Source organism: Enterobacter sp. AC1 (genome assembly GCF_050434705.1).
Taxonomy (GTDB): Bacteria; Pseudomonadota; Gammaproteobacteria; order Enterobacterales; family Enterobacteriaceae; genus Enterobacter; species Enterobacter cloacae_L.
The window spans coordinates 1-56243 of the sequence record NZ_JBNDIZ010000007.1; the positions used below are offsets into that span (position 1 = coordinate 1).

Genomic DNA, 56243 nt, shown 5'->3' on the forward strand with positions numbered 1-56243 from the left:
TAAGCGACTCCATAAACGGGTTCTTATGCCTTAGTTGTAAGTGTCTACCATGTCCCCGAACAAGTGTTCACTATATCCCCGGACCGTACACCCCATAGGGGAGAGGGGACAAAACACACCCTCTCCCCTATGGGGAGAGGGCCGGAGTGAGGGGTTCAAACCCACCGTCCCCAACCCACTCCGCAAGCCGTGAATAGACCACATCCACCGCCTCTTTTACCGGCGGCGTCATCGGGTAATAAAACCCGACAATGTCCGGCTGAATGCCCAAAAACAGCACCTCGCCCACGTCGTCTTTAATCTGATCCACAAGGTAGTTCAGCGGCATATTGTGCGTCGTCATCATAAACATCTCGGCGATGTCGTCCGGGTCAATCAGGCGGATCTCGCCGGGGTTGAGTCCCATATCGGTGGCATCGACGATTAACAGCCTCTCCGGGCGCAGCTCGCGAATGGCGACCACGTCGTTTTCCGGCGCGCTGCCGCCGTCAATCACCACCCAGCCGCCCTGAGGGTTCGCGGCGCACATCTCTGCGAGCAGCGGCCCCGCGCCGTCGTCGCCCATCATGCTGTTGCCGACACACAGTAAAACGTCAGTCACGTAATCTCCTCACCATCAGGTAGATGGCGCTCTCCTGATGAATATCGTGCAGCATGCCGAGCAGCGTTTTGCTCCACGCCTGCTGCTCGGGGGTTTGCCTGCTCAGCGCCGCGTCAAAGGCGTTGGCGAGCATCGCAATGTGGTTGGCGTCGATGACGATCTCGCCGTACTTCGGCACGCCCTCCATTTTGCGCCGCGCCGTACTGCCCTCCTCCAGCGTGGCGATCCACGCCAGGTACTCGGGCCACGGACAGCTCAGCGCTGCTTCGAGGCAGTCGATCACCCCGAGGTGATGCCCAATCGCCAGGCTGTAATAGACCACCTGCTGCGCCGCATCCGGCGTGGCATCGTTCTCATCAATAAACTTACGGCTCAGCTGGCTGAACACCACCGTTTCACTCATCGGATACGCGCCTCATCCACAACGCTGTTCAGGTTCGCCACAATCTCATTGAGGCGCGGATCGTTTTCCGCCTCCAGCCAGCGCGCCACCTGATGGTCGCCCTGGCTCAGCAGGCGCAGATAATCGTCGGCAATCTGGCGGCCATAGCGGTAGCCCGCCAGTTTCCGCGCCGTGCGGTCGACCTTGACCCGCAGCGGCTGCACCATGTCCGGGTGCAGGATGGCCGCGGGCTGGTTGTCCAGCTCGCCCGGCTCGCGGGCGTGGATTTTCTGCTCCAGCAGGCCGAGCGCCATCGCAAAGCCGTACAGCGTCGCGGCAGGCGTCGGCGGGCAGCCCGGGATGTAGACGTCCACCGGCACGATTTTGTCGGTGCCGCCCCAGACGCAGTAGAGGTCGTGGAAGATGCCGCCGCTGTTGCCGCAGGCCCCGTAGGAGATGCAAATTTTCGGATCCGGCGCGGACTGCCAGGCGCGCAGCGCGGGGGATCGCATGGCGCGGGTCACTGCCCCGGTAAACAGCAGGATGTCCGCATGGCGTGGAGACGGCACCACCTTGATGCCGAAGCGCTCGGCGTCAAACAGCGGCGACAGCGTGGCGAAGATCTCAATCTCGCAGCCGTTGCAGCCGCCACAGTCTACGCGGTAGACGTAGGCCGAGCGTTTGATTTTTTTCAGCAGCGACGCCTTCATGCTGGCGATAGATTCGTCGACCGTCATCGGCACCGGAATGCCGTTCGCGTCGCGCGGGCCGAGTAAATTGTCCATCAGCTGGCCTCTCTCATATGGCGGGTGATATCAATGCGGTCGGACGGCAGCAGGCACTTCTGCCGCTTGCAGTCCGGGCAGGTTTCGAAGCTTTCACGGTGATATTCCGCACGGGCGTCACCGTTGTGCTGCAGCAGCGCGATGGCGTAGTCGATCTCTTTCTGCACGGCGAACGGGCGCCGGCAGACGCGGCAGTTGCACAGGTCAAAGCGCGACTGCTGCAAGAAATCCTCTTTCTTCCACACCGCCAGCTCGTACTCCTGAGACAGGCGAATGGCGACCGTCGGGCAGACCTCTTCGCAGCGGCCGCAGAAGATGCAGCGCCCGAGGTTAAACTGCCAGGCCAGCTCGCCGGTTTTGAGATCCGTTTCTACCGTCAGGGCATTCGACGGACAGGCGTTGACGCAGGCCGCACAGCCGATGCACTGCTGCGGGTTATGCTCCGGCTTGCCGCGAAAGTTTTTATCAACCGGCATCGGCTCCAGCGGATAGCGGCTGGTTGGCGTGCCGGTTTTGATCACTTTTTTGATAAAGGTAAACATTTTTACTCCTGCTTTCGTGCGGTTTTCTGACCCTCACCCTAGCCCTCTCCCTGAAAGGGAGAGGGAACCGTTCGCCCCCTCGCCCCTCTGGGGAGAGGGCCGGGGTGAGGGGTTACAGACCGCACAACATCAACTATTTCAGCGGCGAGTTCTTACGCTCAATGCTGTAGCGCTCAAGCTCTTTGTACGGCACCACCTGGCTTTTCTTCTTGCGCACGTCCACGACGGTCATGCGGTCGGTGCAGGAGTAGCACGGGTCGAGGCTGCCGATGATCAGCGGCGCATCGGAGACCGTGTTGCCGCGCAGCATGTAGCGCAGGGTTGGCCAGTTGGCGTAGGTGGCCGCGCGGCAGCGCCAGCGGTAGAGCTTCTGGTTGTCGCCGGTCATGCTCCAGTGAATGTCGTCCCCGCGCGGCGCTTCGGCAAAGCCGAGGGCAAAGCGGTTCGGGATGTAGGTGAAGCCCTCGACCATCAGCGGGCCGCCCGGCAGGTTGTCCAGACCGAAGTCGATCATGTTCAGCGCGGTGAACACCTCGTTGATGCGCACCTTCAGGCGGGAGATGACGTCGCAGCCCTGCTCGCTGTGCACGGTCATCGGCAGCAGGCCGTAGCCGACAAACGGGTGATCGGCGCGGGTGTCGCGGGCGTGGCCGCTGGCGCGCACCATCGGACCGACGTTGCTGAAGTCGCGGGCGATCTCCGGGTCAAGACGGCCGATGCCCACGGTGCGCTGCTCGATGTTTGGCGTGCTGAGCAACATGTCCACCAGCTCCTGCACGTCGCGGCGCATCTGCTGCGCCAGCAGGCGGGTCTGGATCATGTCGTCCTTCAGCAGGTCGCGGCGGATCCCGCCGATCAGGTTCAGGCCGTAGGTTTTGCGTGCCCCGGTGAGGATCTCCGCCATCTTCATCGACGCTTCGCGCACGCGGAAGAACTGCATAAACCCGGAGTCAAAGCCGACGAAGTGGCAGGCCAGGCCGAGGTTCAGCAGGTGCGAGTGCAGGCGCTCCACCTCCAGCAGAATGGCGCGGATCATCTGCGCGCGCGCCGGCACCACGATGCCCATGCCGTTTTCCACCGAGGTGGTGTAGGCGGTGCTGTGGGCGAAGCCGCAAATGCCGCACACGCGGTCAGAGAGGAACGTCACTTCGTTGTAGCCCATGCGGGTTTCCGCCAGCTTTTCCATGCCGCGATGGACGTAGAACAGGCGGTAGTCGGCGTCGATAATGTTTTCGCCATCGACGAACAGGCGGAAGTGGCCCGGCTCGTCGGAGGTGACGTGCAGCGGGCCGATCGGCACCACGTTGTTCTTCTTGCTGCCAAGCTCGTTGATGAACTCGTAGGTTTCGCTGTCGGTGGTCGGCGCCGGGCGCTGGCGGTAGTCCATGCTGTCTTTGCGCAGCGGGTAGAGTTCATCCGGCCAGTCGTCCGGCAGCACCAGGCGACGCTCGTCCGGCAGGCCAACCGGCACCAGGCCGTACATGTCGCGCACTTCGCGCTCGCCCCAGACGGCGGCGGGCACGCGCGGCGTGACGGACGGGTATTCCGGTTTAGCCGGATCGACCTCCGCGCGCACGGTGAGCCAGCACTTATCCCCCTGCTCCATCGACATCACGTAGTACACGGCGTAATTGCCGCACAGCTGGCGCTCGTCGTTACCGAACAGCACCGACAGCCAGCCGCCCTGCTGGTAGTAGAGAAACTCCACCACTTCCGGCAGATAGTTCACCTTTACGGTGACGGTTATCTGGTCTTTGGTTTGCCAGGACTCCTCCAGCACCACGCCGGGGAAGGCCTGATGCAACGCGGCGAGATACTGCTGACCTTTCTTTTCTTCAGACATAAAAACTCTCTTTAATCACGCCACCAGCAAGGAGACGAACGCTAAAAATGCAAAACCAAAACCGGCCCAGGTGATGCGCGACGTTTCCACAAAACGCAGGCGCGCCATGCTGTTTTCAAACAGGGCAATCACCAGCACGCCGACCAGCAGCTTGAGGGCGGCCACCACCACGGCCAGCACAAGGCCGCCTGCGGAGAAGTGCGTCATCTGCCCCCACGGGAAGAAGACGCCGACAAACATCTGCAGCACCACCAGCTGTTTGAGGCTGATGCCCCACTTCAGCACCGCAAAGCCGTAGCCGCTGTATTCGGTGAGCGGCCCTTCCTGCAGCTCCTGCTCGGCTTCCGCAAGGTCAAACGGCAGTTTGCCCATCTCGATAAAGGTGGCGAACGCGCAGGCGCACAGCGCCAGCACCAGCGGGATCGAACGTGCCACAGGCCAGTGATAAACGGTGTCGGTGATAAAGCTGATATGGGTGGAACCCGCGACCTGCGCGGCGACCCACAGCCCGAGCAGCAGGATCGGCTCAACCAGCACGCCCAGCATCGCCTCGCGGCTGGCGCCGATGCCGGTAAACGGGCTTCCGGTGTCCAGACCCGCAATGGCAAAGAAGAAGCGGGCAATGGCGAAGAGGTAAATCAGCGTAATCAGATCGCCAAGCGCCGGCAGCGGCGCCGCCACCGTGACCACCGGCAGCGCGGTGGCGATGGTCAGCATCACCCCCACCATCAGAAACGGCGTCAGGCGAAAGACCCAGCCAGCGGCATCCGGGGCCACGCTCTGACGAGAAAGCAGCTTGAAGAGATCGCGGTACTCCTGAAGCACGCCAGGCCCGCGACGGTTGTGCATCCGGGCGCGCGCCACGCGGCTAATCCCGGAAAGCAGCGGCGCAGCGGCGAACAGCACCAGCGCCTGAAGTAATGCCAGTAACAAACTCATGTCAGGCTCCTCGTGAAATCACAATCACCACCAGCACCGCCAGCTCGATGACCGCCAGACGGCGGAACAGTGCGGGCGCGGCAGCACTTTGCCAGCCGGGTACCCAGCCCACCGGATTGAGCCAGTGGCGCAGCTTCAGCACGGCGGCGAAGTTCTCCTTCACCGGCATGGCGAAACCGTGGGCGGTGATAACCATCGACTGTTCGTGTTCGTAGCCGCAGGCCCACGCCGCACCGCGAGAGCGGGAAGAGAGTCGGTCGCGTTTGAAGAACAGCATCAGGACGAGCGGCAGCAGCGGTGCACCAATCAGCAGCAGCGCGATCGTGGGCTGAGAGACGGTGGTATTCGCCACGGTCAACGGCAGCGGAATAGCGCTTCCCAGCAGCGGCAGCAGCCACGGCGCGGCGACGCCGCCCGCGATGCAGCACAGGGCCAGCGCAACCACGCAGGCACACATCAGTACCGGTGCGCAGCAGGCGTTTTCCGCTTCGCGGGTGCGCGGCGCGCCGAGGAAGGTGACGCCGTAGACTTTCGCCATGCACATCACCGCCAGCGCCCCGGTAATCGCCAGCCCGACCGCCAGCAGCGGCCCCAGCAGACGGGCGATAAACGCGTCGCTCTGGCCGAGCGCGAAGAAGGACTGATAGATCACCCACTCCCCGGCAAAGCCGTTCAGCGGCGGCAGCGCGGCCATCGCCATCAGCCCGACCAGCATCGCCAGTGAAATCACCGGCATCTTTTTGCCAATCCCACCGAGCTTTTCAATATCCCGATGGCCGGTGCGGAACCAGACGCTTCCCGCGCCAAGGAACAGGGTGCTTTTAAACAGGCTGTGGTTGACGAGGTGATAGAGACCGCCGATAAAACCGGCGGCAATCAGCGCCGGTTGGTTCAGCGCCAGCCCTGTCACGCCCGCGCCCAGGCCAAGCAGGATGATGCCGATATTTTCGAGGGTGTGATACGCCAGCAGACGCTGGATATTGTGCTCCATCAGCGCGTACAGGCCGCCGACGAAGGCGGTAACCATCCCGGCGACCAGCAGCACAACACCCCACCACAGCGGCGGTTGTCCGCCGGCCAGCGTAATCGCCAGAATCCCGAACAGACCGACCTTCATCACCACCACAGAAAACAGCGCGGCGGCGGGCGCGGAGGCATTTTCATGCGCCTGCGGCACCCAGCCGTGCAGCGGGATGATTCCGGCGAGCAGGCCAAAGCCGAGTACGCTCAGCAGCCAGACGTCATTCCCCAGCGGACGGCCGTTGAGCGCAGCGAAGTCCAGCGTGCCGAAGCGTTGCCACACCAGCCAGCAGGCCAGCGCCAGCAGCAGCGTCCCCAGGCGCCCCAGCGCAAACCACAGTTTGCCGGAGGCGCTGCAGCCCGTCAGGAACACGCCGCAGAGCGCCATGATCTCCGCCATTACCACCAGCGCGCCGAGGTTGCTGGCGATAACGGTGCAGACCGCCGTCGCCATCAGCAGATTGACCAGCAGGCCGTTGGCTTTAGCGTGCGGGTGGCGGTGCCAGTCGATATTGAACAGGCTGATAAACAGCCCGCACAGGCCAAACGTCACCAGCCAGACGGCGTTCAGCGGCGCGATCTCAACGGCGTGGTGAATCAGCGGCACGAGCGCGTCAACGGATTGCCCGCCGAGCAGAACGGCACCGCCTGCCGCCAGCGTCATCAGGCTACCTACCGCCCCGCCGACCCCGGCGACCAAGCCGCTGAGGGTTTTATGGAAAGAGAAGAGCTGCGCCAGAACGGCGGCGGCAGCAAAACAGGCTACCGCGCTGGTAATCATCATCGCCGCGTTCATTTCGCCCCCTCGTTAAGCGCCTGTAGCAGAGAAAGGTCGCCAAAATCACTGTTGATGGTCAGCTCGCGTTTACGCTTGCTGGTACGTGCGATGTCGCGAATATTAACCAGAATCAACGCTTTGGTTGGGCAGGTGCGCACGCAGGCCGGTCCCTGCTCATCGAAGCTGCACAGGTCGCACTTCACCGCAACGGCGCGGATGCCGGGCACCCAGTCCAGCAGCGAGCTTACGCGCGCCGGCGCCGGCGGCGCGGGCGGGGCTTTTGGCGAGTTGGCATTCGCCGGGATGTGCAGCGGGCGGCTGCCGGAAAATTCAATCGCGCCGAACGGGCAGGCAATGCCGCACAGCTTGCAGCTTACGCACAGGCTTTCGTTCAGCTGGACAGCGCCATCAACGCGGGTGATGGCATTCACGGGACAGACGCCCGCGCAGGGGGCATCTTCACAGTGGTGGCAGAGCTGCGGGGCAGACTCTTTTTCATTACGCATGACGTGCAGGCGCGGCATGGACTGCAGCCCATGCAGGCGATGCGTTTCCGAACACGCCGCCTCACAGGTTCGACAGCCAATACAGACCGTCGAGTCAGCAATTACAAAACGGTTCACCGGGTCATCCTCTGGTGATAGTCATTTTTGACGAAAAACTGTCTTGTCGACACTTCTCGACACGCATCGGTCAGGCCACGTTTGCTGAGGCATTTCCGTCCAACAGCTGCTTCAGGTTGACCGGGAGATCGTTCTCAACGGCGGCGTACAGGCCGTTATAAACCGGCGCGATTTTTTCCAGATAGTGCTCCAGCACCTGCTGGCGATCGCGGTTGCTGACGTGGCCGTCCACCATGCCATCGGCCATCAGCTGCGCCTTCGCAATACACTGTTTTTGGCCATCTTTTGTCTCGAGGTGGTACTCAATGGTGTGGCTGTTGAAGTTATCCGCCAGGGTAACGTTGATGATGAAATGGCCGAAGAGGACAAAGCGCATGTCGCCCTGCGCCGCACAGCTCATCGCGTGGTGAAGACGTGCTTTCGAGAGGGTAATGCCCTGTACCAGAGAGTTGCAGTACAGGTGCCACTGGTCCTGCAGCTGCTGATGACGCTGCGCGATGTAATCCGCTTTTTCGCTGATTTCCCAAATAGTCATAGAAGGTATCCGTTTAATGGAGATAGCGGCTGTTAAGCAGATTCCATGCCAGTTTTTATTTCGCTGATTTTAAAGGAATTAAACCGGAAAGCCGCTGTCAACGCCGCGGTGTCGACGTGTCATTTCGACAGCGTTGACATCGACACGCCTTAACAAAAATCAAGCTGGCACTGTTATTGCATTCAATGGCGCAATTCATTGAGGAGGCGTTATGCACGAAATCACCCTCTGCCAACGGGCTCTGGAACTTATCGAACAGCAGGCAGTGCAAAACCACGCGAAGCGCGTTACCGGCGTCTGGCTGAAGGTCGGGGCGTTTTCCTGCGTCGAGACCAGCGCGCTGAATTTCTGTTTTGAGCTAGTGTGCCGCGGCACGCTGGCGGAAGGTTGCGAACTGCATATTGAAGAGCAGCAGGCAGAGTGCTGGTGCGGGCAGTGCCAGCAGTACGTCACCCTGCTGTCATCGAAGGTTCAGCGCTGTCCGCAGTGCCAGAGCACCGGGCTGCGCATCGTGGCGGATGACGGTATGCAGATCCAACGCCTCGAAATCGAGAAGGAGTAAAGTATGTGTAGTACCTGCGGTTGCGCCGAAGGCAACCTGTATATAGAAGGGGATGAACACCGTCCCCACTCCGCGTTTCGCTCCGCGCCCTTTTCACCAGCCCCACGCCCCTCTGCGGCACTGACCGGGATCGCTTTCATCCCGCAGCGGTCCGATGCGGGCGATCTCCACTACGGCCACGGCGAAGCGGGTACCCACGCGCCGGGCATCAGCCAGCGCCAGATGCTGGAGGTGGAGATCAACGTGCTGGACAAAAATAACCAGATTGCCTCCCGCAACCGCGCCCGCTTTGCCACCCGCAAACAGCTGGTGCTGAACCTGGTCTCCAGCCCCGGCTCCGGCAAAACCACGCTGCTCACGGAAACGCTCAAGCGCCTGAACGGGCGCGTCTCCTGCGCGGTGATCGAAGGCGATCAGCAAACCGTTAACGACGCGGCGCGCATTCGCGAAACCGGTACCCCGGCAATTCAGGTCAACACCGGCAAAGGCTGCCATCTGGATGCGCAGATGATTGCCGACGCGGCTCCGCGCCTGCCGCTGGCGGATAACGGCATCCTGTTTATTGAAAACGTCGGCAACCTGGTCTGTCCGGCGAGCTTCGACCTCGGTGAACGGCATAAAGTCGCGGTGCTTTCGGTGACCGAAGGCGAAGACAAGCCGCTGAAGTACCCGCATATGTTTGCCGCCGCCTCCCTCATGCTGCTGAACAAAGTCGACCTGCTGCCGTACCTGAACTTCGACGTGGATAAGTGCCTGTCCTGGGCCCGCGAGGTGAACCCGGAGATTGAGATCCTGCTGGTCTCCGCCACGCGCGGCGACGGCATGGACGGCTGGCTACACTGGCTGGAGAACGAACGATGTGCATAGGCGTACCGGGACAGATTCACTCCATCGACGGTAATCAGGCCAAAGTCGTGGTCTGCGGCATCCTGCGCGACGTCGACCTGACGCTGGTCGGCAGCAGCGATGAAAGCGGCGCCTCGCGTCTCGGCCAGTGGGTGCTTGTGCACGTGGGGTTCGCCATGAGCGTGATTAACGAAGCGGAAGCCCGCGACACGCTGGATGCGTTGCAAAACATGTTCGACGTGGAGCCGGACGTGGGCGCGCTGCTGTACGGCGAGGAGCGATAATCATGCGTTACGTTGATGAATACCGCGCGCCGGAGCAGGTGCTGCAGCTTATCGGACATCTGAAAACGCGCGCGGCGCTGCTGGACTACACGGCGGAAAAACCGCTGCGGATCATGGAAGTGTGCGGCGGACACACGCACGCCATTTTCAAATTTGGCCTCGACCAGCTGCTGCCGGACAACATCGAGTTTATCCACGGCCCCGGCTGCCCGGTCTGCGTTCTGCCGATGGGGCGCATCGACAGCTGCATCGAGATTGCCAGCCGGCCCGACGTCATTTTCTGCACCTTTGGCGATGCGATGCGCGTGCCGGGGAAAAACGGCTCGCTGCTGCAGGCAAAAGCGCGCGGGGCCGACATCCGGATCGTCTATTCGCCGATGGATGCCCTGATGCTGGCAGCGGATAACCCCGCGCGCAAGGTGGTGTTTTTTGGCCTGGGGTTTGAAACCACCATGCCCGCCACCGCCATCACGCTGCAGCAGGCGAAAGCGCGAGGTGTAGATAACTTTTTCTTCTTCTGCCAGCACATTACGCTCATCCCCACGCTGCACAGCCTGCTGGAAGAGCCGGGAAACGGAATTGACGCCTTTCTGGCACCGGGGCATGTCAGCATGGTGATTGGCACAGACGCCTACGGTTTTATCGCTGAACAGTACAATCGTCCGTTAGTGGTCGCTGGTTTCGAACCACTTGATCTACTGCAAGGTGTCGCCATGCTGGTTGAGCAGAAAATAGCGGCCCTGAGTGCAGTGGAAAACCAGTACCGCCGCGTGGTGCCGGATGCAGGCAATGAACGGGCCCAGCAGGCGATAGCCGACGTGTTTTGCGTCGAAGGCGACAGCGAATGGCGTGGGCTGGGGCTGATTGCCGAATCCGGCGTGCGCCTGACCTCGGCCTATCACGAATTTGACGCCGAAGCGCATTTCCGCCCGCAGCCGCAGCAGGTTTGCGACGATCCGCGTGCCCGCTGCGGCGAGGTGCTCACCGGTAAATGCAAGCCTCATCATTGCCCGCTATACGGCAACACCTGTAACCCGCAAACGGCGTTTGGCGCGCTGATGGTCTCTTCCGAAGGGGCGTGTGCCGCGTGGTATCAGTATCGCAACCAGGAGAGTGAAGCATGAACACGGTTGAAATGGCGCACGGCAGCGGCGGACAAGCGATGCAGCAGCTGATTAACCGGCTGTTTATGGAAGCCTTCAACAACCCCTGGCTCGCCGAGCAGGAAGACCAGGCGCGCATTGATCTCGCGACCCTCACCGCCCAGGGTGACAGGCTGGCCTTCTCCACGGACAGCTACGTGATTGACCCGCTGTTCTTCCCGGGCGGCGATATCGGCAAGCTCGCCGTCTGCGGCACGGCGAACGACGTCGCCGTCAGCGGCGCCATTCCGCGCTACCTCTCCTGCGGGTTTATTCTTGAAGAGGGGTTACCGATGGAGACGCTCACCGCGGTGGTCAACAGCATGGCGCAGACCGCGCGCGAGGCGGGGATTGCTATCGTCACCGGCGATACCAAAGTGGTACAGCGCGGCGCGGCCGACAAGCTGTTCATCAACACCGCCGGCATGGGGGCAATCCCCGCCGATATTCACTGGGGCGCGCAGCGCCTCGGCGTGGGCGACGTGCTTATCGTGACCGGAACGCTGGGCTGCCACGGGGCGACCATCCTGAACCTGCGCGAAGGCCTGGGGCTGGACGGGGAACTGCGCAGCGACTGCGCGGTGCTCACCCCGCTGATTCAGACGCTGCGCGCAATCCCCGGCGTGAAGGCCCTGCGGGACGCGACGCGAGGCGGCGTAAACGCCGTGGTCCATGAGTTTGCGGCAAGCTGCGGGTGTGGGATTGAGCTCACCGAACGCGGCCTGCCCGTTAAGCCCGCCGTTCGCGGGCTTTGCGAACTGCTGGGGCTTGACCCGCTCAACTTTGCCAACGAAGGCAAGCTGGTAGTGGGCGTTGAACGCGCCGCGGCACAGGCCGTGCTTGAACAGCTGCGGGCGCACCCGTCAGGACGCGAGGCGGCGATAATTGGTGAAGTGGTTGAGCGCAAAGGGGTGCGCCTGACCGGGCTTTACGGCGTGAAACGCACGCTGGATCTGCCGCACGCGGAACCCTTACCCCGTATTTGCTAGAACCGCGCCAAAAGCGGTCAGCACTGAACGTCTCTTTTTGCCAGTTTCTATTGGAAAGCAATATGCCGTATACACCGATGAGCGATCTTGGACAGCAGGGCCTGTTTGACATCACGCGCACACTTTTACAGCAGCCCGATCTCGGCGCGCTGAGCGATGCCCTGACGCGGCTGGTCAGGCAGTCGGCGCTGGCCGACAGCGCCGCGATTGTGCTCTGGCATAGCGGAACGCATCGCGCGAGCTACTACTCAACGCGCGATAATGGCAAAACGTTTGAATACGAAGACGAAACGTATCTGGCGCATGGCCCGGTGCGCCGCATTCTCTCTCGGCCTGAAGTGCTGCACTGCAATTTTGAGGAGTTCCGGCAGGCGTGGCCGAGGCTTGCGGAGAGCAACCTTTATCAGCCCTTCGGGCATTACTGCATGTTGCCGCTGGCGGCAGAGGGCCAGATTTTTGGCGGCTGCGAGTTTATCCGCACCACCGACCAGCCGTGGCGCGAGGCGGAGTACGAACGCCTGCACACCTTTACCCAGATTGTGGCCGTCGTCGCGGAGCAGATCCAAAGCCGCGTCACCAATAACGTCGATTACGACCTGCTGAGCCGCGAGCGCGACAACTTCCGCATTCTGGTCGCCATCACCAACGCCGTACTGTCACGGCTCGACATGGACGAGCTGGTCAGCGAAGTCTCAAAAGAGATCCACCACTATTTTAAAATCGACGCTATCAGCATCGCGCTGCGCGGCCATCGCAAGGGCAAGCTCAACATCTACTCCACCCACTATCTTGATGAGGCCAACCCTGCCCATGAGCAGAGTGAAGTGGATGAAGCGGGCACCCTTTCTGAGCGAGTCTTCAAAAGCAAAGAGATCCTCCTGCTCAACCTGAACGAGCAGGACCCGGTCGCGCCGTACGAGCGGATGCTGTTCAACACCTGGGGCAATAAAATCCAGACCCTGTGCCTGCTGCCCCTCATGTCCGGAGACACCATGCTCGGCGTGCTGAAGCTGGCGCAGTGTGAGGAGGGCGTGTTCACCACCGCCAACCTGAAGCTGCTGCGCCAGATCGCCGAGCGTATTTCCATCGCCCTGGATAACGCCCTCGCCTATCAGGAAATACATCGTCTGAAAGAGCGGCTGGTGGATGAGAACCTGGCCCTGACCGAGCAGCTCAACAACGTGGACAGCGAGTTTGGTGAAATCATCGGGCGCAGCGATGCTATGTACAGCGTGCTCAAGCAGGTTGAGATGGTGGCGCAAAGCGACAGCACGGTGCTCATTCTTGGCGAAACCGGCACGGGTAAAGAGCTGATTGCCCGCGCCATCCACAACCTGAGCAACCGCAACAGCCGCAGGATGGTGAAGATGAACTGCGCCGCGATGCCAGCGGGACTGCTGGAAAGCGACCTGTTCGGCCACGAGCGCGGCGCGTTTACCGGGGCCAGCAGCCAGCGTCTGGGCCGTTTTGAGCTGGCGGACAAGAGCTCGCTGTTCCTCGACGAAGTGGGCGATATGCCGCTGGAGCTACAGCCGAAACTGCTGCGCGTCCTGCAGGAGCAGGAGTTTGAGCGCCTGGGCAGCAACAAGCTTATCCAGACCGACGTGCGGCTGATTGCCGCCACCAACCGCGACCTGAAAAAAATGGTCGCCGACCGCGAGTTTCGCAGCGATCTCTACTATCGCCTGAACGTGTTCCCGATCTTCCTGCCTCCGCTGCGCGAACGCCCGGAAGATATTCCCCTGCTGGTCAAAGCGTTTACCGCGAAGATTGCGCGCCGGATGGGGCGCAATATCGACAGTATTCCTGCCGAGACGTTACGCACCCTTTCATCGATGGAATGGCCCGGCAACGTACGCGAGCTGGAAAACGTCATTGAGCGCGCGGTGCTGCTGACGCGCGGTAATGTGCTGCAGCTCTCCCTGCCTGAGGTTACGCTTCCAGACGCGATCGCGCCCGCTGCCGAGACAGCGAAAGAGGGAGAAGATGAATATCAGCTTATTATGCGCGTGCTGAAAGAGACCAACGGCGTGGTTGCCGGGCCAAAAGGTGCCGCCCAGCGCCTGGGGTTAAAACGCACCACCCTGCTGTCGCGCATGAAGCGTCTCGGAATTGATAAAGAGAGCCTGGCTTAAGTCCGCATTCCGGCGGTGTTTTCTGACACCGCCTTTCGTTACCCTGCGCAATTGTCCCACATTGACACCAAATCGTTTCCTCTGTATAAAATTCCGCCTTAATAATGAGTTTCATTTGCAACAACAATAATATTAATGAAGGGTAGCGTTTAATGAAAAAGGTCATCTGCGCGTTAGGCATGGCGATTGCGTCGGTCGGTTCTGCTCTGGCAACCACATATCCCCTGACGATTGAAAACTGTGGCTATAAAGAGACGTTCACCAAAGCGCCGGAACGCGTCGTGGCCCTGGGTCAGAACACCGTCGAAATTTTGCTCCTGCTGGGCCTGGAAGATAAGGTGAAGGCCAGCGCCTTCTGGCCGACCAAAGTGCTGCCGCAGCTGGCGGAACAGAATGCAAAAATCAAAACCCTGACGGTAGAAATTCCGACGCTGGAATCCATCCTGTCGCAAAACCCTGATTTTGTTCCTGCCCAGCTTCCTCTGCTGCTCGGGCCGGAGAGTAAGGTCGCAAAGCGTGAAGATCTGGCCACCGTCGGCGTGAACAGCTATTTATCACCGGGTATGTGCGCGACCAAAAAGGCCGCCGGCGATATGTACGGCAGCCGCCAGACGCTGTGGGATATGACCTATCTTTATAAAGAGATTGAGGATTTCGCTAAAATTTTCAACGTTGAAGATCGCGGCCAGGCCGTCATTGCGGATTTCAAAAAACGCGAGGCCGACCTGCGCAAGGAATTCAGCAAGAATAAAAAAGACCTGTCGTTTGTCTTCTGGTTCTCCAGCTCATCCCCTTCTGCGGACGCCTACGTCGGCGGTAAAAACAGCGCCTCAGGGTTTATCGCTGACGTGCTGGGCGGACACAACGCCATCACTTCTGAGACAGAATGGCCAACCGTCGGCTGGGAAAGCATTATTGCCGCAAATCCGGATGTCATCGTGGTGTCCAGCCTCGACCGCAACCGCTGGGCGCTGGATAACGCGGAAGAAAAAATCAAATTCCTGAAGAGCGATCCGGCGGTAAGCCAGCTGGACGCGGTGAAAAAAGGCCATATCGTGGTGATGGACGGCCAGGCGATGAACCCGACGATCCGCACGATTTACGGCGCTGAGCAGGTCGGCGAACAGCTCAGAAAACTGGGGCTGAACTGATGACATCCGCCGTTCTTCAGGCCCGACAGAGTCTGGTTCTGACGAGCTCGTGCCTGCTCGCCTTTGTCCTGTTATTTCTGGTTATCGCGCTAAGCGTCAGCGTCGGCGAGCTGTCCATCCCGCTGCAGAACGTCTTTTTTGCCATCAGCAATAAAATGGGGTTCACCGGGGTTCCGCTCAACCGCATATATGAGAGCGTTATCTGGGACTTTCGCCTGAGCCGCGCGCTGGTAGCAGCCTGCTGCGGCGCAGGGCTGGCCATCTGCGGTGCCGTATTGCAGAGCCTGCTGAAGAACGCGCTGGCGGAACCGTACGTGCTTGGCGTGTCCGCAGGCGCCTCGACCGGGGCGGTATCCGTCGTGGTGTTGGGGATCGGCACCGGCGCGGTGTCGCTCTCCGCCGGCGCCTTTGCCGGGGCGTTTGCCGCCTTTGCGTTTGTCGCCTTCCTGACCAACGGGGCTCGCGGGGGCAACGAACGGACTATTCTGGCAGGCGTTGCCGCGTCACAGCTGTTTAACGCCGTTACCGCCTACACCATCAGCACCTCCGCCAGCGCGCAGCAGGCGCGCGACGTGATGTTCTGGCTGCTGGGCAGCTTTAGCGGCGTTCGCTGGCCTGAGTTCCAGCTGGCACTGGTGGTGGTGGTGATTGGGCTAGTCGTTTGCCTCTACTATTCACGGGCGCTGGATGCCTTTACGTTCGGTGATGACGCCGCGGCGTCGCTGGGCATCGCCGTCCCGTGGGTGCGCCTGGCGCTCTTCACCACCACCGCACTGATTACCGCGACCATCGTTAGCATGGCGGGCTCAATCGGCTTTGTGGGGCTGGTGGTGCCGCACGTCATGCGTTTCCTGTTCGGGCCGCTGCACCGTACGCTGCTGATTGCCAGCGCGCTGGCAGGCGCGATACTGATGGTGCTGGCCGATATCGCCTCGCGCATGCTGATTGCCCCGCAAAGCCTGCCCGTTGGCGTAGTCACCGCGCTGGTGGGCGTGCCGTTCTTTGCCGTGATCATCTACCGCTCAAGGAATAAGTGATGAGTATCTGCGCTGAAAATATTACCTGGAAGGTGGGTAAAAAAGTCATCGTTGATGACGTTTCACTGAAGGTGTCACGCGGCGAAACGGTAGGACTGCTTGGCCCTAACGGCTGCGGTAAATCTTCGCTTCTGCGCATTCTGGCTGGTCTGCGCCGCCCGGATGCGGGCTGTGTGACGCTGGACGGCCAGGACATCTCTCGCATTGCCAAAAAGCAGCTTGCCCGCCGGGTCGCCTTCGTTGAACAGCACGGGATGACCGATGCCAATATGCGCGTGCGTGACGTGGTGAAACTCGGGCGTATTCCGCACCACTCCCCTTTTTCCAACTGGAGCACGCACGATGACGAGACCGTCACTGCCGCCCTGCAGCGCGTGGATATGCTGGATAAAAGCGACCAGGGCTGGCTGAGCCTCTCCGGCGGCGAGCGCCAGCGCGTACACATTGCCCGCGCGCTGGCCCAGACCCCGACTGAAATCCTGCTGGATGAACCGACCAACCACCTGGACATTCATCATCAGATGCAGCTGATGCATTTGATCAGCGAATTACCGGTCACCAGCATTGTCGCTATCCACGATCTCAATCACGCCTCGATGTTCTGTGACTCGCTGATTGTGATGCAGAAAGGGCAAATTGTGGCGACGGGAACGCCGCAGGACATTTTATCCGAGTCGCTGCTGTGGGATGTCTTCCGGGTCAAAACCAAAATTGAGATCTCGCCGTTCCATGGCAAAAAGCACATTCACTTTATCGTTTAGGGGCGAGTGAACGACGATGCCCCTTCGCCCTGCCACCACGCTCTGGCCGCCCATTTTACTGGGAAGCCAGTTTGTGTTTAACATTGGCTTTTACGCCGTTGTCCCCTTCCTGGCGATATTCCTGCGCGACGATATGCTGCTCTCCGGCGGGCTTATCGGGCTGATCCTGGGCCTTCGCACGTTCTCCCAGCAGGGGATGTTTATCGTCGGCGGCGCGCTCTCGGACCGGTTTGGCGCGAAAGTCGTTATTCTGAGCGGGTGCATTATTCGCGTCGCGGGCTATCTGCTGCTGGCGTTCGGGCACGCACTCTGGCCCATCATTCTTGGGGCGTGCCTGACCGGTATCGGCGGCGCATTGTTCTCCCCCTCGATTGAGGCACTGCTGGCAAAAGCAGGCACGCAAAGCGAGGCGAGAGGCAAGCGCAGCCGGGCGGAGTGGTTTGCCCTCTTTGCCGTCTGCGGTGAACTCGGCGCGGTGCTGGGCCCGGTTGTCGGTGCCCTGCTGACGGGGCTTGGCTTCCGCCAGGTGGCGCTGGCGGGTGCAGGGATTTTCATTATTGCCTTACTGGTGTTGTACTTCTGTCTTCCGGCTTCCCCCCGCCGTTCACAGACGCTAAACATACAGCCCTGGTGGACGACGTTCCGCCAGCCGCGCTTTGTTGCCTTTATCATCGCCTACAGCTCGTGGCTGTTAAGCTATAACCAGCTCTATCTGGCGCTGCCGGTGGAAATCCAGCGCTCTGGCGGAAACGAGAAAGATCTTGGCCCGCTGTTTATGCTGGCCTCGGTGCTGATCATCACTTTGCAGCTTCCGCTGGCCCGCTTCGCCCGACGCGTGGGGGCGGTGAGAATTCTGCCGGTGGGCTTCTTGCTGCTCTCCGTCGCCTTTGCGAGCGTGGCGATGTTTGCGACGACAGAACCGCCTGAGGGCTGGCTGCGGCTTATGCCGTCGGTATGTTTTGTGACGCTGTTGACGCTGGGACAGATGCTGCTGGTGCCATCGGCAAAAGATCTCATTCCGCGCTTCGCCGAGGAATCAACGCTGGGGGCGCATTACGGCGCACTCTCTACCGCCGGAGGCGTCGCGGTACTGGCCGGAAACTTGCTGTTTGGCAATCTGCTGGATCGCGCGCTGGTGCCCTCAACGCAGGCAATATACCCCTGGCTCCTGCTGGCAATTTTCCCGCTCTTTAGCGCGCTGGCCCTCAACGTGATTTGCCGCCCGCTGAGACGCTGAACCGGTCACTTTTTCGGACGGTACTTCTCCGGCAGTTCCGGCACGGGACGGCGGTCATCAATCAGATGACGAACGGTCAGGATGGGATGGCGCCATAACATACGCGGGCCTGCCCAGCGCATAACCTGCTTCATCTCTTCGCGCCTGGCGGCCTGGTAGCAGTGCACCGGACACTGTTTGCAGGCCGGCTTTTCCTCCCCAAAAACGCATTTATCCAGGCGCTTTTCCGCATACGCCTTGAGCGCCTGATAATGCCCTTCGTCCTGCGAAGCCTGCGGGCACTGCTTTTCATACAACGCGATCATCTTCGCGATGGTCTCTTTTTCTCGTGATATGCGTTTACCAGACATAACGGCTCACCGAATAATAAAGTGCATTAACAATACACCTTTAAGCGCAGAATTTCAGTTATTGCATGCCGTTTTCTGAAGCCTGATTCCAGTTTTAGCCCTGCACCGCCCGACAATCACTGGTATTTTATACAGGCATCAGACATGACCGTTGTCCGTGTTGTCAGGAGACCCTATGCAAGAGAGAGCGAGCAGCAAACCCTATCGCCATTTAAAAGTGGGATATTTTAGAAAGCGCCATGAAGACCGCAATACCAAGATACCGAAGCGTTACAGCGTGCATGCGGCGCTGAGCCTAAAAGGCGACTGGCTTGAACAGGCGGGGTTTACCACCCATTCCCGGGTCAGAGTGGGCGTGGAGCACGGAAAAATCGTCATTGAGCTTATGTCGGAAGACACCTCGTAAAGCAACGACATTTTTCTGCGCCGTACCTTTTTTTCATGCGACAATAGAAGGAACAAACGGCCACTGAGCCGCTCAAAACGGTTTATTTTCAAAGAAATGGACATCATAACTCCATGAGCACAATCGACAATTTCGACGCACATACGCCGATGATGCAGCAGTATCTGAAGCTGAAAGCACAGCATCCTGAAATCCTGCTGTTTTACCGTATGGGCGATTTTTACGAGCTGTTTTATGACGATGCCAAACGCGCATCGCAGCTGCTCGACATCTCGCTGACCAAACGAGGCGCATCGGCAGGCGAGCCCATCCCGATGGCGGGTATCCCGCATCACGCGGTAGAGAATTACCTGGCGAAGCTGGTGAATCAGGGTGAGTCCGTCGCCATCTGCGAACAGATCGGCGATCCGGCGACCTCGAAAGGTCCGGTTGAGCGCAAAGTCGTACGCATCGTCACGCCAGGCACCATCAGCGATGAAGCCCTGCTGCAGGAGCGTCAGGATAACCTGCTGGCCGCGCTGTGGCAGGACGGCAAGGGGTTTGGCTACGCGACGCTGGACATCAGCTCCGGACGTTTTCGTCTGAGTGAACCGGCTGACCGTGAAACAATGGCTGCCGAACTTCAGCGCACCAACCCGGCAGAACTGCTCTATGCCGAAGATTTCGCCGAAATGGCGCTGATTGAAGGTCGTCGCGGGTTGCGCCGTCGTCCGCTGTGGGAATTCGAAATTGATACCGCGCGCCAGCAGCTGAATCTGCAGTTTGGCACCCGCGATCTGATTGGCTTCGGCGTTGAAAATGCCCCGCGCGGGCTGTGTGCGGCAGGTTGCCTCCTGCAGTACGTGAAGGATACCCAGCGCACCGCCCTGCCGCATATCCGCTCTATCACCATGGAGCGCCAGCAGGACAGCATCATCATGGATGCCGCCACGCGCCGTAACCTGGAGATAACCCAGAACCTGGCGGGGGGCGTAGAAAATACGCTCGCGTCGGTCCTCGACAGTACGGTGACGCCGATGGGCAGCCGCATGCTGAAACGCTGGCTGCATATGCCGGTTCGCGATACCGACACGCTTGTTTGCCGCCAGCAGACGATTGCCGCTTTGCAGGATCGCTATACCGATCTGCAGCCCGTCCTGCGCCAGGTGGGCGACATGGAGCGAATCCTGGCCCGTCTGGCTCTGCGAACCGCACGACCTCGCGATCTCGCGCGAATGCGTCATGCATTCCAGCAGCTGCCGGAGCTGCGTGCACAGCTGAGTGACGTTGACAGCGCGCCGGTACAGAAGCTCCGCGAAACTATGGGCGAATTTACCGAGCTTCGCGAGCTGCTTGAACGCGCGATTATCGATGCGCCTCCGGTTCTGGTGCGCGATGGCGGCGTAATTGCCCCGGGCTATAACGAGGAGCTGGACGAGTGGCGCGCGCTGGCCGACGGCGCGACGGACTACCTTGATAAACTGGAAATCCGCGAGCGCGAGCGCCTCGGGCTGGACACTCTGAAGGTGGGCTATAACGCGGTACACGGTTATTACATACAGATCAGCCGCGGGCAGAGCCACCTGGCACCGATTCACTACGTCCGTCGCCAGACGCTGAAAAACGCTGAACGCTATATTATTCCTGAACTGAAAGAGTACGAGGACAAAGTTCTCACCTCGAAAGGCAAAGCGCTGGCGCTGGAAAAACAGCTGTATGAAGAGCTGTTTGACATGCTGATGCCGCATCTTGCCGATCTGCAGCTGAGCGCCAGCGCGCTGGCGGAACTGGACGTGCTGGTGAATCTGGCGGAACGCGCTGAAACGCTGAACTATACCTGTCCGACCTTCACCGACAAGCCCGGCATTCGCATCACTGAAGGCCGTCACCCGGTGGTTGAGCAGGTGCTGAACGAACCGTTCATCGCTAACCCGCTGAGCCTGTCGCCGCAGCGAAGAATGTTGATCATTACCGGTCCGAACATGGGCGGTAAAAGTACCTATATGCGTCAGACGGCGCTGATCGCCCTGCTCGCCTATATCGGCAGCTACGTTCCGGCGCAAAAAGTGGAGATTGGCCCTATCGACCGTATCTTTACCCGCGTCGGGGCAGCGGACGATCTGGCGAGCGGCCGCTCAACCTTCATGGTCGAAATGACCGAAACGGCTAACATTCTGCATAACGCGACGGAGCACAGCCTGGTGCTGATGGACGAAGTCGGACGCGGAACGTCAACCTACGATGGCCTGTCGCTGGCCTGGGCCTGTGCTGAAAGCCTTGCGAATAAAATCAAGGCCATGACGCTGTTCGCTACCCACTATTTCGAGCTGACTCAGCTGCCGGAAAAAATGGAAGGCGTGGCAAACGTCCATCTTGATGCGCTGGAGCACGGCGATACCATCGCCTTCATGCATACGGTGCAGGATGGCGCGGCGAGCAAAAGCTATGGTCTGGCCGTCGCGGCGCTGGCAGGCGTGCCGAAAGAGGTGATCAAGCGCGCGCGTCAGAAACTGCGTGAACTGGAAAGCCTGTCACCAAACGCGGCGGCGACGCAGATTGACGGTACGCAGATGTCGCTGCTGGCACCCGCGGAAGAGACCTCTCCGGCGGTAGAAGCGCTGGAGAACCTCGACCCGGATTCCCTGACGCCGCGACAGGCGCTGGAGTGGATTTATCGGCTGAAGAGTCTGGTTTAGTTTTCTGCGGTCTGTTTTGTCGGGTGGCGGCTTCGCCTTACCCGACCTACAAAACCCGTAGGCCCGGTAAGCGCAGCGCCACCGGGCTTTTTTTAAAGCAGCGGTGGAATGGTCGGCACCTGCGGTGCCTCGTCAATATCCTTCTGCGTCATGCGAAACGCTTCAGGGTAGTGCTCGCGGCTGGTACGGCGCAGCGGCTCGGTATCGCGCCAGGTATACAGACAATGCTGGCACTGATAAACCGTCCAGACCCCTTTCACCGGTGATGTTGCCATCACTTCAATATGCTCATCGGCACAACGTGGACAAATCATCTTTTCCTCCTTATTGACGTGCTGCCAGCATGGCGGTCAGTTTTTCAGCCCAGGCTTTGGTTTCAGGGAGATCCTGTACCGGCTGGCTATAGTGGCCACGGGTGTCCGGCGCGACGGGCGTGGTGGCATCGATAATCAATTTGTCGGTAATGCCCGCCGGGCTGGATCCCGGATCAAGCTCAAGCACCGACATGTTCGGCAGCTGCACCAGATCGCCTGCCGGGTTCACTTTCGATGACAGCGCCCACATCACCTGTGGGAGGTTGAACGGATCGACATCCTCATCCACCATAATCACCATCTTCACGTAGCCCAGACCGTGCGGCGTGGTCATGGCGCGTAAACCGACCGCGCGAGCAAAACCACCGTAACGCTTTTTGGTGGAGATGATCGCCAGCAGACCGTGGGTGTACATCGCGTTCACCGCCTGCACTTCCGGGAATTCTGCTTTCAGCTGCTGGTAAAGCGGCACACAGGTGGCTGGCCCCATCAGATAGTCAATCTCGGTCCATGGCATGCCGAGGTAGAGGGATTCGAAAATCGGTTTGGTGCGGTACGAGACTTTATCAATACGCACGACCGTCATATTACGGCCACCCGAATAGTGACCGGTAAACTCACCGAACGGGCCTTCGATTTCACGCTTACGGCCCTCAATTACCCCTTCCAGGATCACTTCTGAGCCCCACGGCACATCGAAGCCGGTCAACGGCGCGGTCGCAATCGGGTACGGGCTTTCACGCAGCGCACCCGCCATTTCATACTCGGATTGATCGTATTTCAGCGGCGTCGCGCCCATCAGGGTGATGATCGGATCGTTGCCCAGCGTAATCGCAATCGGCAGGTCCTCACCACGCTCTTCCGCTTTGTGCAGATGCAGAGCGATATCGTGCATCGGTACCGGCTGCAGGCCAAGCTTACGCTTGCCCTTCACTTCCATGCGGTAGATCCCGACGTTCTGCTTGCCGAAGTTATCCGGGTCGAGCGGATCGCGCGAGACAACGCACGCTTTGTCGAGATAAAAACCACCGTCCCCGTCGTTCAGGCGAAACAACGGCAGGATGTCGAACAGGTTAATGTCTTCACCGTCCACCGTATTCTGCGCCCATGCAGGGTTGGCCCGGCGCTCCGGCGCGATCGGGAATTTATCCCAGCGGCGAATAAATTCGTCGATCTGCTTTTTCACCGGGGTATTCGCCGGCAGCCCCATCGAAATGGCGTGATTTTGCCAGGAGCCGATGGTGTTCATCACCACGCGCGCATCGGTAAACCCGCGAATGTTATCGAACCACAGCGCCGGTGCGCCGTCGCCTATGCGTCCGGTCGCGTTGGCCGCCGCCGCCAGATCCGGCTCAGCGTTCACTTCTTCCTCAATTTTCAGCAGTTGCCCTTGCTCATCGAGCGCCTGCAGGAAGCTTCTCAAATCATCAAATGCCATCTTTAGTCTCCTGTGAAAAATGTTTCGCCTCGCGCAACCCGTTCCAGCGGCGCGCCTTTTTATGCTCCAGACCAAACTGGTCGAGCACGCGCGTCACGATATGCTGGGTGATGTCATCGGCGGTTTGCGGATGGTTGTAGTACGCAGGCATGGGCGGCACCATCGCCACGCCCATGCGGGAAAGCGCAAGCATGTTCTCCAGATGAATGGTGCTTAGCGGCGTTTCACGGGGAACCAGCACCAGCTTGCGCCCCTCCTTGAGCACCACGTCAGCAGCACGACCCACCAGCCCCTCGGCGTAGCCGGCGCGGATACCCGCCAGCGTTTTCATGCTGCAGGGAATGACGATCATGCCGTCGGTGCGAAACGAACCGGAGGAGATGGTGGCAGCCTGATCGGCCGGACTGTGAACAACGTCAGCCAGGGCAGCAACGTCCTGCGCGGTGTAGGGCGTTTCCAGCTCAATGGTGGTTTTTGCCCACTTCGACATCACCAGGTGGGTCTCCACCTCCGGCATTTCCCGCAGCGCCTGCAGCAGCGCCACGCCCAGCGGAGCGCCCGTCGCCCCGGTCATTCCCACGATCAATCTCATTCAGCACCTCAATCAATTTGTTCGTACACGAACATTATAGATAAACTACTCCCGGAATGTTTTTCTGACAAGATCGTTCGTACACGATCACACTAATAGCTAAAAAATGCCGCGTTAAATTCCGCAGCAATAGCGGCTATCATAGTGGGAGATATTTTCCGTCGGAGTGTTCATGGAACTAAGACAAGAGGCGTTCCACCTGTTACGTCAGCTTTTTCAACAGCATACCGCGCAGTGGCAGCATGCCTTACCGGAACTGACCAAGCCGCAGTACGCGGTTATGCGCTCAGTTGCCGAGCATCCGGGTATTGAACAGGTGGCATTGACCGAAGTGGCGGTCAGCACGAAAGCGACCCTGGCGGAAATGCTGAGCCGCATGGAGGCGCGCGGGCTGGTCAAACGCGAGCACGACCCGGCAGACAAGCGCCGTCGGTTTGTCTTCCTGACGCCAGAAGGTGAAGCCCTGCTTGCAGGCTGTAAGCCGGTGGGCAACGCGGTAGATGAGGCGTTTTTAGGCCGTCTCTCTCAAGCCGAGCGGGAGCAATTCTCTGCCCTCATTAAAAAGATGATGCACGGTTAATTCACGCTGGCGCGCATAAAATCAATAAAGGTGCGCACCTTCGCTGGCACATGCCGGGCATCCGGATAGACCGCATAGATGCCCTGCTGCGCAAAGGTATAGTCCGGTAAAACCGGGACCAGTTTTCCCGCATCCAGCGCATCACGCGCCAGCCATTCCGGCAGTAACGCCACCCCACCTCCCGCAAGCGCAAAGGCCATGAGCGCCTGAGCGCTGTCGGCAAACAAACGCGGTGCTTTTTTAATCTCCAGCGTTTCAGGCCCGCCGCCGGCATCTTTCACCTGCCAGCGCAGCGGAGAAGCAACGCGATCGTGAATAATCCAGTCGGCCTGCGACAGCTGCGCCAGCGATTCGACCGGATGGTTAACGAGCCACTCGGGCGCCGCAACGGGGAGAATGGAAAAGTGCGAAATCAGCGCGGCGTGGTAGCGTGAATCGGCAAGCGTTCCCAGCCGGATGGCCACGTCAAAGCGCTCCGAGATAAGGTCGGCGTGCAGTGACGACGAAACATGACGCACGCGAAGATCCGGGTGCTGCTGGCTAAACCTGGCCAGCAGCGGCACCACGACCTGCGAGCCATACTCGGGCGTGGTCGTGATCCGCAGTTCCCCCGTGAGCCCCGCATGGTTGGCGCGGACATCATCCTGCAACTGTTCTGCGTCCTTCAGAAGTGCGACGCTGCGCTGATGAAACAGCGCGCCCGCCTCGGTTAACGTCAGGCGACGGGTGGATCGCAGCAGCAGGGTGACGCCCAGCTCAGCTTCGAGCTGGCGAATATTGAAGCTGACCACCGCTTTTGTCAGGCCCATTGCATCCGCTGCCGCCGTGAAGCTGCCGGTGTCGGCCACCGCAACAAACATCTGCGTGCGCTGTAAGTTAATCATCATCGCTCTTTTTACCGTCAAAATAATTTTGACAGTATATCGCGCTTTGTCAGGTTTATCCGTGCTTCACTGGCCGATACGATACGCCACCTCACCGGAGGATCTACCATGACGTATCGCAGCAAAGTCGCCGCAGTCTACCTGCTGGGCTTTTTTCTTGATCTGATCAATATGTTCATTGCCAGCGTCGCCTTTCCGGCGATGGCACACGATTTTAACGCCACGCCTTCAGCGCTTGCCTGGGTCAGTAACGGGTACATTGCCGGCCTGACGCTGGTGATCCCGTTCAGCGCCGTGCTGACGCGCCGCATCGGGCCAAAGCGCGTCATCCTGCTCTCGCTTTTTCTGTTCAGCGCAGCCTCTGCGGCGGCAGGCCTGGCTGCAACGCTTGAAAGTCTGATCGCCTGGCGCGTGCTGCAGGGCGTGGGAGGTGGCTTACTGATCCCCGTCGGGCAGGCGCTGACCTGGCAGCAGTTTAAGCCTCACGAACGCGCCCGGCTCTCCTCGGCGGTCATGCTGGTTGCGTTGCTTGCTCCCGCCTGTTCTCCTGCTGTCGGGGGACTGCTGGTACAGACGCTAAGCTGGCGATGGATATTTTTCGCCACGCTCCCGGTGGCTATCGTGACCTTTGCTCTGGCCTGCCTGTGGCTTAAGCACGAAATGCCCGCGATGAATGCGGCCAGACTGCTAAACCTGCCTCTGCTCGCGGACCCGCTTTTGCGTTTTTCCATGCTTGTCTACGTCTGTGTGCCCGGCATGTTTATTGGGGTGAACGTCACGGGGATGTTTTATCTTCAGCACGAGGCGAACATGAGCCCGGCCGTAACGGGAATGCTGATGCTGCCGTGGTCTGTGGCATCGTTTATAGCCATCACGGCGACGGGACGTTATTTTAACCGTATCGGCCCACGACCGCTGATTGTCATCGGCTGCCTGTTGCAGGCGGCGGGTATTCTGCTTTTGATTGACGTCAGCTCGTCAACGCTGCTGCCTGCCGTCGCGTTTACCCTGATGGGCGCGGGAGGAAGCCTGTGCAGCAGCACGGCTCAGAGCAGCGCGTTTCTGACCACGTGCCGGGAAGATATGCCGGATGCCAGCGCCCTGTGGAATCTCAATCGTCAGCTGAGCTTTTTTGCCGGCGCCCTGCTGCTGGCGCAGGCGCTGAACCTGGCGCAAATCTGGCTGCCGCCGCTCGCCGCATGGCACGGGATGTTTATTTTTGCCGCAGGCATTACCTTACTGCCTGTAATGTACGTTTTTCGTCTTAACAATACGCAGGTGCTCACCCAGCTGCGACAGGAGAATTCATGACGCCTTTCGAACACGACATTATCGACCTCCACATTGCGCTTGAGGACTGGTTAGGCAAAGGCGAAGGCGATTACGACGCCCTGCTCGCCCGCTTCAGCCCGGATTTTCTGATGATTCCGCCGGGCGGTGTGCAGGTCGACTATAACGGCCTGGCCAGTTTTCTGGAAAAACAGCGTGGAAGTCGTCCCGGCCTGAAGATCGTCATTGATGAATTAACCACGATCCAGAGCGGCGATCGGGATGCAGTGCTTCACTACCGGGAGACGCAAACCCGGCCGGACCAGCCCGTCAACGTACGCTGGTCAACCGCGGTGCTTAATCAGGAAGGCGACAAAATAACGTGGCGTCTGCTGCACGAAACGGCGCAGCCGTAGCCCAAAAGAAAAAGGCCCGTCTCACGACGGGCCTTTTTTGACGAAAGGTTGCTTATTCGCGGAACAGCGCTTCGATATTCAGACCTTGCCCCTGCAGGATTTCACGCAGGCGGCGCAGACCTTCAACCTGAATCTGACGAACACGTTCACGGGTCAGACCAATTTCGCGGCCGACGTCTTCCAGTGTCGCAGCTTCATACCCCAGTAAACCGAAACGACGCGCCAGCACTTCACGCTGTTTGGCGTTCAGTTCGAACAGCCATTTGACGATGCTCTGTTTCATGTCATCGTCCTGCGTGGTGTCTTCCGGGCCGTTGTCTTTTTCATCGGCCAGGATGTCCAGCAGCGCTTTTTCGGAGTCGCCACCCAGCGGGGTGTCAACGGAGGTAATGCGCTCGTTGAGACGCAGCATACGGCTTACGTCATCAACCGGTTTATCGAGTTGTTCGGCAATTTCTTCTGCGCTTGGCTCGTGGTCCAGTTTATGGGACAACTCGCGCGCGGTACGCAGATACACGTTCAACTCTTTGACGATGTGAATCGGCAGGCGAATCGTACGGGTCTGGTTCATAATAGCCCGTTCGATGGTCTGACGAATCCACCAGGTCGCGTAGGTTGAGAAACGGAACCCGCGTTCCGGGTCAAACTTCTCAACTGCGCGGATGAGACCTAAGTTGCCCTCTTCAATCAGATCCAGCAGAGCCAGACCGCGATTGCCGTAACGGCGGGCAATTTTCACGACCAGTCGCAGGTTACTTTCAATCATGCGACGACGCGAGGCAACATCACCACGCAAAGCACGACGTGCGAAATAGACTTCTTCTTCGGCCGTTAGCAGTGGGGAGTAACCAATCTCCCCAAGGTAAAGCTGAGTCGCGTCCAGTACACGCTGTGTGGCGCCCTGCGATAACAGCTCTTCTTCAGCCAAATCGTTATCACTGGGTTCCTCTTCTACTAAGGCTTTTTCGTCAAAAGCCTCTACTCCGTTCTCATCAAATTCCGCGTCTTCATTTAAATCATGAACTTTCAGCGTATTCTGACTCATAAAGGTGGCTCCTACCCGTGATCCCTGAACGAGACACCCTGGCTGGCATGCCCCGTCAAATTATCGCTGCGGCAAATACTGCAGCGGGTTTACGGATTTCCCCTTGTAACGAATTTCAAAATGCAAGCGTGTAGAACTGGTTCCGGTGCTACCCATGGTAGCGATTTTTTGCCCCGCCTTAACTTCTTGTTGTTCCCGGACCAGCATTGTGTCGTTATGGGCGTAGGCACTCAGGTAATCATCGTTATGTTTGATGATAATAAGATTACCGTAACCGCGCAGAGCGTTACCGGCATACACAACGCGCCCATCTGCGGTCGCGGTGATAGCCTGTCCTTTACTCCCTGCGATATCGATCCCTTTATTTCCCCCTTCGGAGGAAGAGAAGTTTTCGATAACCTTGCCGTCAGTTGGCCAGCGCCACGCAGAGATTAGCGAACTGGATGTCATACTGCTGGCAGTCGGTTCAGTAGAGCTAACCACAGGTGCCGTTACCGGTGCTGTGACAACAGTCGCAGTCCCTTTATTATTCGGCAACATTTTGTTAGCAGTCTGATCACCTGAATCCTCAGAATACGTAATTACAGGTTGTGAAGCAACCACCGTGGTGGATTTTTGTGCAGGCTTCACGCTGTTATTTTGCGCCGTCACGTCGGCCGCTGAAACGGTGTTGCCAGGCGTGAGCGGCGTACCCGTTGCGTTGCCTACCTGAAGCGTTTGCCCGACTTCCAGACCGTACGGGGCCTGGACGTTATTGCGCTGAGCAAGGTCACGGAAATCGTTCCCGGTGATCCACGCAATGTAGAACAGCGTATCGCCGCGCTTCACGGTATAGGTACTGCCACCGGTATAGCTACCTTTCGGAATGTTCCCATACTTACGGTTATAGACTATGCGGCCATTTTGGGTCTGAACAGGTTGTTCGACTGGCTGAACCTGCATTGGCTGTGTAACAGGATGTTGCACAGGCTGAATTTGTGGTGTTTGCTGCGGTGCAGCAGTACCCATTTTAGGCGGCGGCGTGATCAACATTCCGCTGGACGTGTTACCGGAGCCGCTGGTTCCACCGACGGAACTGACGGGCGCAGGCGCATTGTTAGAACTTGTACAGCCTGCCAGCCAGAGCGAAACCAGTGATAATGCCGCAACACGGCTGATGGTGAATTTAGGGCTTCCCGCGCTCATTTATCCCCCAGGAATGTGTTAACTACCAGTGACTTAAAATTTACCGTGATGGTACGAATCTTTCGCGCCACACCATACGCTGAATTTGCCTTAATAACCCTGGATAATTCCGAGTCTCAGGCCAACTCCCCCTTTACCAGAGGCACAAAGCGCACGGCTTCTACGGTGTCGATAATGTACTCGCCGCCGCGCCGACGAACGCGCTTCAAAAGCTGCTGCTCGTCCCCGACAGGCAGAACAAGAATGCCCCCTTCATCCAGCTGCGACAACAGTGCAGCAGGAATTTCAGGCGGGGCCGCCGTCACGATGATAGCGTCAAACGGGGCGCGAGCCTGCCAACCCTGCCATCCATCACCGTGTCGTGTCGAAACATTGTGTAAATCAAGTTGTTTCAGGCGACGACGCGCCTGCCACTGTAAACCTTTAATCCGCTCAACGGAGCAAACGTGATGCACCAGATGCGCCAGGATCGCGGTCTGGTACCCCGAGCCGGTGCCAATCTCCAGCACGCGGGAGTCGGGCGTGAGTTCCAGCAGCTCCGTCATGCGCGCCACCATGTAGGGTTGCGAAATCGTCTGGCCCTGCCCGATGGGCAACGCCACGTTTTCCCACGCTTTGTGTTCAAACGCCTCGTCTACAAATTTCTCACGCGGAACCTGGGCGAGCGCTTCAAGCACGTGCTCGTCGCGGATCCCCTGCGCGCGGAGTTGTTCCAGAAGAGTTTGTACACGTTTGTTTACCATTGCGCGTTCACTCCTGCGCGATCCAGCCAGCCCGACACCACATCATGCGCGCTATACGCGGTTAAATCTACGTGCAGCGGGGTAACCGATACATAGCCTTCATCCACGGCGGCAAAGTCGGTATCCGGACCCGCGTCGCACTTATCGCCAGGAGGGCCAATCCAGTAAAGCGTATTGCCGCGAGGATCCTGCTGCGGGATCACCTGATCGGCCGGATGCCGGCTCCCGCAACGGGTGACGCGAATGCCTTTAATGTCACTCAGGGGCAGATCCGGCACGTTGATGTTAAGGATACGCCCGGTGCGCAGCGGCTCGCGGCTAAGCGCCCGCAGAATCGAACACGTCACCGCTGCGGCGGTGTCGTAGTGTGTGTGGCCGTTTAACGAGACCGCCAGCGCCGGAAACCCGAGATGGCGCCCTTCCATTGCGGCCGCCACGGTGCCGGAGTAAATCACGTCATCGCCGAGGTTGGGCCCGGCGTTAATACCGGAAACGACGATATCCGGACGCGGTCGCATCAGCGCGTTCACGCCCAGAAAAACGCAGTCGGTTGGCGTGCCCATCTGCACGGCAATATCGCCATTTTCAAAGGTAAAGGTGCGAAGCGACGACTCCAGCGTCAGCGAGTTAGACGCTCCACTGCGGTTACGATCGGGAGCCACGACCTGCACATCCGCGAATTCGCGAAGGTGTTTCGCCAGCGTCTGAATGCCTGGCGCGTGGATCCCGTCATCGTTACTCAGCAATATTCGCATAATCACCCGAGGTGTTGATAAGTTCCCTGACAACACTGGTGGCAAAGCTACCTGCCGGCAGCCAGAAGCGTAACTCAACGGTCACGTCATCCCACCAGTTCCAGCTTAACTGCTGCGGATAGAGCAGCATCGCGCGGCGTGCTGCTTCGACTTTTTCCCGCACCAGCAAGGATTGTAATGCCTGCGCATCCGCGACGGCAGACTGCTCAGCAGCCAGGGCTTCGCCCTGGGTTCCCCAGTCGCCCGTACCGGGCAACGCGGCGGTAATCATCAGCGCTTTTGCGTCCACGCGCGACTGAACATCGGCCATCTCTTCGGCCGTTGCCACAAACCAGCTTCCGCGTCCCGCTAATTGTAGCGCATCGCCAACAACAACTTGATTCGCGTCCGGTTTTTTCAGCCTTTCGCTCACAATCTGATTAAACAACGCACTGCGGGCCGCCGACAACCAAAAACTGCGTTTATTCCTGTCGCGAACCGGCGCATCGCTTTGCGCCCAGCGCAGCGCACCCTGCAGGTTGCTGCCGCCGATGCCAAAGCGCTGCGCGCCAAAGTAGTTCGGCACGCCCTGCGCGCTGATGGCACTCAGGCGCTTCTCGACGTCATCGCGGTCGGTCACTTCACGCAGCACCAGCGTAAAGTCGTTCCCTTTCAACGCGCCGAGACGCAGCTTGCGCTTGTGGCGGGCAAACTCCAGTACCTTACAGCCTTCAAGCTCAAATTTACTTAAATCAGGCATCGTATTGCCCGGAACGCGCGCGCAGAGCCACTGTTCAGTGACGGCGTGTTTATCCTTCTGCCCGGCAAAGCTGACTTCGCGAGCGTGAATTTTGAGGAATTTTGCCAGCGCATCGGCCACGAAACGGGTATTGCAGCCATTTTTCAGAATACGCACCAGGATATGTTCGCCTTCGCCATCCGGCTCAAAGCCCAGATCCTCCACCACGAGGAAGTCTTCAGGGCTGGCTTTCAGCACCCCGTTCCCCTGTGGTTTACCGTGCAGGTATGTCAGGTTGTCGAAATCTGTCATTTGCTCGCCTTCACCAGCAGCGCCACGGCTTCACAGGCAATCCCTTCGCCGCGGCCGGTAAAGCCCAGCTTCTCGGTGGTCGTCGCTTTAACGTTGACGTCGTCCATATGGCAGCCCAAATCTTCCGCAATAAACACGCGCATCTGCGGAATATGCGGCAGCATTTTCGGCGCCTGGGCGATGATCGTCACGTCGACGTTGCCGAGGGTGTAGCCCTTAGCCTGAATGCGGCGCCACGCTTCGCGCAGCAGCTCGCGGCTGTCAGCGCCTTTAAACGCCGGGTCGGTGTCCGGGAACAGCTTGCCGATGTCCCCCAGCGCGGCCGCGCCGAGCAGCGCGTCGGTCAGGGCATGCAGCGCCACGTCACCATCAGAATGGGCCAGCAGTCCTTTTTCATAAGGAATGCGCACGCCGCCAATGATAATTGGGCCTTCTCCGCCAAAGGCGTGTACATCAAAACCGTGTCCAATTCGCATTATGCCTTCTCCTGATGGGTCGAACGGGTAAGATAGAATTCCGCGAGCTGCAAATCCTCGGGACGCGTCACTTTAATATTATCAGCACGCCCTTCAACAAGCGCTGGGTGGAAACCGCAATACTCCAGCGCAGAGGCCTCGTCCGTAATGGTCGCCCCTTCAGTCAGGGCACGCGTTAAGCAGTCGTGGAGTAATTCGCGAGGGAAAAACTGTGGCGTCAGCGCGTGCCATAAATCGACGCGCTCAACGGTGTGGGCGATAGCCCGCTTGCCCGGCTCGGCACGCTTCATGGTGTCGCGCACCGGGGCGGCGAGAATGCCGCCCACGTTACTGGTTTCACTCAGCGCCAGCAGGCGCGCCAGATCGTCCTGGTGCAGGCACGGTCGCGCCGCGTCATGCACCAGCACCCACTGCGCGTTTCCGGCAGCCTGAATGCCCGCCAGCACGGAATCGGCGCGCTCGGCACCGCCGTCGACAACGGTAATCTGCGGGTGATTTGCCAACGGTAGCTGCGCGAAGCGCGCATCGCCCGGGCTGATGGCGATGACCACGTGCGTCACCCTGGGGTGCGCCAGCAGCGCCGCCACGGCGTGCTCGAGGATCGTTTTATCGCCAATAGAGAGGTACTGCTTGGGACATTCTGTTTGCATGCGCCGGCCAAAACCTGCGGCCGGCACCACGGCACATACGTCCGAAAAAGTTGCTGCCATGTCGTAATCCTGGGCCTGATTATCGATTGTTCTGTGCTGAGCCCTGATTGCGTTTAGACGCATCCGGAACCAGACGATAAAAGGTTTCGCCCGGCTTAGTCATACTGAGTTCATTGCGTGCGCGTTCCTCAATCGCCTCTTGCCCGCCATTGAGGTCATCAATTTCAGCAAAGAGTTGATCGTTTCGCGCCTTAAGTTTGGCGTTTGTTGCCTGCTGAGCCGCGACGTCATCGCTCACCCGGCTATAGTCGTGCAGTCCGTTCTTACCGAACCACAGCGAGTATTGCAGCCAGATTAGCAAAGCCAGCAACAGCAGCGTTAGTTTACCCATCCTGCCCCCTGAAAAACGGCATCATCATCCCAAGACTTCCCCAGAGCACTACGCCGGGGTAACAGAGATGCCGCAACATCGCGGGCAAATGTACCACATTTTTTCCGCAGAATCGTCCTGCACAATATCGTCACACAGTTGGTTACGGTTTGAATTATGGCTGAAGTTAGCCCATGAGCCACAAAAATAACAGACCAAACATCAGGACCACCGTCACAATCGTGATCGCGGTACTGTACAGAAGCCTGCCGTTGAGCAGCGAGTGCAGCGCAATGCCAACGACAACCGCCACGGGCATCAGCGCCAGGAAGAAAGGCCAGGTGTAGAGAAAGAAGAACAGCGTGTTACCGCCGTAGATGAGAAACGGGATGCCAAGCGCCAGCAACCATGAGACGAAGCCAATGATGGCCCCAGGAAATGACCAGGTCGTTTCGTCGTCGGTTGCGAGCGGCTCCGACCCGGTGGTGATAATATAATTTTCACTGTTGCGCATAGCTAATCCTGTGACCGTGACTCATCGTTCGGGAAGACAGCTCCCGAACGATACCGTCTCAGGATCTGATAATATCGTCCCGTCTGAGCAGGTCTAATAATTGGCTTACTAAATTTGTTACCAATTGTTGACCCTCCAGGTGAATTTCAGGCGATTCAGGCGCTTCGTATACCGCGTCAATTCCGGTGAAGTTGCGCAGTTCACCGGCACGGGCTTTTTTGTACAGCCCTTTCGGATCGCGGGCTTCGCAAACTTCCAGCGGGGTGTCGACAAACACTTCGATAAAGCGATCCTGACCCACGCGCTCGCGCACCATCTGGCGCTCGGCGCGGTGCGGAGAGATAAACGCGGTCAATACCACCAGCCCGGCGTCGGCCATCAGGCTGGCCACTTCGCCCACCCGGCGGATGTTCTCTTTACGATCGTCATCGCTGAATCCTAAATCGCTGCACAGGCCGTGGCGCACGTTGTCGCCGTCCAGCAGGTACGTGCTTACGCCCTGCTGATGCAACGCCTCTTCCAGCGCGCCTGCAACCGTCGATTTACCCGAGCCGGAGAGCCCGGTAAACCACAGCACAACCCCACGGTGACCGTGGAGCTGCTCGCGCTGGGCGACGGTCACCGGATGAGGATGCCAGACGACGTTCTCATCATGGGCAGCCATTACTTGCCTCCCAGCAGATCGCGCGCGCCCCAGTGCGGGAAGTGCTTACGCACCAGCGCGTTCAGTTCCAGCTCGAAAGCGCTGAATTCAGATGCCACGCTCACCTGCTCGTTTGGCTCGCGCACCATTCCTGCGCCGACGGTGACATTCGTCAGGCGGTCGATAAAGATAAGCCCCCCCGTCACCGGGTTCTGCTGATACGGATCCAGCACCAGCGGTTCGTCGAAGGTCAGATCGACCAGACCAATGCCGTTCAGCGGCAGCTCGGTGACCTCGCGCTGGGTCAGGTTGTTGATGTCCACCTGGAACTGAATACCGTCCACGCGGGCGCGGGTTTTCTTGCCGGCAATTTTGATGTCGTAGCTCTGGCCCGCGGTCAGCGGCTGCTCCGCCATCCATACCACGTCCACGGACGCCCCCTGCACCGCCGCCAGCGTTTCCTGAGCGTCCACCAGCAGGTCGCCCCGGCTGATATCAATCTCGTCTTTCAGCACCAGCGTTACTGCTTCACCGGCGCCCGCTTCCTGCAGGTCACCGTCGAAGGTGACGATGCGGGCGATGGTCGATTCCACGCCGGATGGCAGCACCTTAACGCGCTGGCCGACCTTCACGAAACCTGACGCGAGGGTGCCGGAGAAGCCGCGGAAATCGAGGTTAGGACGGTTCACGTACTGTACCGGGAAGCGCATTGGCTGGGTGTCGACCACGCGCTGAATTTCAACGGTTTCCAGCACTTCCAGCAGCGTCGGGCCGCTGTACCACGGCATGTTCGCGCTCTGGGAGGCAACGTTATCCCCTTCCAGCGCCGAGAGCGGTACAAAGCGAATATCCAGGTTGCCCGGCAGCTGTTCGGCAAAGGTCAGGTAGCTCTGGCGGATCTCCTCGAACTTCTCTTCGCTGAAGTTCACCAGATCCATCTTGTTGACCGCCACCACCAGGTGTTTGATCCCCAGCAGCGTGGAGATAAAGCTGTGGCGACGGGTCTGATCCAGCACGCCTTTACGGGCGTCGATCAGCAGGATTGCCAGGTCGCAGGTCGACGCACCGGTCGCCATATTACGGGTGTACTGCTCGTGCCCCGGGGTGTCGGCGATAATAAATTTGCGCTTCTCGGTTGAGAAGTAGCGGTAAGCCACGTCGATGGTGATGCCCTGCTCGCGCTCCGCCTGCAGGCCATCCACCAGCAGCGCCAGATCCAGCTTTTCACCCTGGGTACCGTGACGTTTACTGTCGTTGTGCAGGGAAGAGAGCTGATCTTCGTAAATCTGGCGCGTATCGTGCAGCAGGCGGCCAATCAGGGTGCTTTTCCCGTCATCCACGCTGCCGCAGGTCAGAAAACGCAGCAGACTTTTATGTTGTTGCGCGTGCAGATACGCTTCCACGCCGCCTTCGTTGGCAATTTGTTGAGCAATAGTGGTGTTCATGGCGGCTCCTTAGAAATAACCCTGACGTTTCTTCAGCTCCATGGAGCCTGCCTGGTCGCGGTCAATCACGCGCCCCTGTCGCTCGCTGGTGGTCGACACCAGCATCTCTTCGATGATCTCCGGCAGCGTCTGCGCGCTGGATTCCACCGCGCCGGTCAGCGGCCAGCAGCCGAGGGTACGGAAGCGCACCATCTGTTGTTTGATCACTTCACCCGGCTGCAGGTCGATGCGATCGTCATCAATCATCATCAGCATGCCGTCGCGCTCCAGCACCGGACGCTCGGCGGCCAGATACAGCGGAACGATCTCGATGTTTTCCAGATAGATGTACTGCCAGATATCCAGCTCGGTCCAGTTAGAGAGCGGGAAGACGCGAATGCTTTCGCCTTTGTTGATCTGGCCGTTGTAGTTGTGCCACAGCTCCGGGCGCTGATTTTTTGGGTCCCAGCGGTGGAAGCGGTCGCGGAAGGAGTAGATACGCTCCTTGGCGCGGGACTTCTCTTCGTCACGGCGCGCGCCGCCGAAGGCCGCATCAAAACCGTATTTATTCAGCGCCTGCTTCAGCCCTTCGGTTTTCATGATATCGGTGTGCTTGGCGCTGCCGTGCACGAACGGGTTAATGCCCATCGCCACCCCTTCCGGGTTTTTATGCACCAGCAGCTCGCAGCCGTAGGCTTTCGCGGTACGGTCGCGGAACTCGTACATTTCGCGGAATTTCCAGCCGGTATCCACGTGCAGCAGCGGGAACGGCAGCGTACCTGGATAAAACGCTTTACGCGCCAGATGCAGCATGACGCTGGAATCTTTACCGATGGAGTACATCATCACCGGGTTAGAAAACTCGGCGGCCACTTCGCGGATAATATGGATACTTTCCGCTTCGAGCTGCCGCAGGTGTGTAAGACGTTTTTGGTCCATAACCGTTCCTTAAGCCAAATTTATGACAGAAGCGCCAAAGCCTTCTGTGTCGGTTGTGTGCTGAAACCAGGCGAGCGTGCTGTGCAGCTGCACCACTTCCCCCACCACGATCAGGGCGGGCATCGGGGCGTCTTTCGCCAGGGTTGCAAGATCGTCAAGCGTGCTGATAGCAACGTGCTGATCGACACGCGTACCGCGAGAAATAACGGCAACGGGCGTCGTCGCAGCGCGGCCGTGCTGAATAAGCTGTTCGCTGATGTCCGCCGCCTTCATCGTGCCCATGTAGATAGCCAGCGTCTGTCGGCTCTGGGCGAGGTGCGACCAGTCAAACGGCGTGCTGTCCGCCTTGTAGTGGCCGGTCACAAAGGTCACGCTCTGGGCATAATCGCGATGGGTCAGCGGAATACCGGCGTAGGCCGTTACCGCCGAGGCCGCCGTGATGCCGGGCACCACCTGGAAAGGCACCCCGGCTTCCGCTGCCGCCTGCAGCTCTTCGCCGCCGCGGCCAAAAATAAACGGATCGCCCCCTTTCAGGCGCACCACGGTTTTTCCGGCTTTTGCGGCGTCAATCAGCATCTGGTTGGTGTCGTGCTGCGGGACGGAGTGCTCGCCCGCCCGCTTGCCGACGCAGATTTGCTCCGCGTCGCGACGGATAAGCTCGCGCACGCCGTCGGTAACCAGATGGTCATAGAACACCACGTCCGCGTCCTGCAGCACCTGCAGGCCGCGCAGCGTCAGGAGTCCGGCATCGCCTGGCCCTGCCCCCACCAGGATGATCTCCCCGCCCGTACTGCCGGGGTTATCCAGTTCGTCTTCGAGGATTTTTTGCGCCGCCGTCTCGTTACCGGCATGCATCAGGCTGGCAAAGCGGCCGCGAAACACGCGCTCCCAGAAGCGACGGCGTTCCGTCACGCTGGTCAGGCGGGTTTTCAGATGGTTGCGCCAGTAGCTGGCCTTCTCCGCCATACGCCCGAGGCTGGTCGGCAGCAGCGCTTCAATTTTTTCACGCAGCACGCGCGCCAGCACCGGTGCGGTGCCGCCGGAAGAGATGGCGACCAGCAGCGGAGAGCGATCGACGATCGACGGGAAGATAAACGAGCACAAAGGCTGGTCGTCGACCACGTTCACCAGACGGTAACGCGCCTGAGCAGCGTCGGAGACGCGTCGGTTCAGCTCGCGATCCTCCGTCGCCGCAATCACCAGCACCACGCTGTCGATTTGTGACTCGTCGAAATCCGCCGCTGCGACGACCTGCACCCGCGCGCCCGCGCGCTGCAAAAACGCGATTTTGCGATCGGCAATCTCACCCGTACCAACAACCAGCACCGGTTTCTCTTTAATCGCGGCAAATAAGGGCAGATAGTCCACAAGCAACAACTCACTAACAACGAGGAATAGAGGGACTATAGGGGGCGGCTTAGAGCGAATGAAATTACGAATTGGAATGAGTAGTTACTCAATGGAATAACGCGATGAAAAAGCAAATATCAAAAAGTGCTTAACACGCGAAATTTCGGGCATTTAAGAGCAATTCAAATTGTGTAAGGACGATCACAGTTTCATACTAGACGGGTCAAAATTTTGCTCTGTTTTTAAGGACTCACTATGTTTTCCGCAACGCGCCACCGTATTGCTGCCCTGGCGCTCGGCGTTTGCTTTATCCTTCCGGCTCAGGCAAAAAATCAACCGTATGGTGAAATCGCCAATATGCAGGCGCGGCACATTGCCACCGTCTTCCCAGGACGCATGACCGGCTCACCGGCGGAAATGCTCTCCGCTGACTATATTCGCCAGCAGTTTGCCGATATGGGTTACCAGAGCGATATCCGATCGTTTCACAGCCGCTACGTTTATACCTCCAGAAATAAAACCAAAAACTGGCATAACGTGACCGGCAGTACGGTTATCGCAGCACATGAAGGTAGCGCAAACGAGCAAATTATTATTATGGCTCACCTCGATACCTACGCGCCGATGAGCGACGCCGATACGGATAACAACCTCGGCGGTCTGACGCTGCAGGGCATGGACGATAACGCGGCAGGCCTGGGCGTGATGCTCGAACTGGCCGAGCGGATGAAGAATATTCCCACCCAGTATGGCATTCGTTTCGTTGCCACCAGCGGTGAAGAAGAGGGCAAACTTGGCGCGGAGAATCTCCTGAAGCGCATGAGCGCTGAAGAGAAGAAAAATACGCTGCTGGTGATCAACCTCGATAACCTGATCGTCGGCGATAAGCTTTATTTCAACAGCGGGCAGAGTACGCCGGGTACCGTGCGGAAACTAACGCGCGACCGGGCACTGGCGATTGCCCGTAGCCACGGGGTTTATGCCACCAGCAACCCTGGCGGTAATCCGGGCTATCCGCGCGGAACAGGCTGCTGCAACGATGGGGAAGTGTTCGATAAGGCGGGCATTCCGGTGCTGTACGTGGAAGCAACAAACTGGGCACTGGGCAAGAAAGATGGCTATCAGCAGCGGGCAAAATCGAAAGCCTTCCCGAACGGGACAAGCTGGCATAACGTAATGCTGGATAATCAGCAGCACATTGACAGCGCCCTGCCGCAGCGCATTGAACACCGCAGCCGGGATGTGGTGAAAGTGATGCTGCCGCTGGTGAAAGAGCTGGCGAAAGCGGGGAAAGCCTGAGGTTTTGAACGCCGTGCGGCCTGATGCCCTCACCCCAACCCTCTCCCACAGGGAGAGGGAGTTAATGAAATTACCCTTCGTGCAACCCGCACTCGCGCTTCAGCCCAAAGAATCGCGTCTCTTCTTCCGCCATTCCCGGTTCCCATTTGCGCGTGGTGTGGGTATCCCCCACTGACAGGTAGCCCTGATCCCACAGCGGATGGTACTTCAGCCCGTGTTTTTGCAGATACTGGTACACCGTCCGGTTATCCCAGTCGATAATGGGCAGCACTTTAAAGACCCCGCGCTGAACTGCCAGCACCGGCAGCGTGGCGCGGCTGCCGGACTGCTCGCGGCGCAGTCCCGCGAACCACGTCTGCGCATTAAGCTCTTTCAGCGCCCGGTTCATCGGCTCAACTTTGTTGATCTCATTGTATTTTTCAATGCCCTCAACGCCCTGCTCCCACAGCTTGCCGTAGCGCGCCTCCTGCCAGGCCGCGCTTTCAGTGGCGCGGTAGACCTTCAGGTTCAGCCTGAGCTTGTCCGTCAGCTCGTCAATAAACTGGTAGGTTTCCGGGAACAGGTAGCCGGTATCGGTGAGGATCACCGGAATATCCGGACGGATCTGATTCACCAGATGCAGGCTGACCGCCGCCTGAATACCAAAGCTCGACGACAGCACGTAGTCTCCCGGCAGGTTTTCCAGCGCCCACGCCACGCGCCCTTCGGCGTCCAGCTTTTCCAGCTGGGCGTTGGTTTCTGCGAGTGCCAGAATGCGTTCGACTTTTGGCAGTTCGTTAAGCGCGTTTAGATCGAGTACGGACATAATTACCTCTCGTGGTTACTCCCAGAAATCCCTGGCGGGATCGAGCACCGGGCGAATGATGCCCGCACGCACCGTAAAGTCGCCGAAGCCTTCACCCGCTTCGCGCTCTTTCGCCCAGCGCCCGACAAGCTCGTCGATGGAATCGAGAATTTCCGGCTCAGTGATGTTTTCGCGATACATCCGCGGAATGCGCGTCCCCATACGGTTGCCGCCCAGGTGTACGTTGTAGCGACCCGGCGCTTTACCCACCAGGCCGAGCTCGGCCAGCATCGCGCGACCGCAGCCGTTCGGACAGCCGGTGACGCGCATAACAATATGCTCGTCCGGAATGCCATGTTTTTCCAGAATCGCTTCCACCTTGTCAGTAAATGACGGCAGGAAACGTTCCGCTTCGGCCATCGCCAGCGGGCAGGTCGGGAACGACACGCAGGCCATCGAGTTTTCACGCTGCGGTTTAACCGCATCCATTAACCCGTGCTCGCGCGCCAGCTTCTCGATCTTCGCCTTCTGGCTCTCCGGCACGCCGGCAATAATCAGGTTCTGGTTAGCGGTAATGCGGAACTCGCCTTTATGGATCTTCGCAATTTCCAGCAGACCGGTTTTCAGCGGACGGCCCGGGTAGTCCAGAATACGGCCGTTTTCGATAAACAGCGTCAGGTGCCATTTATTGTCAATGCCTTTGACCCAGCCAATGCGATCGCCGCGGCCGGTGAATTCGTAAGGGCGGACAGGCTCAAATTTGATCCCCGCGCGACGCTCCACTTCCTCTTTGAACGTCTCAACGCCCACGCGCTCCAGGGTGTATTTGGTTTTCGCGTTTTTACGGTCGGTGCGGTTGCCCCAGTCGCGCTGGGTAGTGACCACGGCTTCGGCCACGGCCAGCGTGTGCTCCAGCGGCAGGAAGCCGAATTCGCTCGCGGTGCGGGCATAGGTTTTCTTGTTACCGTGCTCAATGGACAGGCCGCCGCCCACCAGCAGGTTAAAACCGACCAGCTTGCCGTTTTCGGCAATCGCCACGAAGTTCATGTCGTTGGCGTGCAGGTCGATATCGTTCTGCGGCGGGATCACTACCGTGGTTTTAAACTTACGCGGCAGGTAGGTCTGGCCCAGGATCGGCTCTTCGTCCGTGGTCGCGACTTTTTCCTGATCGAGCCAGATCTCGGCATAGGCGCGCGTGCGCGGCAGCAGGTGCTCGGAGATCTTCTTCGCCCACTCGTACGCTTCGGCGTGCAGCTCGGACTCATACGGGTTCGACGTGCAGAGCACGTTACGGTTCATGTCGTTGGCGGTCGCGAGCGCGTCCAGCCCGACGGAGTGGAGCATCTGGTGCACCGGCTTCACGTTCTTCTTCAGAATGCCGTGGAACTGGAAGGTCTGACGGTTGGTCAGACGGATGCTGCCGTAAATGGTGTTTTCACCCGCAAACTTGTCGATGGCCTGCCACTGTTTGGTGGTGATCACCCCGCCCGGCAGGCGGCAGCGCAGCAGCATCGCATGACGCGGCTCCAGCTTCTGTTCAGCACGCTCGGCGCGGATGTCGCGGTCATCCTGCTGGTACATGCCGTGGAAACGGATCAGCAGGAAGTTGTCGCCTTTGAAACCGCCGGTGAGACCGTCATTCAGATCTTCAGCAATGGTGCCGCGCAGGTAGTTGCTTTCCAGCTTCATGCGCTCGGCGTCTGTCAGTTTACCTTCGACCACCAGTGGCCCTGGATGTTTTTCGCTCATTAGTAGACATCTCGCTGATAACGGCGCTCAACGCGCAGCTCACTTAAAAATTCATCCGCCGTTTCGGCATCCATACCGCCGAATTCGGCAATCACTTCCAGCAGTGTCTGCTCAACGTCTTTCGCCATGCGATTGGCGTCGCCGCAGACATAAATGTGGGCACCGTCATTGATCCAGCGCCACAGCTCTGCGCCCTGTTCGCGCAGTTTGTCTTGTACGTATACTTTTTCTTTCTGGTCGCGGGACCAGGCCAGATCGATGCGGGTCAGTACGCCTTCTTTCACATAGCGCTGCCACTCAACCTGGTAGAGGAAATCTTCCGTAAAGTGCGGGTTGCCGAAGAACAGCCAGTTTTTACCCGGCGCCTCGTCCGCCGCGCGCTGCTGCATAAAGGCGCGGAACGGCGCAATGCCGGTGCCCGGGCCAATCATGATGACCGGGGTTTCCGGGTTCGTCGGCAGGCGGAAGTTGTCGTTGTGCTCGATAAAGACGCGAACTTCCCCATCTTCCTCCACGCGGTCCGCCAGGAAACCTGATGCCCCACCCGAGCGGGCGCGGCCTTCAATGTCATAACGCACCACGCCCACGGTGATATGCACTTCGCTCTCCACTTCGGCCTGCGAAGAGGCGATGGAGTACAGGCGCGGGGTCAGCGGACGCAGCAGCCCAATCAGCGCGTCGGCGTCCAGCTGTGCCGGAGAGAAGCGCACCATATCGACAATCGGCGTAGTCGCCGCGTAATGCTGCAGCTTTGCTTTATCGCCCACCAGCGGCAGCAGCGATTCGCTGCGCGTTAAGGTGGCATAATTTTCGACGATATTCGGGGTGTTCACCGTCAGCTCGAAATGCCACTGCAGCGCGTCGGAAAGCGGCTGGGTTTTGCCGTCGATGGTAACGGGCTCAGAGCCTTTCAGCCACAGCAGCTCAACCAGCTCCTTCACCAGCGCCGGATCGTTCTGATACCAGACCCCCAGCGCATCGCCAGGCTGGTAGCGCAGGCCAGAGTCGCCGAGATCGATTTCGATATGGCGAACGTCTTTTTCTGAATCGCGGCCAGTAATTTTCTGGTTCACCGCCAGGCTCGCGCTCAGCGGCGCCTCTTTGGTGTAAGGGCTGGTGTGAATGTCGTTAACGGCACCCGTCGCGGTGAACGCGGCCTGCGCCGGCGTCTCTTTCGGCACGCGGGCTTTCAGCACCTCAACGATGCGGGCACGCCATTCCGCGGCGGCGGGCTGGTATTCAACATCTGCATCTACGCGGTCCAGCAGGCGCTCTGCGCCGAGCTCCGCCAGCTTGCTGTCGAAGTCTTTACCGGACTGGCAGAAGAATTCATAGGAGGTATCGCCCAGGCCAAATACGGCAAAGGCGGTGCCATCCAGTTTTGGCGCTTTTTTCGAGAACAGGAACTTGTGTAGCGCCACCGCTTCTTCAGCGGGCTCACCTTCACCCTGGGTAGAGGCGACAACCACCAGCAGTTTTTCCGACGCGATTTGCTTAAATTTATAATCCCCGGCGTTGACCAGGTTCACGTTCAATTTGGCGGCCAGCAGGTCGTCACGCAGCGCTTCGGCCACGCGGCGGGCATTGCCAGTCTGCGAGGCGGAAATCAGGGTAATGGCAGGAATTTCAACGGCCGTTGCCGGTGCCCCTGCCACAGCGCCAGGCTGCTGATTGAGCATTCCCCAGAAATAACCGGAGACCCAGGCAAGCTGAGTGGGAGAAAAATCAGAGGTGGCAGCCTGAAGGCGCGCCAGTTGCTCCGGGTTCAGGGGAAGCAAATTTGAAGGTGGGGCCTGTGTTGTCATGCGTTGTTATGTTCCAGTAGCAAAGCGGAATTTATGCAAAAAGACCAAACTAGAGATAAGGTTAACGGCGAGGATAATAACAATTAAAGAAGGGATGGAAATAATAAATAACCAAATGGACTAACCTGTTTTAGTTATCATTCTTAGCGATAAAAGCGATTAATTAACGCTTTGAAATTTATTAAGAAAAACTAAGAAAAACACCGTTTAACGGACGTTCAGGCTTCAGAGCCGTTTTAGTTAATGCTAAAAATTGTGCTTTCCGGTACTATGCGGCGGTTTTTTCCGCATTACTGAGAGCGATCATGTCCACCACACTGTTTAAAGATTTCACCTTCGAAGCCGCCCACCACCTTCCGCATGTTCCTGAAGGACATAAATGCGGCCGTCTGCACGGGCATTCGTTTATGGTGCGTCTTGAGATCACCGGTGAAGTTGATCCGCATACCGGTTGGATCATGGATTTTGCTGAACTAAAGGCGGCGTTTAAGCCGACCTACGATCGTCTGGATCATTACTACCTGAATGATATCCCGGGCCTTGAAAACCCGACCAGCGAAGTTCTGGCAAAATGGATTTGGGATCAGATGAAGCCGCTGGTGCCGCTGCTGAGCGCGGTGATGATCAAAGAGACCTGTACCGCCGGCTGTATCTATCGCGGGGAGTGATCCTCCTCTTCATCGCGCACGTTTAGCGGCGTGAACTCATAGAGCGCGAGCGCATTACTTTCCAGCGATTCTGTCATTTGCCAGCCGTCATAAAGCCGTTCATCGCGTAAGGAAAGCGATGGGCGCGCTTTGTGCGCGATCCAGCGCCACATCTCCTCATCAGGTCCGCTGTCGCTGCCTATCCCTTCCAGCAGCGGGTAGAGCGCACCATTGTACCTATCAAAAAGATGGCTTTTAATGCGCCAGCTGCCGCGCATTCCTCTCAGCTCAAGATGATACTGCTGACGAAAACGCTGAATGAAAGCCTCCTCGCTGGAGAGTAGCGGGTTGAACACCACCACGTTACGCAGCAGCAGCTGATAGCCTCCCTGATGGCGGAGCAGCAGTATGCTCTTGTCATTGACGAGCACCTCTCCCCGCAGGCGCTGCCACAGCCAGAGAACCCAATAGATGGGCCGTGGAAGGCCGTGATTATATTGAAGCGCAAGGCTTGATGTATCGAGGGTGTTGTTCGCCCTGGCTTCCCCCTGCAAACCGGAATTAAGCCAGAATCCCGCCAGCCAGACCTGTTCTGAAAGACCGAGCAGATTTTGCATCAACAGCGCACCGCGAAAAAACCAGCCGTTGGTCGCCCGCGTGTTCCCGGTGAGAGTATTCCACGAGAGTAACCATACCGGCAGCGTCCGCTGCCGCTGACGAAGGGCGGAGAGGATCTGACGAACCTTTAGCACGGGATAATTTTCAGATGAGGAAAGATGCGCGGGATCCAACTGCGCCAGATCGAGCAGCTCGTTGGCATCTGCCGGACACGCGAGGAAATTGGCCTCGTCCAGAATTTCAGAACGAAACAGCGCGTCACCGCTCAGTTCAGTACCGACGGGGGATAAGCGATGCCACACCCCCAATTTTGCCTGGGGAAGGTAGGTCCTCAGCGCCGCACGCTGCGCCCGCCAGGCGTGCTCCTGGGTCTCCGCGTTTGCCTGCGGAGACCAGTGCATCACGACGTGCCAGCCTGCGGTGATGTCGGGCAAAAATCGGTTAACCGACAGCTGCAAAAAGCGCGTAAGGAGATCGCATCGGGTGGTGACCCCCGTATGCAGCAGGAGCGTCCAGCCTTTTTTCGCCACCCAGGTAAAGAGCTGTTGCAGATGATACCAGCAGGCGTAGCCCGCCATATGGGGATCGTCCCATCCCGTAGCGAACAGGCGGCTGCTGAGAAAAGGTTCAGCGATATCAATCCCCTCAACAGGGATCGCCTCGTGGAGCGCCTCCAGATGCTGGCGAACGTCCTCCCGCAGCAAATCATCGAGCTCACGCAGGGTGACGACCAGCCGCGTACGGCGCAGCGCGGAAGAGAGTGGATAAAGCTGCTGCAGATCCAGTATCCGTTCCTGACGCGGAGAGTGGGTTAATGGCGAGGATTCCCAGCCGCGGGCCTCAGCGCTGTTAAGCAGGCCAAACAACGTATCCACCGCAACGGCAAAACGCTGCTCGCGCGGGGTCGCCCGCAGAGGGGATGCATCGGGACGGTGACGTCGGGCCTTACGGAACTCGGCCGGAGACATGTTGTGATAGCGTCGGAACCGATCGGTCATCATACGCGTGCTGGCAAACCCGTGATCCAGCGCAATCTGATGCAGAGGACGGCTGGTGAGGCGCAGGGCATCAGCCGCTTTTTCCAGCCGCAGAGCGGTGATGTACTGCATAAAACTGACCCCCATCTCTTTTCGAAAGAGACGGGAGAGCCACGCTTCGGAGACGAATTCACTCTCAGCGATTTCAGCCAGCGTAATGCGACGGGTATAGCTGGCGTTAATCCGCTCCAGCACGCGAGCGATGCGTTTGCTTACGTCGGCGTGCTGGTCCCGGGATTTCAGACGGGCAGGCTGCTGGAAGCGGCCGATCAGCAGCAGCAGGATCTCGCTCAACCAGCGATTCGCCTCCAGCCTGTAGCGGTGCGGATCGTTGACCAGCGTTACGACCAGAAGCTGACGCAGTAAGTGCCTAAGCTCGTCACACTGCGGCACTTTCCCACCGGACTCTGCCGGAATCGCGTAGTCATGGGCAAAAAAATCATTGTACAACTTGATCACCCAGCGCCCGGAGAGGGTGACTCGCAGGGTCACGTTCGCGCACAGGCTACTGAACCGCCAGCGCTGATGGCGGTTTATCAACGCAAGGCCGTTGGCCGGCACCGTTTCGTTTCTCGCGTCGGTTTGCAGTTCAGCTTGCCCTTCCAGCACCCATAGTATCGTCAGCGAATCGCCTTCATCCTGCGCGAGCAGGCGAATGTCCTCAACGGTTACCGCAAACTCATTTCCACGCTGCTCCATTCGGCTCCCCCGCAAGGACAAAAAATGACATGCTGTTTTTTGTCATAACTGAATCGTATGAAAAACAATCAGAAAAAAGGCGTCGATTTACAACAAAAAAAGGCATTTTCCCGCAATGCGATCGACATAAACTCGAAATTAACACCGTTTGGCAGGAAAAGGATAACAAAAATGACACATCCAATTGTTGACGCACTGCGGGGCACCGAGGCTCAGTTCACCGAATTACGCCGCGAGTTTCACCGACATCCCGAAATTGGCTTCGAGGAGCACAAAACCAGCGACCGCGTCGCGGCACTCCTGCGCCTGTGGGGCTATGAAGTCCACCGGGGGCTGGCAAAAACCGGGGTGGTCGGCACTCTGAAGGTGGGAAACGGCAGCAAACGCCTGGGCCTGCGCGCCGATATGGATGCGCTGCCGATGCAGGAAAACAGCGGCAAAGCGTGGTCCAGCACCGTCGAAGGTAAATTTCACGGCTGCGGGCATGATGGCCACACCGCCACGCTGCTTTATGCCGCAGAGTATCTGGCACGCACCCGCAACTTTAGCGGCACGCTGCATCTCATTTTTCAGCCAGCCGAAGAGCTGCTGTATGGCGGGCGCGTCATGGTGGAAGAGGGGCTGTTTGAACAGTTCCCCTGCGACCATATTTTTGGACTGCACAATATGCCCTCCCAGCCGCTCGGAAAAATTGGCCTGCGCGATGGAGCCATGATGGCTTCCTCTGACACCGTGCATATTGAAGTAAACGGCGTGGGAGGACACGGTGCCGTTCCGGAACACACCGTCGATGCCACGCTCGTTGCCTGCCATATCACTCTCGCGCTGCAGTCGATTGTATCGAGGAATATCACCCCGTTCCAGCCGGTCGTCGTGACCGTGGGCAGCATCCAGGCGGGACATGCCCCGAACATCATCAACGATAAGGTATTAATGAAGCTTACCGTGCGCACGCTGGATGAAGCGGTGCGTCAAACCGTCCTGCAGCGGATCCACGACATCGCCGTGGCGCAGGCAGAGAGCTTCAATGCCACGGCCACAATTCGTCACGTTAACGGTAGCCCGGTACTGAGCAATAACCCACAGGCTAATGAAATGGTACGCACGGTGGCGACCGACCTGTTTGGCCAGGATGCCGTCGCGTCGGTCAATGCGTTTATGGGGAGCGAGGATTTTGCGTTCATGCTCGAAAAAAATCCTCACGGCTGCTACTTCACCCTCGGTGCCGGAGATGAGCCGGACCGCTGCATGGTGCATAACCCAGGCTACGACTTTAACGACAAGCTCCTGTTGACCGGCGCGGCGCTCTGGACCGCGTTAACCGAACACTATCTGCGCTGATGCGCGCGCCCATGGAGGCTTGCACGATGAGTAGCGTACCCCTGACAGGCACGACGTCCTACACCGGCAACGATCGGCTACTGGCCGGTATTGTGATGAGCGTTCTGACATTCTGGTTATTTGCGCAGTCGGTGATTAACGTCGTGCCGGCAATGAAAAATAGCCTCGCAATTTCCCTTGAAACCCTCACGCTGGCGGTCAGTCTCAGTGCGCTGTTCAGCGGCTGTTTTGTCGTTGCCTGCGGGGGGTTTGCCGATAAGTTTGGCCGCGTGCGCATGACGTACATTGGCCTGACGCTGAGCATCATCGGCAGCGCCCTGCTCTTCGTGTCGTGGGAGCCCGTCATGTTTCTGCTGGGGAGAGCGATCCAGGGCCTGTCAGCAGCCTGCATCATGCCCGCCACGCTGGCGCTGATCAAAACCTGGTATCAAGGCAACGCGCGCCAGCGGGCGATCAGCTTTTGGGTCATCGGCTCGTGGGGCGGCAGCGGCCTGAGCTCGTTTGTCGGTGGCGCCATTGCCACCACGCTCGGCTGGCGATGGATATTTATTTTTGCCATGCTAGCGGCGGCGGCAGCGCTACTGCTGATTCGAGGTACCCCGGAAAGCCGAAGCGACAGCGCGCGACGCCATAAGCTGGATATGAGCGGCCTGGTGAGCTTTGTCCTTATGCTGGTGCTGTTGAACCTGTTTATCAGCAAGGGGCACAGCTGGGGCTGGAGTAGCAGCCTCTCGCTGCTTGTGCTGAGTGGCGCAGCGCTGGCAGCGGTCTGCTTTGTATTTACCGGGCAACGTAAAGGTGATGCGGCACTGATTGATTTTGCCCTGTTTAAAAACCGGGCCTACAGCGCGTCGGTTTTCTCCAATTTTTTGCTCAACGGTTGTATTGGCACGATGATGATCGCCAGCATCTGGCTGCAGCAAGGCCACAGTCTGTCGCCGTTGCAAACCGGCATGATGACGCTAGGGTATCTGGTCACCGTGCTGGCGATGATTCGGGTTGGGGAAAAGCTGCTCCAGCGCTACGGCGCGCGCCTGCCGATGATGACCGGGCCGCTGCTGACCGCAACAGGTATCACGCTGATCTCCTGTACATTTTTAAGCAAAGAGATCTATATCGTCACCGTCTTTCTCAGCAACATTTTATTTGGCCTGGGGCTTGGGTGTTACGCCACGCCGTCAACGGATACGGCGGTGATGAATACGCCAGAAAATAAAGTCGGGGTGGGCTCAGGAGTTTACAAGATGGGCAGTTCGCTGGGCGGAGCAATGGGGATCGCAGTCACCGCATCGCTGTATGCGCTATTGCTGCCGCTGGGAATGGCCAGCGCCGCACAGTATGCGCTACTTTTTAACAGCGCGATTTGTCTCGCTTCGGCGGGAGTGACCTGGGCATTACTCCCTTCAGGACGGGCCCCGCGATAGGCGGGGCCGCGAAAGGATCAGGCAATATTCAAATACTTGTGCGTTTGCATAGACAGGCGCCAGTTACGCGCAATACAGGTTTCAATGCACAGGCGCGTCGCGTCCTCTTTCTGGCTGATAGGCTGCAGGGCAATCACCCGCTGCTTTTCGTCCGCCAGCGTCGCCAGCAGTTCATCCAGCGCTTCGATATCACGCACGCGCCCGACAGGGTGCTTGATCTCATCCGCGCGCTCCAGCGCCTGAGACAGCACATCGTACCCGCCGCGCATATTCACTTTCGGCGATACCGTCACCCAGGTGGCGTGCGAGCAGCGCACTTCATGGGTACCGCTGGTTTCAATCTGGCAGCTGTAGCCGTTCTTTTCGAGCAGCTCGGTCAGCGGGGTCAGATCGTGGATGCAGGGTTCACCGCCGGTGATCACCACGTGGCGCGCCGTCCAGCCCTGACGACCAATAATGGCCAGCAGATCTTCTGAACTGCCCGCGCCCCACTTATCGCTCTCTTTGGTTTTCGCCAGAATGCTAAACAGCGACACTTCCCGATCTGCGAGCTTATCCCACGTATGTTTGGTATCACACCAGGCACAGCCAACCGGGCATCCCTGTAAACGAATGAAAATAGCGGGAACGCCGGTAAAGTAACCCTCGCCTTGCAGGGTCTGGAACATCTCGTTAATCGGGTACTGCATAGTCATCTCAGTAAAGGGGATAAACGATAAGTATCGCAGATCCCCGCCGGATGGTCATGCTCCATCGGTGCTTTGCGCGCCAATCGCCGCCATAAACCGTTCGGTAATTTGCTGGGGACGGGTGATTGCGCCGCCGACGACGACCGTATGCGCGCCCAGCGCCAGGCACCTGGCTGCACGCTCCGGGGTATCTACGTTGCCTTCGGCAACCACGGGAACCGTAACCGCTGCCAGCACCGCCTTGAGGAACGCGCAGTCATTCTCCGGAAGCGAATGGCCCGCGCTGTCCGCCGTATAGCCATAAAGCGTGGTGCCGATGCAATCAAAACCCAGCGCCTGCGCCGTCGCGGCCTCGTCCACGGAGGAAATATCCGCCATTAGCAGTACCGCGGGATAACGGGAGCGGATACGCGCGACCAGCTCGCCCAGGGCTTCACCGCCGGGGCGTTCCCGCGCCGTCGCGTCAAGGGCAATGATTTCAGGGGCGACGGTCATGAGCTCATCCACTTCTTTCATCGTCGCGGTGATAAACACCTCGCTTCCCGGGTAATCCCGCTTGATGATGCCGATAACAGGCAAAGATACCTGCTGCTTAATGGCCTCAATATCTACCACGCTGTTGGCACGAATGGCGGCGGCCCCGCCCTGCGCCGCCGCCAGCGCCATCCGCGACATAATAAACGGGCTATGCAGCGGTTCATTCTCCAGCGCCTGACAGGAGACGACCAGTTTTCCCTTCAGGTTATCCAGTACAGTTTTCATTACGATAAGATCTCTTCCACTTCATTTTTGATAATCGTGACGTGCGGGCCATAAATAACCTGAACACCGTTACCGCGCACAATAACGCCGCGCGCGCCGGTGGCTTTCAGCGCCGCGTCATTCACCTTGCTGCCGTCTTTGACCGTGACGCGAAGACGCGTGGCGCAGCAGTCCACCTCTTCCAGATTCTCTTTTCCGCCTAATCCGGCGATCACCGCCACAGCGCGTTCGCTTTGCGGGAGGGTCACCTCGTCAGCCACCGCCTCCTTTTCACGGCCCGGCGTGGCGAAATCAAAGCGGTTAATCAGGTAGCGGAACGTAAAGTAGTAAAGGAAGAACCACGGCACGCCGACCAGCGGAACGAACATCCAGTTAGTTTTGGCCTCGCCCTGCAAAATGCCGAACAGCACGAAGTCGATAAAGCCGCCGGAGAAGGTTTGCCCGATGGTGATATGCAGCATGTGCGCGAGCATGAAGGCCAGCCCGTCAAACAGCGCATGAATGACGTAGAGCACCGGCGCAATAAACAGGAAGGAGAACTCGATGGGCTCGGTAATCCCGGTCAGGAATGAGGTTAATGCCGCAGAGAGCAGCAGCCCGGCCACGCGTTTTTTGTTCTCGGGTTTTGCCGTGTGGTACATCGCCAGACACGCCCCGAGAAGGCCAAACATCATCGTAATAAAGCGCCCGGACATGAAGCGTGACGTCCCTTCGTAGAACTGGCGCGTGGTGGGATCGGCCAGCTGGGCGAAGAAGATCCGCTGAGTGCCCTCAACCAAATGACCGTTGACGATTTCACTGCCGCCAAGCGCGGTGGTCCAGAAAGGCAGATAGAAAATGTGGTGCAAACCAAACGGACCCAGCATGCGTAGAATAAAGCCGTACAGCAGAGTACCCAGATAGCCGGTGGCATCCACCAGCCCGCCCAGTCCAAAAATCAGTTTCTGGAAATGCGGCCAGACCACGGTCATTGCCGCCCCGACGAGTATCGCTGCCAGGGAGCTGATAATGGGGACAAAGCGCGAGCCGCCAAAGAACCCGAGGAACTGCGGAAGCGCAATTTTATTAAACCGATGATGGAGCGCGCAGGTCACGAGTCCAATCACCACGCCGCCAAAGACGCCGGTTTCCAGCGTCTGAATACCCAGCGTCATGCCCTGCCCCACGGCACCCGGGTTCTCATGCGCCAGTTTGCCGGTAAGGATCAGCAGCGCGTTGATGGTGGCATTCATCACCAGAAACGCGAGCAGCGCCGCCAGCCCAGCCGTGCCCTTATCGCTTTTTGCCAGCCCGACGGCCACCCCAACGGCAAACAGCACCGAGAGGTTCGCAAACACAATTGAACCGGCGCTGCTCATGATGGTGAAAATCGCCTGCAGCCAGCCCACATCTAAAAAGGGATAAGCCGTCAGCGTATTGGGATTGGATAACGCGCCGCCTATCCCCAGCAGCAGACCCGCCGCGGGCAATACGGCGATGGGCAACATAAAGGATTTGCCGAAGCGCTGCGCTTTTTCAAACCATCCGCCCGAAGAAGCCCCACTGAACATTTGCATCATTTTTTCATTCCCCTATTTAACGATGAAAATTTTTACCATATTAATATTTAATAGTGAAAATTATCATCATAAACCAGGAGCCCGATCATACTTTTTCAAAATGACTGGCATCTTTCCCCCGCTTTCCGCCACACTAGGCGCAGGGAAACACATTAAGGACCTGGCATGTCGGACCATGAAAACCTGCTGCTGAAGCTCCGCCAGGAGGCTTCCGGATACAGCCCAACGCAACAAAAACTCGGCGAATTTGTCCTCAACGATCCTGCCCGGGTGCTCTACCTGACTATCACGGAACTGGCGCGCGAGAGCCGCACCAGCGAGGCCAGCGTAACGCGTCTTTGCCGCACGCTGGGCTGTAAGGGCTATAACGAATTCAAAATGGCGCTTGCGCTGGATATTCAGCAGGGCCAGCCCGCGCGTCAGGCGGGGGATGACATTGATAACGTTGTGGATGAGTCGGTGCAGGCATTGCAGGATACCGCCAGACTCCTGGACCGCGGGCTGCTTCAAAAGGCCGCGCTGGCGCTGCATCAGGCGCAGTCCGTGCAGATTTACGGCGTCGCGGCCAGCGCGATCCTCGGGGAGTATCTGCACTACAAGCTGCTGCGGCTGGGAAAACCCGCGCAGCTGTTTAGCGATATGCACCGCGCGGCCATGAATGCGACAACGCTTTCGCAAGAGACCCTGGTCGTGGCCATCTCCAGCTCGGGTTCAACGCGGGATTTACTTCACGTGGTGAAACTTGCCCGCAAGCGCGGCGCTAAGGTTCTGGCACTCAGCAATACGCCCCGTAGCCCGCTGGCGTCTCTGAGCGATATGCAGCTGGTTGCCGCCAAGCCAGAGGGGCCACTGAGCGCAGGCGCGCTCAATGCTAAGGTTGGGGTCATGCTGCTGGTTGAGTTGCTGACCACGTCCATGATTGCGCTGGATGGTCATTACGGTGACGTTAGCCAGCAAACAGCCAGCGCCACGCTTCCCCTGTTGCTCTAAAAATCCTTCGCAGGCTAAATAAAATAGCCTGCGATTTAGGCCGTCTGATTTCAGTTAAGTGGTATTTAAATCATTTATCCGGCAAATGATTGGTGTAACAAAACATTATATTTATTACATTCTGAATTACTATTCCCTCGCGAAGAAATAGCTTTAAAACAATTCAAAATCAATAAGTTAAAATATAAATTTTAATAAATTGAATTTTTATCCTGCCTGCAATGTCCAATATCTCCACCTGATTTCCTTTCCTTAAAATAAGCTTAAGACGCTATCGGTTTCGGCGTTTTATTATTTAAATACCGTTTACTTTTGCACGCCTACAATCCGCCTCATCAATCATAATGAGACGGTATTAATGAAGATGTTATTGATTACAGGCGTGACCGGATTTCTGGGCGGTGCAGTACTGGAAAAAATCCTGACCCACGATCGATCCGTAAAACTTCTTTTGCTCGCGCGTGCTGGCGATCCGCAAAGCGGGCTGGAGCGGGTGCTGGAAAATATGCGCAAGTTCAACGTTCCCGAAGACAAGCTGGCCTCCCTAAGCGCGGATAACATTCTCATTGGCGATCTCAGCCAGCCTGAAGCCTTTCTGAACGATCCACGACTGGACCAGGTAACGCATGTCGTTAACTGTGCGGCGGTTGCCTCATTTGGTAATAACCCGCTGATCTGGAAGGTCAACGTGGAAGGCACGCTTGCGCTGGCGCGCCGAATGGCGCAGGTTACAACGCTACAGCGTTTCCTCCACGTTGGCACGGCAATGTCATGCACGCCGGAGCAGGGTTCCCTGGTCGCCGAAAGCGCTGAATTCAGAGAGAATGCTGAACACCTGGTGGAATACACTTTTTCGAAGTCGACCATCGAACAGCTGATGCGCCAGGAATGTCCAAACCTGCCGCTGCTCATCGCTCGCCCGTCCATTGTCGTCGGCCATACCCGTCACGGCTGCACCCCGTCGAGCAGCATTTTCTGGGTCTTCAGCATGGGTCTGATGCTGCAGAAGTTTATGTGTTCCATGGAAGACAGAATCGACGTTGTTCCGGTGGATTATTGCGCCGATGCGCTGTTAATGCTGCTCACCAGCGACGCGCGTCCGGGAGAAGTGGTACACATTTCTGCTGGGGAAGAGAACAGCGTTCGCTTTGCCGATATCGATCAGGCGATGGCGCAGGCGCTGGAGAAAGCGCCCGTCGGTGATAAATATGCGCAGGTCAGCTATGAAACGCTGGTCAGAATGCGCCGCGAGCTGAAAACTATTTTTGGCCCGTGCAACGAACGTCTGATGCTGAAAGCCATGCGGCTATACGGTGCGTTTGCCACGCTTAACGTGCGCTTCAGCAACGATAAGCTGCTGAGTATGGGAATGCCGAAACCGCCCCGATTTACGGATTACATCGCCCGCTGCGTGCAAACCACTCAGGGGCTGACCATTCCGGAGCAAATGGCGGTTGATTTTAAATAGCCAAAAAAAATGCCAGTCATTCGACTGGCATTTTCATTTTAAGGCTTGAGCAATTATGCCTGGCCTTTGATCTCTTTACGGCCGTTGTATGGTGCTTTTTCGCCCAGCGCTTCTTCGATACGAATCAGCTGGTTGTATTTAGCAACACGGTCAGAACGGCTCATAGAACCAGTTTTGATCTGGCCTGCAGCGGTACCCACAGCCAGGTCGGCAATGGTAGCGTCTTCAGTTTCGCCAGAACGGTGAGAGATAACAGCGGTGTAGCCAGCATCTTTAGCCATTTTGATCGCAGCCAGAGTTTCGGTCAGAGAACCGATCTGGTTGAATTTGATCAGGATGGAGTTAACGATGCCTTTCTCGATGCCTTCTTTCAGGATCTTGGTGTTGGTTACGAACAGGTCGTCACCAACCAGCTGGATTTTGTCGCCCAGTACTTTGGTCTGGTATGCGAAACCATCCCAGTCAGACTCGTCCAGACCGTCTTCGATAGAAACGATTGGGTACTGTTTGGTCAGATCTTCCAGGAAGTGGGTGAACTCTTCGGAGGTGAACGCTTTGTTGCCTTCGCCAGCCAGAACGTATTTACCGTCTTTGTAGAATTCAGATGCTGCACAGTCCATCGCCAGGGTGATGTCTTTGCCCAGCTCGTAGCCAGCCGCTTTTACAGCTTCTGCGATAACAGCCAGTGCTTCTGCGTTAGAACCCAGGTTTGGCGCATAGCCACCTTCGTCACCAACAGCCGTGTTCATACCTTTAGCTTTCAGAACTTTAGCCAGGTTGTGGAACACTTCAGAACCCATACGTACCGCTTCTTTCAGGGATTTCGCGCCAACTGGCTGAATCATAAATTCCTGAATATCAACGTTGTTGTCTGCGTGCTCACCACCGTTGATGATGTTCATCATTGGTACAGGCATGGAGTATTTGCCTGGGGTGCCGTTCAGTTCAGCGATGTGCTCGAACAGTGGCATACCTTTCGCTGCAGCTGCTGCTTTGGCGTTCGCCAGGGAAACAGCCAGGATTGCGTTCGCACCGAAGTTAGATTTGTTTTCAGTACCGTCCAGATCGATCATGATCTTGTCGATGCCAGCCTGGTCTTTGGCGTCTTTGCCAATGATTGCCTGAGCAATAG

The 56243-nt window shown here is 58.3% G+C and carries 56 protein-coding genes (1 of these 56 running past the window's edge); 21 read left to right on the forward strand and 35 right to left on the reverse strand.

Annotated features, from left to right (window positions below; all coding sequences use genetic code 11):
- Nucleotides 1–127: 127 nt before the first annotated feature.
- The 9 genes from hycI to hycA all read right to left on the reverse strand — a co-directional run bounded on the left by hycI (nt 128) and on the right by hycA (nt 8048).
- Entirely contained in the window at nt 128–601 is a 474-nt protein-coding gene (gene hycI / locus M2433_RS18190; protein WP_237844714.1) for a hydrogenase maturation peptidase HycI, read from the reverse strand.
- A complete protein-coding gene (locus tag M2433_RS18195; RefSeq protein WP_032660335.1) occupies nt 594–1004 on the reverse strand; it encodes a formate hydrogenlyase maturation HycH family protein in 411 nt (136 codons plus the stop codon). The genes hycI and M2433_RS18195 overlap by 8 nt, the downstream gene beginning before the upstream one ends.
- On the reverse strand, nt 1001–1768 hold the full coding sequence (locus M2433_RS18200) for an NADH-quinone oxidoreductase subunit B family protein (protein ID WP_059312542.1): 768 nt from the start codon (nt 1766–1768) through the stop codon (nt 1001–1003). The genes M2433_RS18195 and M2433_RS18200 overlap by 4 nt, the downstream gene beginning before the upstream one ends.
- On the reverse strand, nt 1768–2310 hold the full coding sequence (locus tag M2433_RS18205) for a formate hydrogenlyase complex iron-sulfur subunit (protein ID WP_429056043.1): 543 nt from the start codon (nt 2308–2310) through the stop codon (nt 1768–1770). Before M2433_RS18205 ends, M2433_RS18200 begins: the two co-directional genes overlap by 1 nt.
- 133 nt (nt 2311–2443) lie before the next feature.
- Nucleotides 2444–4153, reverse strand: coding sequence for an NADH-quinone oxidoreductase subunit C (locus M2433_RS18210; protein ID WP_429056045.1), 1710 nt, complete (start codon nt 4151–4153; stop codon nt 2444–2446).
- A gap of 15 nt (nt 4154–4168) precedes the next feature.
- The gene (locus tag M2433_RS18215) at nt 4169–5092 is read right to left on the reverse strand and encodes a respiratory chain complex I subunit 1 family protein (RefSeq protein WP_429056046.1); all 924 of its coding nucleotides are present in this window, start codon (nt 5090–5092) and stop codon (nt 4169–4171) included.
- 1 nt (nt 5093) lies between these two features.
- Nucleotides 5094–6908 carry a formate hydrogenlyase subunit 3 gene (gene hycC / locus M2433_RS18220; RefSeq protein WP_429056048.1) on the reverse strand — a complete coding sequence of 605 codons (1815 nt, stop codon included), beginning with the start codon at nt 6906–6908 and terminating at the stop codon, nt 5094–5096.
- The gene (locus tag M2433_RS18225; RefSeq protein ID WP_429056050.1) at nt 6905–7513 is read right to left on the reverse strand and encodes a 4Fe-4S dicluster domain-containing protein; all 609 of its coding nucleotides are present in this window, start codon (nt 7511–7513) and stop codon (nt 6905–6907) included. Before M2433_RS18225 ends, hycC begins: the two co-directional genes overlap by 4 nt.
- 70 nt (nt 7514–7583) lie before the next feature.
- Entirely contained in the window at nt 7584–8048 is a 465-nt protein-coding gene (hycA, locus tag M2433_RS18230) for a formate hydrogenlyase regulator HycA (RefSeq protein WP_429056052.1), read from the reverse strand.
- A 211-nt stretch (nt 8049–8259) separates the two neighbouring features.
- On the opposite strand from hycA, the gene hypA reads away from it, so the two are divergent.
- The 10 genes from hypA (at nt 8260) to M2433_RS18280 (ending at nt 18192) form a co-directional block, all read left to right on the forward strand.
- Nucleotides 8260–8610, forward strand: coding sequence for a hydrogenase maturation nickel metallochaperone HypA (hypA, locus tag M2433_RS18235; protein ID WP_047348044.1), 351 nt, complete (start codon nt 8260–8262; stop codon nt 8608–8610).
- A gap of 3 nt (nt 8611–8613) precedes the next feature.
- A complete protein-coding gene (gene hypB, locus M2433_RS18240; RefSeq protein ID WP_429056054.1) occupies nt 8614–9477 on the forward strand; it encodes a hydrogenase nickel incorporation protein HypB in 864 nt (287 codons plus the stop codon).
- Nucleotides 9468–9740: a HypC/HybG/HupF family hydrogenase formation chaperone gene (locus tag M2433_RS18245; protein WP_429056055.1), complete on the forward strand. Its 273-nt coding sequence runs from the start codon at nt 9468–9470 to the stop codon at nt 9738–9740. Before hypB ends, M2433_RS18245 begins: the two co-directional genes overlap by 10 nt.
- A 2-nt stretch (nt 9741–9742) precedes the next feature.
- Nucleotides 9743–10864 (forward strand): hydrogenase formation protein HypD, encoded by a 1122-nt coding sequence (gene hypD / locus M2433_RS18250; RefSeq protein ID WP_429056056.1) that lies wholly within the window; start codon nt 9743–9745, stop codon nt 10862–10864.
- Nucleotides 10861–11871 (forward strand): hydrogenase expression/formation protein HypE, encoded by a 1011-nt coding sequence (gene hypE, locus M2433_RS18255; protein ID WP_429056058.1) that lies wholly within the window; start codon nt 10861–10863, stop codon nt 11869–11871. Before hypD ends, hypE begins: the two co-directional genes overlap by 4 nt.
- Before the next feature lie 62 nt (nt 11872–11933).
- The gene (gene flhA / locus M2433_RS18260) at nt 11934–14006 is read left to right on the forward strand and encodes a formate hydrogenlyase transcriptional activator FlhA (RefSeq protein WP_429056059.1); all 2073 of its coding nucleotides are present in this window, start codon (nt 11934–11936) and stop codon (nt 14004–14006) included.
- 152 nt (nt 14007–14158) lie between these two features.
- Nucleotides 14159–15157 carry an ABC transporter substrate-binding protein gene (locus M2433_RS18265; protein ID WP_429056061.1) on the forward strand — a complete coding sequence of 333 codons (999 nt, stop codon included), beginning with the start codon at nt 14159–14161 and terminating at the stop codon, nt 15155–15157.
- Complete coding sequence (locus M2433_RS18270) at nt 15157–16194, forward strand: FecCD family ABC transporter permease (RefSeq protein ID WP_429056063.1); 1038 nt, start codon at nt 15157–15159, stop codon at nt 16192–16194. The genes M2433_RS18265 and M2433_RS18270 overlap by 1 nt, the downstream gene beginning before the upstream one ends.
- On the forward strand, nt 16194–16955 hold the full coding sequence (locus M2433_RS18275; protein ID WP_429056064.1) for an ABC transporter ATP-binding protein: 762 nt from the start codon (nt 16194–16196) through the stop codon (nt 16953–16955). The genes M2433_RS18270 and M2433_RS18275 overlap by 1 nt, the downstream gene beginning before the upstream one ends.
- A 16-nt stretch (nt 16956–16971) precedes the next feature.
- Nucleotides 16972–18192, forward strand: coding sequence for an MDR family MFS transporter (locus M2433_RS18280; protein WP_429056065.1), 1221 nt, complete (start codon nt 16972–16974; stop codon nt 18190–18192).
- A 5-nt stretch (nt 18193–18197) separates the two neighbouring features.
- Here the strand turns inward: M2433_RS18280 and M2433_RS18285 are convergent, their stop codons facing one another.
- Nucleotides 18198–18542, reverse strand: coding sequence for a nitrous oxide-stimulated promoter family protein (locus tag M2433_RS18285; RefSeq protein ID WP_429056066.1), 345 nt, complete (start codon nt 18540–18542; stop codon nt 18198–18200).
- Between the two features lie 175 nt (nt 18543–18717).
- On the opposite strand from M2433_RS18285, the gene M2433_RS18290 reads away from it, so the two are divergent.
- On the forward strand, nt 18718–18948 hold the full coding sequence (locus tag M2433_RS18290) for a SymE family type I addiction module toxin (RefSeq protein ID WP_429056068.1): 231 nt from the start codon (nt 18718–18720) through the stop codon (nt 18946–18948).
- Between the two features lie 113 nt (nt 18949–19061).
- Nucleotides 19062–21623 carry a DNA mismatch repair protein MutS gene (mutS, locus tag M2433_RS18295; protein WP_429056069.1) on the forward strand — a complete coding sequence of 854 codons (2562 nt, stop codon included), beginning with the start codon at nt 19062–19064 and terminating at the stop codon, nt 21621–21623.
- Nucleotides 21624–21715: 92 nt separating this feature from the next.
- Here mutS and M2433_RS18300 read toward each other — a convergent pair whose 3' ends face one another.
- Genes M2433_RS18300 through M2433_RS18310 form a run of 3 tightly spaced genes read right to left on the reverse strand, consistent with a single transcriptional unit; the run spans nt 21716 to nt 23967 of the window.
- Complete coding sequence (locus M2433_RS18300; protein ID WP_003862116.1) at nt 21716–21937, reverse strand: non-oxidative hydroxyarylic acid decarboxylases subunit D; 222 nt, start codon at nt 21935–21937, stop codon at nt 21716–21718.
- A gap of 10 nt (nt 21938–21947) precedes the next feature.
- Entirely contained in the window at nt 21948–23375 is a 1428-nt protein-coding gene (locus M2433_RS18305; RefSeq protein WP_008499594.1) for a non-oxidative hydroxyarylic acid decarboxylases subunit C, read from the reverse strand.
- The gene (locus M2433_RS18310; protein ID WP_063430531.1) at nt 23365–23967 is read right to left on the reverse strand and encodes a non-oxidative hydroxyarylic acid decarboxylases subunit B; all 603 of its coding nucleotides are present in this window, start codon (nt 23965–23967) and stop codon (nt 23365–23367) included. The genes M2433_RS18305 and M2433_RS18310 overlap by 11 nt, the downstream gene beginning before the upstream one ends.
- Nucleotides 23968–24139: 172 nt before the next feature.
- On the opposite strand from M2433_RS18310, the gene M2433_RS18315 reads away from it, so the two are divergent.
- Nucleotides 24140–24547, forward strand: coding sequence for a MarR family winged helix-turn-helix transcriptional regulator (locus M2433_RS18315; protein ID WP_047348029.1), 408 nt, complete (start codon nt 24140–24142; stop codon nt 24545–24547).
- On the opposite strand, the gene M2433_RS18320 is transcribed toward M2433_RS18315, so the two are convergent.
- On the reverse strand, nt 24544–25431 hold the full coding sequence (locus tag M2433_RS18320; RefSeq protein ID WP_429056310.1) for a LysR family transcriptional regulator: 888 nt from the start codon (nt 25429–25431) through the stop codon (nt 24544–24546). The two genes, M2433_RS18315 and M2433_RS18320, sit on opposite strands and share 4 nt — an antisense overlap.
- A gap of 108 nt (nt 25432–25539) precedes the next feature.
- Here M2433_RS18320 and M2433_RS18325 point away from each other — a divergent pair, with 108 nt between their 5' ends.
- Both M2433_RS18325 and M2433_RS18330 read left to right on the forward strand, forming a co-directional pair.
- A complete protein-coding gene (locus M2433_RS18325; RefSeq protein ID WP_429056072.1) occupies nt 25540–26742 on the forward strand; it encodes an MFS transporter in 1203 nt (400 codons plus the stop codon).
- Nucleotides 26739–27116, forward strand: coding sequence for a DUF4440 domain-containing protein (locus M2433_RS18330; RefSeq protein ID WP_059311751.1), 378 nt, complete (start codon nt 26739–26741; stop codon nt 27114–27116). The genes M2433_RS18325 and M2433_RS18330 overlap by 4 nt, the downstream gene beginning before the upstream one ends.
- Before the next feature lie 52 nt (nt 27117–27168).
- Here the strand turns inward: M2433_RS18330 and rpoS are convergent, their stop codons facing one another.
- From rpoS to cysG, 13 genes are all read right to left on the reverse strand, one after another.
- Entirely contained in the window at nt 27169–28161 is a 993-nt protein-coding gene (gene rpoS, locus M2433_RS18335) for an RNA polymerase sigma factor RpoS (protein WP_008499600.1), read from the reverse strand.
- Between the two features lie 60 nt (nt 28162–28221).
- Nucleotides 28222–29346 (reverse strand): murein hydrolase activator NlpD, encoded by a 1125-nt coding sequence (gene nlpD / locus M2433_RS18340; RefSeq protein WP_429056073.1) that lies wholly within the window; start codon nt 29344–29346, stop codon nt 28222–28224.
- Between the two features lie 116 nt (nt 29347–29462).
- Nucleotides 29463–30089: a protein-L-isoaspartate(D-aspartate) O-methyltransferase gene (locus M2433_RS18345; protein ID WP_047348025.1), complete on the reverse strand. Its 627-nt coding sequence runs from the start codon at nt 30087–30089 to the stop codon at nt 29463–29465.
- The gene (gene surE, locus M2433_RS18350) at nt 30083–30844 is read right to left on the reverse strand and encodes a 5'/3'-nucleotidase SurE (RefSeq protein ID WP_429056075.1); all 762 of its coding nucleotides are present in this window, start codon (nt 30842–30844) and stop codon (nt 30083–30085) included. The genes M2433_RS18345 and surE overlap by 7 nt, the downstream gene beginning before the upstream one ends.
- A complete protein-coding gene (gene truD / locus M2433_RS18355; RefSeq protein WP_429056076.1) occupies nt 30825–31874 on the reverse strand; it encodes a tRNA pseudouridine(13) synthase TruD in 1050 nt (349 codons plus the stop codon). The genes surE and truD overlap by 20 nt, the downstream gene beginning before the upstream one ends.
- Entirely contained in the window at nt 31871–32350 is a 480-nt protein-coding gene (ispF, locus tag M2433_RS18360) for a 2-C-methyl-D-erythritol 2,4-cyclodiphosphate synthase (RefSeq protein ID WP_008499607.1), read from the reverse strand. Before ispF ends, truD begins: the two co-directional genes overlap by 4 nt.
- Nucleotides 32350–33060, reverse strand: a complete 711-nt coding sequence (gene ispD, locus M2433_RS18365) for a 2-C-methyl-D-erythritol 4-phosphate cytidylyltransferase (RefSeq protein WP_429056078.1) — start codon at nt 33058–33060, stop codon at nt 32350–32352. Before ispD ends, ispF begins: the two co-directional genes overlap by 1 nt.
- A 19-nt stretch (nt 33061–33079) precedes the next feature.
- On the reverse strand, nt 33080–33391 hold the full coding sequence (gene ftsB / locus M2433_RS18370) for a cell division protein FtsB (protein ID WP_008499609.1): 312 nt from the start codon (nt 33389–33391) through the stop codon (nt 33080–33082).
- Between the two features lie 166 nt (nt 33392–33557).
- Nucleotides 33558–33884, reverse strand: a complete 327-nt coding sequence (locus tag M2433_RS18375) for a DUF3561 family protein (protein ID WP_045286500.1) — start codon at nt 33882–33884, stop codon at nt 33558–33560.
- 58 nt (nt 33885–33942) lie between these two features.
- Nucleotides 33943–34548, reverse strand: coding sequence for an adenylyl-sulfate kinase (cysC, locus tag M2433_RS18380; RefSeq protein WP_021241908.1), 606 nt, complete (start codon nt 34546–34548; stop codon nt 33943–33945).
- Nucleotides 34548–35972, reverse strand: coding sequence for a sulfate adenylyltransferase subunit CysN (gene cysN, locus M2433_RS18385; protein WP_429056081.1), 1425 nt, complete (start codon nt 35970–35972; stop codon nt 34548–34550). Before cysN ends, cysC begins: the two co-directional genes overlap by 1 nt.
- Before the next feature lie 9 nt (nt 35973–35981).
- A complete protein-coding gene (gene cysD / locus M2433_RS18390) occupies nt 35982–36890 on the reverse strand; it encodes a sulfate adenylyltransferase subunit CysD (RefSeq protein WP_010434549.1) in 909 nt (302 codons plus the stop codon).
- Between the two features lie 9 nt (nt 36891–36899).
- The gene (gene cysG, locus M2433_RS18395) at nt 36900–38249 is read right to left on the reverse strand and encodes a siroheme synthase CysG (RefSeq protein WP_429056312.1); all 1350 of its coding nucleotides are present in this window, start codon (nt 38247–38249) and stop codon (nt 36900–36902) included.
- A gap of 246 nt (nt 38250–38495) precedes the next feature.
- Between cysG and M2433_RS18400 the strand changes: the two genes are divergently transcribed.
- Nucleotides 38496–39539, forward strand: coding sequence for an aminopeptidase (locus tag M2433_RS18400; RefSeq protein WP_063430519.1), 1044 nt, complete (start codon nt 38496–38498; stop codon nt 39537–39539).
- A 70-nt stretch (nt 39540–39609) separates the two neighbouring features.
- Here M2433_RS18400 and cysH read toward each other — a convergent pair whose 3' ends face one another.
- The 3 genes from cysH to cysJ are packed head-to-tail and all read right to left on the reverse strand — an operon-like array spanning nt 39610 to nt 43877.
- Entirely contained in the window at nt 39610–40344 is a 735-nt protein-coding gene (cysH, locus tag M2433_RS18405; protein WP_014885036.1) for a phosphoadenosine phosphosulfate reductase, read from the reverse strand.
- A 15-nt stretch (nt 40345–40359) separates the two neighbouring features.
- Nucleotides 40360–42072 (reverse strand): assimilatory sulfite reductase (NADPH) hemoprotein subunit, encoded by a 1713-nt coding sequence (gene cysI / locus M2433_RS18410; protein ID WP_047348019.1) that lies wholly within the window; start codon nt 42070–42072, stop codon nt 40360–40362.
- Nucleotides 42072–43877, reverse strand: a complete 1806-nt coding sequence (cysJ, locus tag M2433_RS18415; protein WP_429056084.1) for an NADPH-dependent assimilatory sulfite reductase flavoprotein subunit — start codon at nt 43875–43877, stop codon at nt 42072–42074. The genes cysI and cysJ overlap by 1 nt, the downstream gene beginning before the upstream one ends.
- A gap of 305 nt (nt 43878–44182) precedes the next feature.
- Between cysJ and queD the strand changes: the two genes are divergently transcribed.
- Complete coding sequence (gene queD / locus M2433_RS18420; RefSeq protein WP_023309002.1) at nt 44183–44545, forward strand: 6-carboxytetrahydropterin synthase QueD; 363 nt, start codon at nt 44183–44185, stop codon at nt 44543–44545.
- Here queD and M2433_RS18425 read toward each other — a convergent pair.
- On the reverse strand, nt 44530–46878 hold the full coding sequence (locus M2433_RS18425) for a helix-turn-helix transcriptional regulator (protein ID WP_429056085.1): 2349 nt from the start codon (nt 46876–46878) through the stop codon (nt 44530–44532). The genes queD and M2433_RS18425 overlap by 16 nt on opposite strands.
- A gap of 171 nt (nt 46879–47049) precedes the next feature.
- Between M2433_RS18425 and M2433_RS18430 the strand changes: the two genes are divergently transcribed.
- Complete coding sequence (locus M2433_RS18430) at nt 47050–48219, forward strand: M20 aminoacylase family protein (RefSeq protein WP_429056087.1); 1170 nt, start codon at nt 47050–47052, stop codon at nt 48217–48219.
- 26 nt (nt 48220–48245) lie between these two features.
- Nucleotides 48246–49643: an MFS transporter gene (locus M2433_RS18435; RefSeq protein ID WP_429056088.1), complete on the forward strand. Its 1398-nt coding sequence runs from the start codon at nt 48246–48248 to the stop codon at nt 49641–49643.
- Between the two features lie 17 nt (nt 49644–49660).
- Here the strand turns inward: M2433_RS18435 and queE are convergent, their stop codons facing one another.
- Genes queE through M2433_RS18450 form a run of 3 tightly spaced genes read right to left on the reverse strand, consistent with a single transcriptional unit; the run spans nt 49661 to nt 52653 of the window.
- Nucleotides 49661–50332: a 7-carboxy-7-deazaguanine synthase QueE gene (gene queE, locus M2433_RS18440; RefSeq protein WP_134348892.1), complete on the reverse strand. Its 672-nt coding sequence runs from the start codon at nt 50330–50332 to the stop codon at nt 49661–49663.
- Between the two features lie 54 nt (nt 50333–50386).
- Nucleotides 50387–51094 carry an N-acetylmannosamine-6-phosphate 2-epimerase gene (locus M2433_RS18445; protein ID WP_429056090.1) on the reverse strand — a complete coding sequence of 236 codons (708 nt, stop codon included), beginning with the start codon at nt 51092–51094 and terminating at the stop codon, nt 50387–50389.
- Nucleotides 51094–52653, reverse strand: a complete 1560-nt coding sequence (locus M2433_RS18450) for a PTS transporter subunit EIIC (RefSeq protein ID WP_429056092.1) — start codon at nt 52651–52653, stop codon at nt 51094–51096. The genes M2433_RS18445 and M2433_RS18450 overlap by 1 nt, the downstream gene beginning before the upstream one ends.
- Before the next feature lie 165 nt (nt 52654–52818).
- Here M2433_RS18450 and M2433_RS18455 point away from each other — a divergent pair, with 165 nt between their 5' ends.
- Both M2433_RS18455 and M2433_RS18460 read left to right on the forward strand, forming a co-directional pair.
- On the forward strand, nt 52819–53643 hold the full coding sequence (locus M2433_RS18455) for a MurR/RpiR family transcriptional regulator (RefSeq protein WP_429056094.1): 825 nt from the start codon (nt 52819–52821) through the stop codon (nt 53641–53643).
- 358 nt (nt 53644–54001) lie between these two features.
- A complete protein-coding gene (locus tag M2433_RS18460; protein ID WP_429056096.1) occupies nt 54002–55111 on the forward strand; it encodes an SDR family oxidoreductase in 1110 nt (369 codons plus the stop codon).
- Between the two features lie 53 nt (nt 55112–55164).
- On the opposite strand, the gene eno is transcribed toward M2433_RS18460, so the two are convergent.
- Nucleotides 55165–56243, reverse strand: the 3' portion of a protein-coding gene (eno, locus tag M2433_RS18465; RefSeq protein WP_045330584.1) for a phosphopyruvate hydratase. It continues 220 nt past the right edge of the window; 1079 of the gene's 1299 nt are visible here — the last part of the coding sequence; the start codon falls outside the window, past its right edge; its stop codon occupies nt 55165–55167.

Coding starts and splice junctions, on each gene's coding strand:
- M2433_RS18450 (WP_429056092.1), bottom strand. CDS start 52,653: ATGATGCAAATGTTCAGTGGGGCTTCTTCGGGCGGATGGTTTGAAAAA.
- M2433_RS18345 (WP_047348025.1), bottom strand. CDS start 30,089: ATGGTAAACAAACGTGTACAAACTCTTCTGGAACAACTCCGCGCGCAG.
- rpoS (WP_008499600.1), bottom strand. CDS start 28,161: ATGAGTCAGAATACGCTGAAAGTTCATGATTTAAATGAAGACGCGGAA.
- cysN (WP_429056081.1), bottom strand. CDS start 35,972: ATGAACACCACTATTGCTCAACAAATTGCCAACGAAGGCGGCGTGGAA.
- M2433_RS18315 (WP_047348029.1), top strand. CDS start 24,140: ATGGAACTAAGACAAGAGGCGTTCCACCTGTTACGTCAGCTTTTTCAA.
- M2433_RS18310 (WP_063430531.1), bottom strand. CDS start 23,967: ATGAGATTGATCGTGGGAATGACCGGGGCGACGGGCGCTCCGCTGGGC.
- cysD (WP_010434549.1), bottom strand. CDS start 36,890: ATGGACCAAAAACGTCTTACACACCTGCGGCAGCTCGAAGCGGAAAGT.
- queD (WP_023309002.1), top strand. CDS start 44,183: ATGTCCACCACACTGTTTAAAGATTTCACCTTCGAAGCCGCCCACCAC.
- hycC (WP_429056048.1), bottom strand. CDS start 6,908: ATGAACGCGGCGATGATGATTACCAGCGCGGTAGCCTGTTTTGCTGCC.
- M2433_RS18210 (WP_429056045.1), bottom strand. CDS start 4,153: ATGTCTGAAGAAAAGAAAGGTCAGCAGTATCTCGCCGCGTTGCATCAG.
- M2433_RS18280 (WP_429056065.1), top strand. CDS start 16,972: ATGCCCCTTCGCCCTGCCACCACGCTCTGGCCGCCCATTTTACTGGGA.
- M2433_RS18330 (WP_059311751.1), top strand. CDS start 26,739: ATGACGCCTTTCGAACACGACATTATCGACCTCCACATTGCGCTTGAG.
- cysH (WP_014885036.1), bottom strand. CDS start 40,344: ATGTCCGTACTCGATCTAAACGCGCTTAACGAACTGCCAAAAGTCGAA.
- M2433_RS18205 (WP_429056043.1), bottom strand. CDS start 2,310: ATGTTTACCTTTATCAAAAAAGTGATCAAAACCGGCACGCCAACCAGC.
- M2433_RS18270 (WP_429056063.1), top strand. CDS start 15,157: ATGACATCCGCCGTTCTTCAGGCCCGACAGAGTCTGGTTCTGACGAGC.
- M2433_RS18285 (WP_429056066.1), bottom strand. CDS start 18,542: ATGTCTGGTAAACGCATATCACGAGAAAAAGAGACCATCGCGAAGATG.
- M2433_RS18430 (WP_429056087.1), top strand. CDS start 47,050: ATGACACATCCAATTGTTGACGCACTGCGGGGCACCGAGGCTCAGTTC.
- cysI (WP_047348019.1), bottom strand. CDS start 42,072: ATGAGCGAAAAACATCCAGGGCCACTGGTGGTCGAAGGTAAACTGACA.
- hycA (WP_429056052.1), bottom strand. CDS start 8,048: ATGACTATTTGGGAAATCAGCGAAAAAGCGGATTACATCGCGCAGCGT.
- M2433_RS18290 (WP_429056068.1), top strand. CDS start 18,718: ATGCAAGAGAGAGCGAGCAGCAAACCCTATCGCCATTTAAAAGTGGGA.
- M2433_RS18195 (WP_032660335.1), bottom strand. CDS start 1,004: ATGAGTGAAACGGTGGTGTTCAGCCAGCTGAGCCGTAAGTTTATTGAT.
- hypB (WP_429056054.1), top strand. CDS start 8,614: ATGTGTAGTACCTGCGGTTGCGCCGAAGGCAACCTGTATATAGAAGGG.
- M2433_RS18320 (WP_429056310.1), bottom strand. CDS start 25,431: ATGATTAACTTACAGCGCACGCAGATGTTTGTTGCGGTGGCCGACACC.
- M2433_RS18375 (WP_045286500.1), bottom strand. CDS start 33,884: ATGCGCAACAGTGAAAATTATATTATCACCACCGGGTCGGAGCCGCTC.
- M2433_RS18200 (WP_059312542.1), bottom strand. CDS start 1,768: ATGGACAATTTACTCGGCCCGCGCGACGCGAACGGCATTCCGGTGCCG.
- M2433_RS18275 (WP_429056064.1), top strand. CDS start 16,194: ATGAGTATCTGCGCTGAAAATATTACCTGGAAGGTGGGTAAAAAAGTC.
- ftsB (WP_008499609.1), bottom strand. CDS start 33,391: ATGGGTAAACTAACGCTGCTGTTGCTGGCTTTGCTAATCTGGCTGCAA.
- M2433_RS18215 (WP_429056046.1), bottom strand. CDS start 5,092: ATGAGTTTGTTACTGGCATTACTTCAGGCGCTGGTGCTGTTCGCCGCT.
- hypE (WP_429056058.1), top strand. CDS start 10,861: ATGAACACGGTTGAAATGGCGCACGGCAGCGGCGGACAAGCGATGCAG.
- hypD (WP_429056056.1), top strand. CDS start 9,743: ATGCGTTACGTTGATGAATACCGCGCGCCGGAGCAGGTGCTGCAGCTT.
- hypA (WP_047348044.1), top strand. CDS start 8,260: ATGCACGAAATCACCCTCTGCCAACGGGCTCTGGAACTTATCGAACAG.
- mutS (WP_429056069.1), top strand. CDS start 19,062: ATGAGCACAATCGACAATTTCGACGCACATACGCCGATGATGCAGCAG.
- truD (WP_429056076.1), bottom strand. CDS start 31,874: ATGACAGATTTCGACAACCTGACATACCTGCACGGTAAACCACAGGGG.
- surE (WP_429056075.1), bottom strand. CDS start 30,844: ATGCGAATATTGCTGAGTAACGATGACGGGATCCACGCGCCAGGCATT.
- M2433_RS18305 (WP_008499594.1), bottom strand. CDS start 23,375: ATGGCATTTGATGATTTGAGAAGCTTCCTGCAGGCGCTCGATGAGCAA.
- M2433_RS18265 (WP_429056061.1), top strand. CDS start 14,159: ATGAAAAAGGTCATCTGCGCGTTAGGCATGGCGATTGCGTCGGTCGGT.
- ispF (WP_008499607.1), bottom strand. CDS start 32,350: ATGCGAATTGGACACGGTTTTGATGTACACGCCTTTGGCGGAGAAGGC.
- M2433_RS18325 (WP_429056072.1), top strand. CDS start 25,540: ATGACGTATCGCAGCAAAGTCGCCGCAGTCTACCTGCTGGGCTTTTTT.
- M2433_RS18455 (WP_429056094.1), top strand. CDS start 52,819: ATGTCGGACCATGAAAACCTGCTGCTGAAGCTCCGCCAGGAGGCTTCC.
- M2433_RS18400 (WP_063430519.1), top strand. CDS start 38,496: ATGTTTTCCGCAACGCGCCACCGTATTGCTGCCCTGGCGCTCGGCGTT.
- M2433_RS18445 (WP_429056090.1), bottom strand. CDS start 51,094: ATGAAAACTGTACTGGATAACCTGAAGGGAAAACTGGTCGTCTCCTGT.
- cysC (WP_021241908.1), bottom strand. CDS start 34,548: ATGGCTGCCCATGATGAGAACGTCGTCTGGCATCCTCATCCGGTGACC.
- flhA (WP_429056059.1), top strand. CDS start 11,934: ATGCCGTATACACCGATGAGCGATCTTGGACAGCAGGGCCTGTTTGAC.
- queE (WP_134348892.1), bottom strand. CDS start 50,332: ATGCAGTACCCGATTAACGAGATGTTCCAGACCCTGCAAGGCGAGGGT.
- M2433_RS18460 (WP_429056096.1), top strand. CDS start 54,002: ATGAAGATGTTATTGATTACAGGCGTGACCGGATTTCTGGGCGGTGCA.
- M2433_RS18245 (WP_429056055.1), top strand. CDS start 9,468: ATGTGCATAGGCGTACCGGGACAGATTCACTCCATCGACGGTAATCAG.
- M2433_RS18435 (WP_429056088.1), top strand. CDS start 48,246: ATGAGTAGCGTACCCCTGACAGGCACGACGTCCTACACCGGCAACGAT.
- nlpD (WP_429056073.1), bottom strand. CDS start 29,346: ATGAGCGCGGGAAGCCCTAAATTCACCATCAGCCGTGTTGCGGCATTA.
- M2433_RS18300 (WP_003862116.1), bottom strand. CDS start 21,937: ATGATTTGTCCACGTTGTGCCGATGAGCATATTGAAGTGATGGCAACA.
- M2433_RS18425 (WP_429056085.1), bottom strand. CDS start 46,878: ATGGAGCAGCGTGGAAATGAGTTTGCGGTAACCGTTGAGGACATTCGC.
- ispD (WP_429056078.1), bottom strand. CDS start 33,060: ATGGCAGCAACTTTTTCGGACGTATGTGCCGTGGTGCCGGCCGCAGGT.
- cysJ (WP_429056084.1), bottom strand. CDS start 43,877: ATGACAACACAGGCCCCACCTTCAAATTTGCTTCCCCTGAACCCGGAG.